The 57,671-nt window shown below is 35.7% G+C and carries 57 protein-coding genes and 1 pseudogene (1 of these 58 running past the window's edge); 29 read left to right on the forward strand and 29 right to left on the reverse strand.

The window, feature by feature from the left end; translation table 11 throughout:
- From EGI22_RS20085 to EGI22_RS20105, 5 genes are all read right to left on the reverse strand, one after another.
- The coding region (locus tag EGI22_RS20085; RefSeq protein ID WP_255070241.1) for an IS110 family transposase at positions 1-288 on the reverse strand (288 nt) is incomplete at its 3' end.
- Between the two features lie 417 nt (positions 289-705).
- Positions 706-1,143: a hypothetical protein gene (locus EGI22_RS20090; RefSeq protein ID WP_255070242.1), complete on the reverse strand. Its 438-nt coding sequence runs from the start codon at positions 1,141-1,143 to the stop codon at positions 706-708.
- A gap of 3 nt (positions 1,144-1,146) precedes the next feature.
- A complete protein-coding gene (locus EGI22_RS20095; RefSeq protein WP_255070243.1) occupies positions 1,147-1,398 on the reverse strand; it encodes a hypothetical protein in 252 nt (83 codons plus the stop codon).
- A 116-nt stretch (positions 1,399-1,514) separates the two neighbouring features.
- Positions 1,515-1,808, reverse strand: coding sequence for a hypothetical protein (locus tag EGI22_RS20100; RefSeq protein ID WP_255070244.1), 294 nt, complete (start codon positions 1,806-1,808; stop codon positions 1,515-1,517).
- A gap of 422 nt (positions 1,809-2,230) precedes the next feature.
- The gene (locus EGI22_RS20105) at positions 2,231-4,009 is read right to left on the reverse strand and encodes a tyrosine-type recombinase/integrase (RefSeq protein WP_255070245.1); all 1,779 of its coding nucleotides are present in this window, start codon (positions 4,007-4,009) and stop codon (positions 2,231-2,233) included.
- Between the two features lie 186 nt (positions 4,010-4,195).
- Here EGI22_RS20105 and EGI22_RS20110 point away from each other — a divergent pair, with 186 nt between their 5' ends.
- A complete protein-coding gene (locus tag EGI22_RS20110; protein ID WP_255070246.1) occupies positions 4,196-4,561 on the forward strand; it encodes a hypothetical protein in 366 nt (121 codons plus the stop codon).
- 6 nt (positions 4,562-4,567) lie between these two features.
- Here the strand turns inward: EGI22_RS20110 and EGI22_RS20115 are convergent, their stop codons facing one another.
- The 4 genes from EGI22_RS20115 to EGI22_RS20130 form a co-directional block, all read right to left on the reverse strand.
- Complete coding sequence (locus tag EGI22_RS20115) at positions 4,568-4,909, reverse strand: single-stranded DNA-binding protein (protein WP_255070247.1); 342 nt, start codon at positions 4,907-4,909, stop codon at positions 4,568-4,570.
- Between the two features lie 242 nt (positions 4,910-5,151).
- Entirely contained in the window at positions 5,152-6,120 is a 969-nt protein-coding gene (locus tag EGI22_RS20120; protein ID WP_255070248.1) for a nitronate monooxygenase family protein, read from the reverse strand.
- A gap of 819 nt (positions 6,121-6,939) precedes the next feature.
- The gene (locus tag EGI22_RS20125; protein WP_255070249.1) at positions 6,940-7,797 is read right to left on the reverse strand and encodes an acyl-CoA thioesterase II; all 858 of its coding nucleotides are present in this window, start codon (positions 7,795-7,797) and stop codon (positions 6,940-6,942) included.
- Between the two features lie 334 nt (positions 7,798-8,131).
- On the reverse strand, positions 8,132-9,370 hold the full coding sequence (locus EGI22_RS20130) for a DUF481 domain-containing protein (RefSeq protein WP_255070250.1): 1,239 nt from the start codon (positions 9,368-9,370) through the stop codon (positions 8,132-8,134).
- A 310-nt stretch (positions 9,371-9,680) separates the two neighbouring features.
- Between EGI22_RS20130 and EGI22_RS20135 the strand changes: the two genes are divergently transcribed.
- Positions 9,681-10,127 carry a hypothetical protein gene (locus tag EGI22_RS20135; protein ID WP_255070251.1) on the forward strand — a complete coding sequence of 149 codons (447 nt, stop codon included), beginning with the start codon at positions 9,681-9,683 and terminating at the stop codon, positions 10,125-10,127.
- 62 nt (positions 10,128-10,189) lie between these two features.
- On the opposite strand, the gene EGI22_RS20140 is transcribed toward EGI22_RS20135, so the two are convergent.
- From EGI22_RS20140 to EGI22_RS20170, 7 genes are all read right to left on the reverse strand, one after another.
- Positions 10,190-11,029, reverse strand: coding sequence for a hypothetical protein (locus EGI22_RS20140; protein WP_255070252.1), 840 nt, complete (start codon positions 11,027-11,029; stop codon positions 10,190-10,192).
- 16 nt (positions 11,030-11,045) lie between these two features.
- Positions 11,046-12,221, reverse strand: coding sequence for a hypothetical protein (locus EGI22_RS20145; RefSeq protein WP_255070253.1), 1,176 nt, complete (start codon positions 12,219-12,221; stop codon positions 11,046-11,048).
- A 120-nt stretch (positions 12,222-12,341) separates the two neighbouring features.
- Positions 12,342-12,782: a Spy/CpxP family protein refolding chaperone gene (locus EGI22_RS20150; RefSeq protein ID WP_255070254.1), complete on the reverse strand. Its 441-nt coding sequence runs from the start codon at positions 12,780-12,782 to the stop codon at positions 12,342-12,344.
- A gap of 1 nt (position 12,783) precedes the next feature.
- Positions 12,784-13,590: a hypothetical protein gene (locus EGI22_RS20155; protein ID WP_255070255.1), complete on the reverse strand. Its 807-nt coding sequence runs from the start codon at positions 13,588-13,590 to the stop codon at positions 12,784-12,786.
- A gap of 45 nt (positions 13,591-13,635) precedes the next feature.
- The gene (locus tag EGI22_RS20160; protein WP_255070298.1) at positions 13,636-14,181 is read right to left on the reverse strand and encodes an RNA polymerase sigma factor; all 546 of its coding nucleotides are present in this window, start codon (positions 14,179-14,181) and stop codon (positions 13,636-13,638) included.
- Positions 14,182-14,239: 58 nt separating this feature from the next.
- Complete coding sequence (locus EGI22_RS20165; protein WP_255070256.1) at positions 14,240-15,193, reverse strand: transketolase family protein; 954 nt, start codon at positions 15,191-15,193, stop codon at positions 14,240-14,242.
- Between the two features lie 63 nt (positions 15,194-15,256).
- Positions 15,257-16,123 carry a transketolase gene (locus EGI22_RS20170; RefSeq protein WP_255070257.1) on the reverse strand — a complete coding sequence of 289 codons (867 nt, stop codon included), beginning with the start codon at positions 16,121-16,123 and terminating at the stop codon, positions 15,257-15,259.
- Positions 16,124-16,746: 623 nt separating this feature from the next.
- On the opposite strand from EGI22_RS20170, the gene EGI22_RS20175 reads away from it, so the two are divergent.
- Together EGI22_RS20175 and EGI22_RS20180 are read left to right on the forward strand one after the other, a co-directional pair.
- Positions 16,747-17,166, forward strand: a complete 420-nt coding sequence (locus EGI22_RS20175; RefSeq protein WP_255070258.1) for a hypothetical protein — start codon at positions 16,747-16,749, stop codon at positions 17,164-17,166.
- A gap of 221 nt (positions 17,167-17,387) precedes the next feature.
- On the forward strand, positions 17,388-17,954 hold the full coding sequence (locus tag EGI22_RS20180; RefSeq protein ID WP_255070259.1) for a methyltransferase domain-containing protein: 567 nt from the start codon (positions 17,388-17,390) through the stop codon (positions 17,952-17,954).
- A 410-nt stretch (positions 17,955-18,364) separates the two neighbouring features.
- On the opposite strand, the gene EGI22_RS20185 is transcribed toward EGI22_RS20180, so the two are convergent.
- From EGI22_RS20185 to EGI22_RS20215, 7 genes are all read right to left on the reverse strand, one after another.
- Complete coding sequence (locus tag EGI22_RS20185) at positions 18,365-19,450, reverse strand: AraC family transcriptional regulator (protein WP_255070260.1); 1,086 nt, start codon at positions 19,448-19,450, stop codon at positions 18,365-18,367.
- A 41-nt stretch (positions 19,451-19,491) separates the two neighbouring features.
- Positions 19,492-20,148 (reverse strand): DUF2807 domain-containing protein, encoded by a 657-nt coding sequence (locus EGI22_RS20190; RefSeq protein WP_255070261.1) that lies wholly within the window; start codon positions 20,146-20,148, stop codon positions 19,492-19,494.
- A gap of 211 nt (positions 20,149-20,359) precedes the next feature.
- Positions 20,360-21,235, reverse strand: a complete 876-nt coding sequence (locus EGI22_RS20195) for a hypothetical protein (RefSeq protein ID WP_255070262.1) — start codon at positions 21,233-21,235, stop codon at positions 20,360-20,362.
- A 389-nt stretch (positions 21,236-21,624) separates the two neighbouring features.
- Positions 21,625-22,266, reverse strand: a complete 642-nt coding sequence (locus tag EGI22_RS20200; protein ID WP_255070263.1) for a pseudouridine synthase — start codon at positions 22,264-22,266, stop codon at positions 21,625-21,627.
- Between the two features lie 103 nt (positions 22,267-22,369).
- The gene (gene bcp / locus EGI22_RS20205) at positions 22,370-22,816 is read right to left on the reverse strand and encodes a thioredoxin-dependent thiol peroxidase (protein WP_255070264.1); all 447 of its coding nucleotides are present in this window, start codon (positions 22,814-22,816) and stop codon (positions 22,370-22,372) included.
- Entirely contained in the window at positions 22,813-24,594 is a 1,782-nt protein-coding gene (locus tag EGI22_RS20210; RefSeq protein ID WP_255070265.1) for a M23 family metallopeptidase, read from the reverse strand. Before EGI22_RS20210 ends, bcp begins: the two co-directional genes overlap by 4 nt.
- Positions 24,595-24,681: 87 nt before the next feature.
- On the reverse strand, positions 24,682-25,290 hold the full coding sequence (locus tag EGI22_RS20215) for a fumarylacetoacetate hydrolase family protein (RefSeq protein ID WP_255070266.1): 609 nt from the start codon (positions 25,288-25,290) through the stop codon (positions 24,682-24,684).
- A 102-nt stretch (positions 25,291-25,392) separates the two neighbouring features.
- Here EGI22_RS20215 and EGI22_RS20220 point away from each other — a divergent pair, with 102 nt between their 5' ends.
- The 5 genes from EGI22_RS20220 (at position 25,393) to EGI22_RS20240 (ending at position 28,679) form a co-directional block, all read left to right on the forward strand.
- Positions 25,393-26,226, forward strand: a complete 834-nt coding sequence (locus EGI22_RS20220) for a M48 family metallopeptidase (protein WP_255070267.1) — start codon at positions 25,393-25,395, stop codon at positions 26,224-26,226.
- 127 nt (positions 26,227-26,353) lie between these two features.
- A complete protein-coding gene (locus EGI22_RS20225) occupies positions 26,354-26,941 on the forward strand; it encodes a hypothetical protein (RefSeq protein ID WP_255070268.1) in 588 nt (195 codons plus the stop codon).
- A 54-nt stretch (positions 26,942-26,995) separates the two neighbouring features.
- Complete coding sequence (locus tag EGI22_RS20230; RefSeq protein WP_255070269.1) at positions 26,996-27,670, forward strand: hypothetical protein; 675 nt, start codon at positions 26,996-26,998, stop codon at positions 27,668-27,670.
- Entirely contained in the window at positions 27,670-28,416 is a 747-nt protein-coding gene (locus tag EGI22_RS20235) for a hypothetical protein (RefSeq protein WP_255070270.1), read from the forward strand. Before EGI22_RS20230 ends, EGI22_RS20235 begins: the two co-directional genes overlap by 1 nt.
- Positions 28,413-28,679: a hypothetical protein gene (locus EGI22_RS20240; RefSeq protein WP_255070271.1), complete on the forward strand. Its 267-nt coding sequence runs from the start codon at positions 28,413-28,415 to the stop codon at positions 28,677-28,679. The genes EGI22_RS20235 and EGI22_RS20240 overlap by 4 nt, the downstream gene beginning before the upstream one ends.
- A gap of 337 nt (positions 28,680-29,016) precedes the next feature.
- Here the strand turns inward: EGI22_RS20240 and dnaJ are convergent, their stop codons facing one another.
- Both dnaJ and EGI22_RS20250 read right to left on the reverse strand, forming a co-directional pair.
- Positions 29,017-30,174 (reverse strand): molecular chaperone DnaJ, encoded by a 1,158-nt coding sequence (gene dnaJ, locus EGI22_RS20245; protein WP_255070272.1) that lies wholly within the window; start codon positions 30,172-30,174, stop codon positions 29,017-29,019.
- A gap of 193 nt (positions 30,175-30,367) precedes the next feature.
- Positions 30,368-30,916: a nucleotide exchange factor GrpE gene (locus tag EGI22_RS20250; RefSeq protein ID WP_255070273.1), complete on the reverse strand. Its 549-nt coding sequence runs from the start codon at positions 30,914-30,916 to the stop codon at positions 30,368-30,370.
- Positions 30,917-31,012: 96 nt separating this feature from the next.
- Here EGI22_RS20250 and EGI22_RS20255 point away from each other — a divergent pair, with 96 nt between their 5' ends.
- Positions 31,013-34,690: a 7TM diverse intracellular signaling domain-containing protein gene (locus EGI22_RS20255; RefSeq protein WP_255070274.1), complete on the forward strand. Its 3,678-nt coding sequence runs from the start codon at positions 31,013-31,015 to the stop codon at positions 34,688-34,690.
- A gap of 72 nt (positions 34,691-34,762) precedes the next feature.
- Entirely contained in the window at positions 34,763-35,395 is a 633-nt protein-coding gene (locus tag EGI22_RS20260; RefSeq protein WP_255070275.1) for a response regulator transcription factor, read from the forward strand.
- Here EGI22_RS20260 and EGI22_RS20265 read toward each other — a convergent pair whose 3' ends face one another.
- On the reverse strand, positions 35,396-35,731 hold the full coding sequence (locus EGI22_RS20265) for a hypothetical protein (RefSeq protein ID WP_255070276.1): 336 nt from the start codon (positions 35,729-35,731) through the stop codon (positions 35,396-35,398).
- Entirely contained in the window at positions 35,728-36,336 is a 609-nt protein-coding gene (locus EGI22_RS20270; protein WP_255070277.1) for a SatD family protein, read from the reverse strand. The genes EGI22_RS20265 and EGI22_RS20270 overlap by 4 nt, the downstream gene beginning before the upstream one ends.
- A gap of 210 nt (positions 36,337-36,546) precedes the next feature.
- Between EGI22_RS20270 and EGI22_RS20275 the strand changes: the two genes are divergently transcribed.
- The 6 genes from EGI22_RS20275 (at position 36,547) to EGI22_RS20300 (ending at position 40,072) form a co-directional block, all read left to right on the forward strand.
- On the forward strand, positions 36,547-37,200 hold the full coding sequence (locus EGI22_RS20275) for a pseudouridine synthase (RefSeq protein ID WP_255070278.1): 654 nt from the start codon (positions 36,547-36,549) through the stop codon (positions 37,198-37,200).
- Between the two features lie 68 nt (positions 37,201-37,268).
- The gene (locus EGI22_RS20280) at positions 37,269-37,676 is read left to right on the forward strand and encodes a DUF6855 family protein (RefSeq protein WP_255070279.1); all 408 of its coding nucleotides are present in this window, start codon (positions 37,269-37,271) and stop codon (positions 37,674-37,676) included.
- A gap of 5 nt (positions 37,677-37,681) precedes the next feature.
- Complete coding sequence (locus EGI22_RS20285) at positions 37,682-38,272, forward strand: Crp/Fnr family transcriptional regulator (RefSeq protein ID WP_255070280.1); 591 nt, start codon at positions 37,682-37,684, stop codon at positions 38,270-38,272.
- Positions 38,273-38,344: 72 nt separating this feature from the next.
- On the forward strand, positions 38,345-38,773 hold the full coding sequence (locus EGI22_RS20290) for a DUF2141 domain-containing protein (RefSeq protein WP_255070281.1): 429 nt from the start codon (positions 38,345-38,347) through the stop codon (positions 38,771-38,773).
- A gap of 1 nt (position 38,774) precedes the next feature.
- On the forward strand, positions 38,775-39,200 hold the full coding sequence (locus EGI22_RS20295) for an ABA4-like family protein (protein ID WP_255070282.1): 426 nt from the start codon (positions 38,775-38,777) through the stop codon (positions 39,198-39,200).
- Between the two features lie 86 nt (positions 39,201-39,286).
- Positions 39,287-40,072 carry a hypothetical protein gene (locus EGI22_RS20300; RefSeq protein ID WP_255070283.1) on the forward strand — a complete coding sequence of 262 codons (786 nt, stop codon included), beginning with the start codon at positions 39,287-39,289 and terminating at the stop codon, positions 40,070-40,072.
- 76 nt (positions 40,073-40,148) lie between these two features.
- On the opposite strand, the gene EGI22_RS20305 is transcribed toward EGI22_RS20300, so the two are convergent.
- Entirely contained in the window at positions 40,149-40,565 is a 417-nt protein-coding gene (locus EGI22_RS20305) for an SRPBCC family protein (RefSeq protein WP_255070284.1), read from the reverse strand.
- Positions 40,566-40,683: 118 nt separating this feature from the next.
- Here EGI22_RS20305 and EGI22_RS20310 point away from each other — a divergent pair, with 118 nt between their 5' ends.
- The 8 genes from EGI22_RS20310 to EGI22_RS20345 all read left to right on the forward strand — a co-directional run bounded on the left by EGI22_RS20310 (position 40,684) and on the right by EGI22_RS20345 (position 48,141).
- Positions 40,684-41,655, forward strand: coding sequence for a GlxA family transcriptional regulator (locus tag EGI22_RS20310; RefSeq protein ID WP_255070285.1), 972 nt, complete (start codon positions 40,684-40,686; stop codon positions 41,653-41,655).
- 127 nt (positions 41,656-41,782) lie between these two features.
- A complete protein-coding gene (locus EGI22_RS20315; protein ID WP_255070286.1) occupies positions 41,783-43,264 on the forward strand; it encodes a hypothetical protein in 1,482 nt (493 codons plus the stop codon).
- Positions 43,265-43,271: 7 nt separating this feature from the next.
- Positions 43,272-43,634 (forward strand): LytTR family DNA-binding domain-containing protein, encoded by a 363-nt coding sequence (locus tag EGI22_RS20320; protein ID WP_255070287.1) that lies wholly within the window; start codon positions 43,272-43,274, stop codon positions 43,632-43,634.
- Positions 43,635-43,636: 2 nt separating this feature from the next.
- The gene (locus tag EGI22_RS20325; RefSeq protein ID WP_255070288.1) at positions 43,637-44,209 is read left to right on the forward strand and encodes a hypothetical protein; all 573 of its coding nucleotides are present in this window, start codon (positions 43,637-43,639) and stop codon (positions 44,207-44,209) included.
- A complete protein-coding gene (locus tag EGI22_RS20330; RefSeq protein WP_255070289.1) occupies positions 44,206-44,727 on the forward strand; it encodes a type VI secretion system tube protein Hcp in 522 nt (173 codons plus the stop codon). The genes EGI22_RS20325 and EGI22_RS20330 overlap by 4 nt, the downstream gene beginning before the upstream one ends.
- A 4-nt stretch (positions 44,728-44,731) precedes the next feature.
- Positions 44,732-45,454 carry a hypothetical protein gene (locus tag EGI22_RS20335; protein ID WP_255070290.1) on the forward strand — a complete coding sequence of 241 codons (723 nt, stop codon included), beginning with the start codon at positions 44,732-44,734 and terminating at the stop codon, positions 45,452-45,454.
- A 60-nt stretch (positions 45,455-45,514) separates the two neighbouring features.
- A complete protein-coding gene (locus EGI22_RS20340; RefSeq protein WP_255070291.1) occupies positions 45,515-46,078 on the forward strand; it encodes a hypothetical protein in 564 nt (187 codons plus the stop codon).
- A 320-nt stretch (positions 46,079-46,398) separates the two neighbouring features.
- Complete coding sequence (locus EGI22_RS20345; RefSeq protein WP_255070292.1) at positions 46,399-48,141, forward strand: SprB repeat-containing protein; 1,743 nt, start codon at positions 46,399-46,401, stop codon at positions 48,139-48,141.
- 241 nt (positions 48,142-48,382) lie between these two features.
- Here EGI22_RS20345 and EGI22_RS20350 read toward each other — a convergent pair whose 3' ends face one another.
- Positions 48,383-49,072 (reverse strand): helix-turn-helix transcriptional regulator, encoded by a 690-nt coding sequence (locus EGI22_RS20350; RefSeq protein WP_255070293.1) that lies wholly within the window; start codon positions 49,070-49,072, stop codon positions 48,383-48,385.
- A 61-nt stretch (positions 49,073-49,133) separates the two neighbouring features.
- Between EGI22_RS20350 and EGI22_RS20355 the strand changes: the two genes are divergently transcribed.
- The 4 genes and pseudogenes from EGI22_RS20355 to EGI22_RS20370 all read left to right on the forward strand — a co-directional run.
- Entirely contained in the window at positions 49,134-49,529 is a 396-nt protein-coding gene (locus EGI22_RS20355) for an amino acid-binding ACT domain-containing protein (protein ID WP_255070294.1), read from the forward strand.
- A 19-nt stretch (positions 49,530-49,548) separates the two neighbouring features.
- Positions 49,549-50,022, forward strand: a complete 474-nt coding sequence (locus EGI22_RS20360) for an OsmC family protein (protein ID WP_255070295.1) — start codon at positions 49,549-49,551, stop codon at positions 50,020-50,022.
- A gap of 926 nt (positions 50,023-50,948) precedes the next feature.
- Positions 50,949-57,593, forward strand: a complete 6,645-nt coding sequence (locus EGI22_RS20365) for a 3-coathanger stack domain-containing protein (protein ID WP_255070296.1) — start codon at positions 50,949-50,951, stop codon at positions 57,591-57,593.
- Positions 57,594-57,619: 26 nt separating this feature from the next.
- Positions 57,620-57,671, forward strand: a pseudogene (locus EGI22_RS20370) (hypothetical protein) (its annotated part continues 1,874 nt past the right edge of the window); the annotation flags it as partial.

Raw genomic sequence — 57,671 nt, forward strand, 5'->3', positions numbered from 1 at the left:
GTTTTTGGTAAACTTGCCATTACACAAGATCACTTGAAAACCACGACTAATCAGAACGGCATAAAGTGCTTGCCAATAAGTACCTGTACTTTCCATAGCTACAGTGGTTACTTTGTTTTCTTCAAGCCAATCCGCGATAGCATGAAGGTCTTCATTAAAAACACCAAATTCTTTGATGTCTTTTTCTTTTTGACCTACTGAGACCCAATGAGAACGGCTACCTATGTCAATTCCACCAGCATGCGGATTGACAATTTCCATGGATAATGATTCATTTTTCTGATCCATAAAATTTGAGTTTAAATTTAAAAAATACTCAAAGGGAGTGCTCTTTTGGAATAATAAATATTCTGAACGGGGTTTCGTATTCTGATAGTAATCGGAACAGAACCGCCACTTAAGTTATGACACACACTCCAACCAGGATGACGCTCGTGCTATTACGCAACAGTTTTAAAATCGGCCTTGCAATGAGTTTTCAAATTTAAGGGATTGTTTCATAAGTGCTTCCACGTTAGCATACTAAGTTAATGGGCGAGGCTTATATGCTGGATGACCGCTAACGTGCCAATGTTTAAGCAGGATAGGAAATAGTATTCCTGCTGTTCAAATTAATTACTAATGTTAAATTTATATTCAAATGTTCAATATATTCCGTTTGCCTATCTTGCTTAAACATAATGTTAGCAGATGGGTTTCTTTTCTCTACGTGTTGATAGTCAGTATTCCAACTTTGAATATAATAAGTGACAGTCCAAGAAGTATCATTGCACCAGATGCTTTTATACATCGTTTTTTATGCTTTAGAGAATCTTTTTGGTATGCTTCTATGTCATCAGGGCTATCTAAACAAACTTGTTGTCTGTCGAACGGCATAAGTCCAATAAATGAAAATATAAGCCCTAATAAAAAGCTCAGAAGAATTAAAAATTTCCACCTATCATCACCTTTGAGAATATTGTCAAAAATTAAGCTTACGCTTAGAAGTGCAATACAAATTGTGATTTGTTGCTTCAAAAGCTCGGAAGCTAAATTAAATTGGTTTTTAACTAATTCTGGACCCCAGTTTAAAAAGAAAATATCTCTCTGGGTTGCAGGTCTTACTTTTAATTTTGGAATTAACTCTTCATTTGTATCTGACATAGTTCAAAAGGATAAAATGTTTATTGCTCCACAATGTTTGCAAGTGTCTCTATATTCTAATGGTTTTCTTGATTTTCCTGAAAAGAAGTCTGAGCCTAATAGGTTTGAACTATTTATCAAACCTCCTAAGTCTCTGAATTCTCCTGACATTATTCCAGTTGACCCGAATCCATCTTTTAATTTATTGAAAATATCACCTGTCACTTCAATGCTATTTTCTTTGCCACATTTTGAGCAATCATACGATTGTTTCATTAAATTTGTATGTTATGTTTTGAATTATGATACAAATACCTACCAGTCGCCAAACTTGGGTAGGTATTTTTTTTGTAAATATAAGTTATTTACCTATAGAGTTTTAAATACCAACTTCAATTTTCAATTTCAATTATTTCAAATCTTAAAAAGTCAAATGCATGAACTGAAATATGTTCGGTTTTTGAGTAATCTTTTTCAATGGCAGCTTCAATGTTATCAAACTTTATTGCCATTAAAATATTGTAATTCACTGGTGCGTTTCCTGGTCGCATTGACATTTTTCCACCACTTACAAAATAAATATCTTTCTCTTCTGAATCTTTATAAACCCCCTTAATAAAGTCCCCTCTCTCATGGAAGTCGTTAAAGTCAGTAATATTTTCGTAAATTTTAATCGTTTTAATCATGATTTATTCAATTAAGTTAGAAGAAAGTTCGAATGAAAATTTTGAACACTTTTTAAAAGCAAAAGTTTGTACAAAAAAAGAAGCTCTCCTGTCCACATTTTCAAAACAAAGTGGCAAAAGTGTCGAGGAGTTGTCAGTTGCTTGGGATAATCCATTACAAATTAAATTTATTCACGGAGAGGATATTTTCGAGGTTCTCAATTCTTAACCTGTCTGCTAACGAGTCGGTTTACGCTACTGGTTTTTTGAGTAGCGTAAATATCGCAATTGGTTTTATATTGATTATTTTATCTAAATTATTGATAAATAAGTATTTGTGTTTTGTATTGTGTAGCGTTAATATTTTCATGTGAGTTTTAGAGTATCGTAAACTGATTTTTTTGTTAGCAAATATATTCTTTGAATTCCTAATTTCCAATTATTCATTTGATATTTAATTTGTCCAATGGACTTACAATTTTGTCAAAGCCCTTGGTTGTTACATGTGTATAGATTTCAGTTGTTTTTGAGCTGCTATGACCTAGCAATTCTTGTATGTATCTTAAGTCTGTCCCATTTTCCAACAGATGAGTAGCGAAGCTATGTCTCAAAGTATGTACAGTGGCTCTTTTGTCTGTTTTTGAGGCGTTTTTTGCTTTGTGAAACACCTGCTGAATACTCTTATCTGCGTATTGGCCTCCAGTTTGTCCTTCAAAAAGCCATATTTTAGGTTTATAACTAATATAGTATTCCTTCAGTTTAGCTAAGGTTTTTGTTGAAAGTAGGGTATATCTATCTTTTTTTCCTTTTCCCTGTTCTATTCTTATTTGCATACGTTTAGAGTCTATGTCTGAAATCCGCAGGTTTGTTGCCTCGTTTATCCTCAAGCCTGCCGAATATATGGTCATTATAATCGCCTTGTGTTTAAGGTTTGTAATGGTATTGATCAAAGCTTCCACTTGCTCCTCGCTTAATACTAGAGGCAATATTTTTTCTGTTCTGGGTCTATCTATATGGTAAAAAGTCCTTTTACCTCCCAATACTTTTTCATAATAAAATTTAATGGCGTTTATGGCTTGGTTTTGTACTGAAATAGAAATTTTTCTTTCATTTACCAGATATCTCAAGAACTTTATAATTTGTTCTTCTTTTAAAGTTTCGAGTACCTCGTCAGGGTAGTAGTTTAAAAACTCTTCAAAGCACTGTTTATAAGTCTTTAAGGTGCTGTCTGCATATCTTAACTCTTTTAGTTTCTCTAGGTATTCATCTGGGCATGTTTTTGTTTTAGGAATTATGCTTTTTACGGGCTTGTGCGTATCTGTTTGCTCTTGTATGAATTTAAAGGTCTGATTTTCAGATATTGCGATATTTTGTAAGTCTTGGATGTATTTTTCGTTGTAAGGGAAACTCCAGGTTTTAGTGCTTTTATCGTATTTCAAAAATGGAAACTGTTTGAGTTTTCTAATCAAATCCTTGTTATAGTCTATGGACACTAGCAGTCTATTGTTAGCATTTCTTATGACCAATATTTCGTTTTTTATTCGCGTATATTCGTTTTTGTTAATAGCAATAGTCTCCGTTACAATTTCCTTTTGTTCCACGAGCCTTTCGCCGAAATATCTTTTCAAATTGTTTAAATTTTCTCCAAAATTAGGCACCAACCAGCAGAATTTTGCCTTATCCCATCTGCTGTAGGTAATGTTTCTAATAAATTGGATATCGGTTTCATTTTTACTTAGAAAAATATATATATGTCGATTGGTGCTGGTTATTTTTACTGGGTTTGAGATTTTGGTGGTTTGTAAACTACCTTGATGATCCTCTAGTTGGTTTTGGATTTGCCCTAAATTAGGTTCAATATATTTATTGTCGGAATCTTTCTGCGATGAATTTGTATTTTCTTTAATACTAATTGTCTCATTTTCAGGTTTTGTGGTGGACTTGGCATTTGCTATTATATTGGTTGGTTCGGGCGTATTTAAAATAACACCAGGCTTTTCCGTTTTTTGTATTTCATATTTACCGTTAAACATCCTCCCCAATTCTTCAAAAGTTCCCTTTGAGTTGATTACACTCCATAGTTTTTCATTTGGATGATAGTAGGCCGAACTTAATCGTTTAAAAAACTCCCTCTCTTCTTTCATTTGGTATGGGATAAATACCTTTATTCTGGCACTTTGGAGAGCCGGTTCAAATAAAATAATATTGGTATAGGGAGACATTTAGTATTTCTTTTTTATGCAAAAGAAAACCAGAATTATATTAAATTCAAGACAAAATGCCAAAACATCCGCCAACAAACGTTTTTTAACCGTTACCAAACGGCTATTGTTATTTTAGATGTAATTATCTAGTTTTGTAGAAGTTATGAATTTGTTCTTTTTGATTTTCTTGAAAAATAATAAAATATGGTAAAAAAATGCAAAATATGTAAAACGCCATTGCTTGGTAGAACTGATAAAATGTTTTGTAGCCAAAAATGCAAAAATTATTACCATGTACATCTGAGAGCGGTTACTGCCAAAGAGGCCTTTCCGATCGATAGGCACTTGCATAGAAACCGCTCAATATTATTAGAGATAATGGGTAAAAACGAAGTCCAGAAAAAAGTGCCTCGAATGGTTTTGGAAGAGAAAAAATTTAAGTTCAAGTATATAACTCACTACCATATAAACTCTAAAGGCAAAACAATGCATTATGTCTATGATTTTGCTTGGATGGATTTCTCTGACGATGAAGTTTTGATTGTTAGAAACAAGAAGTCTTTAAATTGAACAGTTTTAAGTACTTTCCTTTTTATCTAACATTATCACATTATCGCCTATTACTTCTGTTACAAATCTCTTTTCCTTGTTTTTGTCTTCGTAGCTTCTTGTCCTCAGTTTACCTTCAATACATACCATGCTGCCTTTTTTTAGGTATTTTTCAGCCATTTCAGCAAGGCCACGCCAAAGCACCACGTTGTGCCATTCGGTGTGTGTATGGGTTTGGCCTTTTTCGTCTTTGTAGCCTTCGGTGGTGGCCAAAGTAAGTTTTACCACAGCAATGTCACCTTCCAGTTTACGTAGCTCTGGGTCTTTCCCAAGGTTTCCGATAAGTGTCACTTTATTTAATCCTTTCATATTGCTTATTTTTTTACAGCTTCGCCCTCTCAATCACAAAATGGTTTTGGATCTAGCTGTATATTTTGGATAATAAAAATAAAAGAAAGCATTCGATTATGGAATTGTTTTAAAGATTTTATTGAAAATTCGCTTTGAATAATAAGTTTTTGAAAATTAACGATTTACAAAACATTGTAATCAAAAAAAAGCCACCTGACTTTATTAAATCTGATGGCTTCTTTCTGCGAAAATTAAACCAATTAGGCGTATTCTTCCAAAAGTGCTGTTTGCTTGTTTATGGCGGCTTTGAATTCGGCTTTCATTTCATTTACCAATTCTGCTACAGGCATTACATCGTGAATCGTAGCAACGCCTTGGCCAGCCGACCAGAGGGTTTTCCAGGCTTTGGTTTCGGCTTTTTCGGCATCTAGTTCTTTGCCAAAATCTATCTTGGCTTTCATATCCCACATTTCTTTGGTAATGCTGTTGTTTTCGAGGCTTTTTTGCATAAAATTGGCACTTACGCCTGATATTGCTGCGGTGTACACAATGTCGCTCGCACCGCTTTCTATGATCATCTCTTTGTACTCATCCGCTGCATTGGCTTCGGTAGTATTGATAAATCGGGTACCCATATAGGCCAAGTCAGCACCCAAAGCCATAGCGGAGGCCACATCCTGACCAGTACTTAGGCAACCCGAAAGCAAAATGGTCTTTTTGTAAAAACTACGGATTTCGGTTACGAATGGAATTGGATTGAGTGTACCTGCATGTCCACCAGCACCTGCAGCTACCAATATAAGGCCATCTACACCTGCCTCGTCGGCTTTTTCGGCATGGCGTTTTTTTATGACATCATGAAAAACCAATCCACCATACGAATGCACCGCGTCTACCACCTGACTTACTGCTCCTAATGATGTGATTATCAAGGGAATTTGATGTTTTACGACAATCTGCATATCGGCCATCACCCGAGGATTAGAATGATGCACAATGATGTTTACGCCAAAAGGGGCTGGTTTTTTGCCCGTTTCTTTCTCAAATTTTTCGAGCTCGGTTTTTATTTCTACAACCCACTCCTCAAAACCCTCCGTGGTGCGTTGGTTAAGTGCCGGGAAAGTACCCACAATGCCGTTCTTACAGCATTCTATTACGAGCTTTGGTGTGGATATTAAAAACATTGGTGCTACTACTACAGGCAGCGAAAGATTCTTAAAAGGGTTCATGTTTTGTTGACTTGTTTATTAGTGTACTTGTTATTAGTTTATTAGTGTACTTGTTATTGGTTTATTAGTTTATTTGTTACTGGTTTATTGGTGTACTTGTTATTGGTTTATTAGTGTATTGTTTACTATTGTTTTGGTTTTTTGTTATTGGTTTACTTGAAAATGGTCTTTAGATACCTATCTGGAGGTTATTGGTTTATGGTTTTATCTAAGTGCCATTTTAAAACACCAAGCTTTGGTTTACTATTCGAATGAATGAATAGTTTGATTTGGTCTTTCAAATATAGGTAAATTTAACAATCTTTTGAAAAACTGAAAACTTAGACCATGTTTTATTGAATTTAAAATTTTTATTGGGCCAATTTTAACAAAGTGAATCTTATAAATTATAGAAAAGAAAAAACACAATCGCTTGAGTAATAAATCATTTTTTTAAAACTTCTAATAGCTATCAGCACTCCCAATAATTCATATCACAAAACTCAAAAATAAGTTTAAATACAAGTTCAAATATAAGTTCAAATACAAGTTCAAGTTCAAAAACAAGTTCAAAAACAAATTCAAGTTCAAAAATAAGACTCAAGTTAAAAAACAAGTTCAAATACAAAAACAAGTTCATCTTCAAAAACAAGACTCAAGTTCAAATACAAAACTTAAATACAAAACTCAAAACCTAAATACAAACAAAACTCAAAACTCACAAACAAAACTCAAAACTCACAAACAAAACTAATAGCTATTATACTAATAACTAATCTACTAATAACTATTATACTAATAACTATTATACCAACAACTAATCTACTAATAACTAATCAACTACCCCTTCGGTCTCATCAATCCTTCTTGCACCACAGAAGCCACCAAAATGCCGTCTTTGGTGAATATATTACCACGGGTAAATCCACGGGCATTGCTGGCACTTGGGCTATCCATAGCATATAGTAGCCAGTCGTCTATTTTAAAATCTCTATGAAACCACATGCCGTGGTCAAGACTCGCCATGAAGAGGTCTTTGTTGGGAAGAGGGCCTTTGGTATGCGGCAAGGTGGCTGTAGTGAGCAAATTATAGTCTGAAACGTACGTCATTAACCTTTGGTGAACGTTGAGGTCGGCTACCAGTTTTTCGTTGGCTTTAAACCAAAAATTTCTGAAAGGAAGCTTAGTTTTGAAATCCAAAAGACTAACCTGCTCAACCATTCTGAATTCAAAGGGCCTTTCGTTTATAACCTGAAATATATGATCGGGTACGAACAGTTTGAATTTTTTAACAGTATCCAAGTCAGAAGGGAGATTTTCGGGGCCATCAACTTTAGGCATATCTATCTGATGATCAAATCCTTTCTGGATTTTTTGGAACGAAATAGACATGAAAAATATAGCGATGCCATTTTGTTTGGCCACTACTCTTCTTGTACTAAAACTTCCGCCGTCTCTTATTTTTTCAACTTCAAACACTATGGGTATGGCTATGTCGCCAGCTAATAGGAAATAGGCATGCATAGAATGTGCAAATCGCTCTGGGTCAACAGTTTGTTGGGCGGCACTGAGAGCTTGGGCCAATACTTGTCCGCCAAAAACGCGTTTCCAGGGAGCTTGGTAGTTTTGTCCTAAAAAAATCGAATCGCTTAACTTTTCAAGTCTTAATAGATTGACCAATTCATGGATATTGTTCATTATATTTTCTCGTTTGTTGAATACAATTTTAGACCAAAATACTGGAAAATGCTAAGGAATGAGATGAAAATTATGGAATAGCTGATTTGGGATTTATGATTTTGGATTTACGATTTGGGATTTACGATTTTAGATTTTTGATTTACGATTCAATCGATTTCCGATTTATTTGATTTACGATTTTAGATTTAGATTTTTGAACTTGATTCTTGAAATTAAATTTGATTCTTGAAAATAAATTTGATTTTGGTTTTGAATTTGATTTTGAACTTGAATTTGAACTTGAATTTGAACTTGAACTTGAACTTGAACTTGATTTAAACAAATCACAAAATTAATTCACGCCTGAAAATCTCGGATTAACTATACTATTGTTTATTGAACCGAAAGTGTAGTTCAAACCAAATGAAGTTAAGTAAGAGAATGTGGTAGCCAATTGCCTTCCACCTAATAGTACATTAGCGGCATCTCCGCTGCTTTTGGGTAGTGATATTTGGTTGTTTATCTGGGAGCCGTTTCCGTAAAAACGCAAAGATAAGCCTTGGGCCACTCTCAGTGATAGGTCAATTTCTAAACTCAATCGATACCTTTCAAGGTTGTTAAGATATTGGTATCCAGATAGTTCGGCTGAGAAATTTCCCCAGTTTTGGGTAAAACCCAAAATGCCGGTTATTTGTTGGTAGGGAAGGGTTTCTTCTACTTTGTCAAAAACAGTCAGCTCTATATAATCAAAGTCTCTGATACCAGCTTGGTATATCCAGCGAAGTTGTTTTCTGTTAAATTCTTGAACCGGGAATACTGAATATTCTAATGCTGGAGCAATACTTTTCGAGAACTTGATATTTTGGTAAACAGAATGATACCCTTTCACAAATCCGCCTAGTGACCAATGATTGTTAAAAGCCGCCACAAAAAGGCTGTTGAAGCCATAGTCGTTGACTTTGACAGTATTTGTTACTGAGTCCACCACCACACTATTGGTGCGGTTGTTATAATAGGAATAGAAGCTGAATTTAGATTTGTGGGTGGTTCTACCACCACGTATATTGCCATCAAAAGAAACATTTGACCTGTTACTTTCGCCTGAAAATCGTCCGTTTCCACCAACTCCAAATATCCAGCTGTTCCATTTATCTTTCTTAAGCTCTGTTTTTTTCTGTTCGGTTTTATTAAAAGTTACTTTCACCAAATCTGCCGATTCTATGCTTTTCAAATAGCCCAAAAGACCTAAACTTACAGCATTTAAAACTTTTTTTCGTCTTATATCCTCCGTTGCATCGGCTCTGGTAGAAAACCTTGTGGTGTCCAATTGTGTTCTGAAGCTATTTTGGCCTTCAAAATATATTGTATAGTTTGCTCCGCCTGATGCATTGCCATTGTCGGTAATTAGGACCAACACGTCTGCAGTGGCTTGGTCTCTTACAAAATTAAACATGGGTAGTTCGGCCTTCAAATAATCTGTATAGCACCTAGCGTTTTGACAGTTTAAGTAAACATTGAGGTCATTTACTTGACTAAAAGCAAAAGTAGAGCATAATATAAAAATTAAAGAATTGAAGCTTTTAATGAACATGTTTTTTTATGAAGTTTTTTATTTTTTACAAAAATAGGCCAAAAATAATGAAATCTAATCTGTGGGTTTTTCAAAAGAAAAGCTCTCAGAAAATCCGAGAGCTTTAATCTAACCCCTAAAATAAACCACTATAATATTCAAGAATAAGAAATTCTTTGAACTTAGTAGGATAACGCTCTAATGATTCTTTTTGTTGCCATTTAATTGTAAAATTTCATTAACAATCATTAACAATAGCCAATACTAAACCTTTGAGGTGGTTTTAGCTCTAATAGGCAAAGATTTAAACAGCAATTAAAATTATAAGATCATGAAAAAGACAGCAGCATTTATCGGCATTTTGAGTTTGGTTACAATGGGAACATTTGCTCAATACAATGGAGGAAATCACCGAAATAATGGTCCATCTAATGATAGATACGCCCATAGTAAATTCGACAAAAAGGGGGGATTTGACGACAACTGGGGGTATGATCGAAATTATAATCGCGTGAATGACCCAAAAGCTATGGCTATTAATTCTTATCAAAGACAAGCAAAGATGCGAATCAATGAAGGAATACGAAGAGGAAGAATCACAAGACTAGAGGCCAATAGATTGATGCGTTTTTATGATAATATAGAAAGAAAAGAGAATCGATTTATGAGAAATGGTCGTATATCAAGAGCGGAGGCGAGAGAGTTAGACCGCGATTTGGATCAATTAAATAGAATGATAACCAAGGAGACAAGAGATTTAGAGAGAAGAAGATTTTAGTGGAGTAATAGTTTTTTAGAATAAAATGGGCGGCTTGTTTTAGCCGACCCATTTTTTTTTACTTATTTGAAATTATCCAAAGCCTTTTTGGCATCCTCCAACACGGCTGAAGTGGCTTTTAACCTATTTTTGGCATCAAAAAGATTGTCTTTTAAGGCATCAAATTCTTTTTCTTTTTTACTGAGTTTTGTTTCGGCTTTTTCTTTTTCTTTCTGGATTTTAGCAATTTCCTTTTCTTTTTTAGTAGAAGCTTTTACTAGTTCCTCTTTCGCTTTTTCTTCTTCAGCTTGCGGATCAGAATATAACTCATTTACAATCTCCTCTTTTTCAGATAAAGCTTTCGTAAGTTTTTCTGGCGAAGCATCTAGCTTTTTGCCGAGTTTTTCTTGCTCTTTCAGATTGGTTTCTAAAGCCTTTTCGGTTTTAGAAAGGTATTTGTTAGCTTCAGCTAAATTATCTTGAGCAAGTTTTATATTCTCCTTTAAAAGCTCCTCTTCAAGGTTTCGTAGGGTATATTTTTGAAAATTTTCTACAAAAGCTATTGCTTCTCTGTCTTTCATTTCGAAACTCGAAAGAGCTTTTTCGTTTTTATCCAAAAAGAAAAACACTACTTTCTCCATTTTTTTGGTGCTTTCCCTTACGATGTCAATATATGCCAATTCATCCGCAATATTTTGGCCTTTCAGTTTTTCAAGTCGTTTCAAGTATTTTTCGGGAGAAGACACTTTTCCAAATCCATCCAAATAATCTTCAAGGTCTTTGTTTAGGTCTTTTTCGTCTTGATTAGAAATAATATAGAATGAAGACTTTGCTGTGCCACTGTGCAGGTTGTTGCCTCTATAAACCTGAGCAGATGCATTAATAAATGAGAAAGCGATCAAAAAGTAAGCTAGAATTTTCATTGTTTTAAAGTATTTATCATTGAATTTTATTGCATATTAACACCAATTTTTTCTTTTTTAGATTTTCTGTAAAAAAAACATATTTATCTCCTCCATCTTTCCAGCCTAGCTCTTTTTTGATTTGGTCTGGTGTCTTCGGGAAATTCCTAACCGCAACGTTTGCTTTTTTTATAGTTTTTAACTCTTTTTTGTCATAATTTCTTTGTTCCTCTATTTCGAAAATCCTTCCAGGAAAATCTCCTTTAATCTCACCAGAAGTATATAAATGACTGCTAGGCGAAAGTTTTTCTAAACCAAAAATATTTCCAACAGACTTAAATCCTCCAGCTTTCATAATAGCGGCATTGGCTTCGAAAAGGTATTTTTTTGGCTCTGAAAATTGGCTCATTGTGGCTTTTTCATCAGAAAATCTAAATTGGAATTCTTTTCCGTTTCCACCAAGGTTCACACAAGAAATAACAGGGTCTGCATTTTCTGTTTTTTTCAAAATAAAAACCAATTCCTTTACCTCGTTTTTTTCGGCAAGTATTATGACTTCATCCACCAACTTAAGTAACGACAAACTCTCTTTAATGTCTAGCATTGGAGAGTATTTTATCATAAATGTTTCGGTGTTTTCTAATATTAAGTCTTTGATATCTAAAATATTAGGCGAGCAATCTTGGATGCTTACCATTTTTCTGTTGGCATGGTCTCTTCGGGCTGGATCTGCATAGATAAAGTCCAGTTTTTCCTCAAAAGATAACGATTCCGCATTAGAATTTGTTAAAGAAATGTTTTTTGAACCTAATTTTTCGAAGTTATTTTTTACGATTTCACTTAGCTCTAGGTTGATTTCATTGTGGGTGAATTTCTCAAAGTTTTTTGCAAAAAAATAGGCGTCAACACCCAAACCTCCCGTTAAATCCATTCCGTTTTTGCCTGATACTTTTTGGCTTTTGTAAGTGGCGGTTGCCTCTGATGAAGATTGCTCCAAAGATATTTTTGGTGGAGCCAATAAGCCTTCGATATTCGCCCAAGAGGGTATTTTCTTTGCTATTGTTTCATTGAAAATACTCTGATTTACTACTAATTTCAATGTTTCAGCGTCAAGTTTCAGCGGATTTTTTAATACAAAATCATTCGGATTTATTTTTCCTAAATCTTTGGCGATAGCTGCAGCTTTGATAAGGTTTCCTAGTTTTTCGTTCAAAAGATCTTTTTTTTACAAATTAAAATGAAGCTAATCGATTTTTAGTGATTTTTATAAAAAATGAAAGGCCATAACACAAAAAAGCATCCCGAAAGATGCTTTTCTAAATATTTTATGTTCTTAGTTTCTTCCTTGACGCTCTTTCAGTTTATCTAAAAGCATCTGATTAAATTTCCTTTCGGTGGCTAAAAGACTTGAATATTGCTGAGGAGAAATAACTTTCATAAAACTATCTCTGTATTTTTTAGTAATATCCAACTCTGATTGTTGAAGATCTAAGATTTTATCTTGGTTTTTTAAAGCCTCTGCATTGGACTGGTTTTCGCCGTTATTTCTGCTCAATCTTCTGATTTGTTGGTGCACATCGTTTTTTTCGTCAGAATATGCATTATAAATTGGCCAGAACTTCTCTGCTTGACTTTCTGTTAATTTCAATTCGTTGGTAATCATACCAATCTTCATCGCTTTTATTTTTTCCCCTCCGGGTGCCTGTCCACCAGGTCTTTGGCCAAATGCGAAAGTACTAATAATCAGGAAAATAAAGGTTAATATATTTTTCATTTTAAATATTATTTTCTTTAATAAATTGTTCTAGTTCTTGGTCGCTTACTTCCAGATTTACCGGTACAGTGATGGTTTCGTCAACTACTGTTTCCAACTGTGTGTCTGTGAGCGGTTGGTCTGCAAGGTAGGCTATCATTTCTTCATTGCTGATGTCGGCAAACGCATCTTTTGGTTGCGATTGTCTGTAAAACAAAACCGAAATCGCACTGATTAATAAAATAGCTGCAGCATTTCTGAAATACTTGAATCCGCCTTTCTGAACAGTAAAGTTGCTCTTTTTCTGTTCTACGGTTTTGCTCAATATATCGTTTTCAAGGCTGTCAAAATAGCCTTCTGGCGTTTCAAGTTTATCAGCACCTTTAAGAATCTCAATATTTTTCTTGGCTAATATTTGCTCTTCCAAATTTTCAAAATACCCTTCAGGCGTAGATAAATTGCCTTTGGATTTGAAAATATCTATTTTCGCTTTGCCCAATATCTCTGATTCTAAATTTTCAAAATACCCTTCAGGCGTTGCTATATTTCCTTTTGTTTTGAAAATATCTATTTTGGCTTTGCCTAAAATCTCAGCTTCAAGATTTTCGAAATAACCTTTTTCTACACTTGGCGAACCTGCTTTTTTCAGGCTTTCTATTTTGATTTGTGAAAGAATATTTGATTCTAAATCTTCGAAGTATTCAGCTGAAACTTCCTGATTTTTAAGTTCTTGGATGTGAACTTGAGCCATCACATTCTCTTCCAATTCCTCGAAGTAGCCTTCGGGAACTTTGTACGGATGATGTATTTTGTTTATCTCAATATTCATAATCTTTTTAATCTTGTCTCTTTGACATTTATTCCTGCAAAAGGTTTAGTTCTTTGTCAGAAATTCTTCTATTTTTTTTACGGCAAAGTGATAGGTAGCTTTTAATCCACCGACCGAAGTCTCCGTAATTTCGGCGATTTCTTCGTATTTTAATTCTTCAAAATACTTTAGATTAAACACAACTCTTTGTTTGTCAGTGAGTAGGAGCAGAGCCTTTTGCAATTTCATCTCTATCTCTTCACCTCCCATGTAGGTGTCGCTTTTTGATGATTCTAGCGTGGCTACAAGCATTTCGTTGTCGTCAATGGATATGCCTCTGTCTTTTTTCTTTTTTTGCAGGAATGTCAGGGCTTCGTTTGTAGCGATTCTGTACAACCATGTGTAAAGTTTAGAGTCACCTCTAAATTTATCTAGGTTTCTCCAGATTTTTATGAAAGCCTCCTGCGTCACGTCGTCGGCATCGTCATGGTCTATGACAATTTTCCGTACATGGTAATAAATCTTTTCTTTATAGGCCTTCAAAATACCTCTAAAGGCTTTTTCATGCTCAGCAGGATCTGCTAGTAGGGCAATAATTTCTTCGTCTTTCATATTAAAAAAAAGTCTTGGAGCTACGGTTAGACTCTCCAAGACTCAAAAGGTTTAATTATTATTTTCTAGCAATAACTTTCTTAACGGCTGCTATGATGTTTTTAGAATCCAAACCATATTTCACCATCAATTGCTCCGGTGTACCCGACTCACCAAATGAATCTTTCACGGCAATGTACTCTTGTGGAGCCAAAAACTCCTGAGCCAAGGTTTGAGCCACGGCATCTCCAAGGCCACCATTGGCTTGGTGTTCTTCACAAGTTACTACACATTTTGTCTTCTTTACAGATTTCAAAATCGCCGCAGTATCCAAAGGTTTAATAGTATGAATATTGATGATTTCAGCATCAATTCCTTCTTCAGCCAATGCCTCACCTGCTTTGATGGCTTCCCATACCAAGTGGCCTGTTGCTATGATAGTTACGTCTTTTCCTTCGTTTACCATCCAAGCTTTTCCTATCTCAAATTTCTGATCTGCAGGTGTAAACACAGGCACAACTGGACGACCAAAACGTAAATAAACGGGACCTTCAAAATCCGCAACAGCCTTGGTAGCAGCCTTGGTTTGGTTGTAGTCACAAGGGTTTATAACGGTCATATTCGGCATGGCACGCATCATGGCCAAGTCTTCCAATATTTGGTGTGTAGCACCGTCTTCGCCAAGGGTAAGTCCAGCATGCGAAACGGCAACCTTTACGTTTTTGTCTGAATAAGCGATAGACTGACGGATTTGGTCATACACTCTACCCGAACCGAAGTTGGCAAAAGTAGTAGCATAAGGAATTTTACCGCCGATAGTCAATCCAGCCGCTATACCCATCATGTTAGCTTCAGCAATACCCGTTTGTATAAAACGCTCTGGGTGGTTTTTGATAAAAGGGGCGATTTTAAGTGAGCCCACCAAGTCAGCACAAAGTGCCACTACATTGGGATGACTTTCTCCAAGCTCAGTCATGGCATCTCCAAAACCCGAGCGTGTATCTTTTGATTCTGTATATGTATATTTTTTCATTGTATTCGTTTTTGACCTTTAGCGATTTTCACTTCGCTTTGAGGTAAAGGTTTGAATGATAGATTAATAATCAGCTAAAGTTGAAGGTAACTGTGCCAAAGCAGCTGCCAATTGCTCGTCGTTAGGAGCTATGCCATGCCATTTGTGGCTACCCATCATAAAGTCTACGCCAGCACCCATTTCGGAATGCAATAGGATCATGATTGGTTGACCTTTGCCTGTAAGTCTTTTTGCTTTTCTAAGACCTGCTACACAAGCTTCTATATCGTTGCCTTCTTTGATATCTATTACATTCCATCCAAATGCCTTGTATTTAACTTTTAGGTCGCGGTTTGACATAACTTGTTCGGTAGAGCCGTCAATTTGTTGTCCGTTTAGGTCAATTATACCTACCAAGTTGTCAACTTTATGGTGAGGTGCAAACTGTGCCGCCTCCCAAATTTGTCCTTCTTGCTGCTCGCCGTCGCCCATCAAAACGTACACTAGGTTTTTGTCGCCGTTTAGTTTTTTAGCCATTGCAGCACCTATGGCTACTGACATACCTTGTCCCAATGAACCTGAGGCGATTCTGATGCCAGGAAGACCTTCGTGTGTAGTTGGGTGCCCTTGAAGCCTTGAGTTTAATTTTCTAAAAGTGCTCAATTCTTCGATTCCAAAATAGCCTTTTCTTGCCAAAACCGAATAAAACAAAGGAGAAGTGTGTCCGTTGGAAAGGAAAAACAAATCTTCGTCGATTCCGTCCATTTTAAATGAAATATAGCCGCCTTTTCCTTTGCGGTTATTGATTTTCATCTGTTGGAAATAAAGTGCTACAACGATATCCGTGCAGCCTAATGAACCACCTGGGTGGCCGGACTTGCTGCCATGTACCATGCGTACGATATCACGTCTTACTTGGGTGGCAATGTCCTTGATTTCTTTGGTTTGCATTTAAGAAAAAGAATTTTGTTAATAATCGATGCAAATTTATTAAAATATTACTTCTAAGCCTATTATTGTTTTAAGATTGAGCAATATTTTTAAGATAGGCCAAAACAAATTGAGGAATTCTGGAGTTTTACCAAATTTGTTTAAAGAATGCAAGTGGATAGTTTGCCTGAAAAATGTTTCCAATGAAAAAAGAAAGAATACTTTGAAATTTTTCATAGCTCAAAAAATATATATATCTTGTCTTCAATATTAATTCATAAGCTTTCTGCATTTATTCTATTTCGTAAATAAATGACAACAAATGGCTATTGGATTGAAAATAAGTTAAATATAAAAGAAACAAAAAAATATATCCGCAACTCTTTTTTCGAGTAGCGGATAGCGAGATGTTGGGCGTCATTTAAGAAAACCCCTCCACAACAAAAGAGTAATACTTAGAACTCAGAATAAAAGTGAAAAATTGAGTTGTTTGAGAATAATGATAAAAAATTTCAAATATTAAATTTTTTTAGTTAAACGTAAAAATATAAAGGAAAAATCAAGAATATTAAACCACTTGACTTAACGAATCACAATTAGTAAATTCTTTACAACTGCATATAATTCAAACATTTATAAAAAATATGACAAATTTAGACACCATTTTAGAGCGAATAGATTTAGAAATTGAGAATTCCATTATTAAGTTTATTGAAGAAAACGGGAATCCAAAAACTATAGGAATTTATTGTTGCCCTTGGGCAGGTTGGTTAACAACTAACTTCAACTTGACAATAGATGAGCAAAATTGTCCAGATTTTGAATTTGTAGAATTTGATTTTATTGAACTTCCTGAATTAGAAGAAGAATATCAAAACGACAAGGTAGAGTTCAAAATTGGCGACAATATTATAACCTTAGACATAGAAGAACAGGGCGACGAAGCTATAAATGAGCTAATGTTTAATTCCTTAAAATCCATAGCAATTAAGTTAAAAGAAAATAAAAATATCGAAGTTGTTTTACAAATGTTAGACAGTCAGTATACAGAAAAGATAAAATAAACGAACGCCCAACAATGTATTGCCAATATGGTGGCAGACGGAAGAAATTGAGCTTTTTGTTCGCTATAGGGCGGAGGTTCCGGCTGACGGAAACCGACTGAGCATTTGCAACAGTCCTCAGCATTTTGTACTTTTATCGGGCTTATGTTACGGGCTGACGAGTTCCAAATCCCACCACATCGGCAATATTTTTACGTTATGCCTAATGCTAAAAAACGACAATGACTGTAACCTATGACAAATATTATCAGACAGAAAACTTATTCGGAGAACCATATCCCGAATTGATAGAGTTTTTTACGAAATATCCTAAGAAAGGAAAATTACTTGACTTAGGTTGCGGACAAGGAAGAGATGCAATTGCATTAGCTCGACTTGGTTATTCCGTGACAGGAATTGACAACTCAAAAATTGGTATAGACCAAATGAATCAAATTGGAAAAGTAGAAAACTTAGATTTGGTTGGACAAGTTGATGACATTTATGCTTTTGATAGATTTAGCGAATTCGACATTATTCTTTTGGACAGTATGTTTCATTTCGCCCAGAAAGACAAAGAAACAGAAATTGGACTGATTAAGAGAATCATTTCAGATTTAAAAAATGGAAGTTTAATGGTTGTTTGTATTCAGGATATGGGTAAAAAAGTTCAGATTCTCAACAAGGCAATTGACTTTGAAAAAAAAGAAAAAAGACTAGCTGATATAGGCTTTACGTACACATTTGAAGATAGTGAAAGCGGACACAAATCTGAAACAAATTATAGAATGATAATAATAGAAAAATGAAAGCACTAAGGCATAACATGATATTGCCAAAAGCGGGGCTGAACGGCTTCGATTGGACATTTGTACAAGGTTCAACAGCAGTAATACTATTGAACTTTTGTGCTAAAAATCCCCGCTTTCGGCAATACCCGAACCGTTCAACCCCAAAAAAAGAAGTTTGAAATTTTAAAATCGAAATTTTAGGTTTTGCGATGTTTTATTTGAGGATAAATACAAAAAGAACATTGGTGTCTTTGAATTGTTTTGACTCAATGATATTATTTTTAGGCAAAGAAAAATTTATTGATAGATGATGGTTTTTTTTAATGCAAAAGTTTGAAAACCAGATAAATATGTAGATTTTTTTTAGAAAAAAGCTAAACAAAAGATAAATACCAAAATATTGCATAAAATCTAATAAAAACCCAGCCTCAACTCACCCCAAATTTTTTCAAAGCACGATTGAAGGTGGCTTTTGAGTTAAAGCCGCAGTCTAGAGCGACGGCTAGTTTGGTGTAGTTTTTGTATTCGGGGTTTTTAATCTGAACCTCAAATTCTTTGATACGGTATTCGTTTACAAAGTCATTGAAGTTTTTGCTGTAGGTCTTATTGATAGCTGCTGAGAGTATCGTTGAGTTGGTTTTTAGCCTTTTTGCCAGTTGAGACAAGCTTAGCTCAGGTTCTAAAAATATTTTTTCTTGACTAAATATTCTCTCAATTTTTTTAATAAGTTCGCTGTAATTTGCAATATTGGCATCGTGAATTTCCTCAGTTTTATAGGGAATATTTTCGATACTAAAATTGAGCTTTTGTGGCTGAACTTGAGCGAAACCATTTATTCCCACGTAAGCAATTATGCCTACCGTGAACAAATGCCACCACCAGTCTTTTTCGTACGGCATGTCTATTATGTAGTCTGCCATACTCCAGCAATATTTGATGATTTCACCGGCTATAATAAGATAAATAAAATTTCTGAGCCATTTTAAGTTGATGGTTTCGGTTTCCGAAAACTTGGTTTCTGTCCAAACGCGATAGGCTTTGTATATCTTTATGGATTGATAGAAATAGTATATATAACTAGCTGTAATACATAAAACTATAAACCAATCTATCCAAAAAGCAAATTCGCTTTTTTGCCAACTATTTACCTTTTCGCTGCCTTGAATAAATATTAACAAATTGAATATGAAATATATAAAATACGGTACCAAATGCAGAAGGTCTTTTGGTTTGAGTATATAATCTCTATTTACTTGTGTTTTAAGATAAAAGTATATTGCAGGACCTAAAAGCAAATTAAATTGGCGAGGAAAGCCATTTAGCTCTTCCCAAAGAAAATTTATCCCAGAAAATCCAAAAGTATAATCTTGGATTTCCATTGCTAATAAAAACATAACCCAAGCTAAGAATTTATCTGATAATCTCTCCTGCTGCCAGCCTCTAAAACCAAAGAGTACCACAAATAGTAAAGCCAGAAAATATCCAAAATGTAGGGGCGTAGTATATATTGACATTTTTGAAATTTAAAGATTAACGCTTTTAAAAACCTATTTGTTTATATTTTCCTAACGTTTCCATTTCCTATTATTCCAGATAATGGTTCTATTTTACCATTCCCCGCTTGCATAACGCTACCATTACCCGAACCATGAGCAGTAAGCGATATTTGAGAGCTAACTGTCACATTTCCATTTCCATAGCTTTTGACTTTGGCTGTTTTACTAGGAACCTTTTGGGCATTAACATTTCCATTGCCGTTTTTACTTATTAGAAGTTCGTCCACTTGGCCTTCAAGGTTTACGTTTCCATTACCGTTGTTTTCGAACATAAATAATCGACCCTGAATGCCACTTACGCTAACATTGGTATTGCCACGATGTTTTATCTCAGAGGCATAAGGCATACTGACATGGATTTTTATGTGTGTGTCTTCCAAATATAATGTGCCGTTATTATTGCCTTGCAATTTTATAGTTAATGAGCCATCTTGGTCATTTTTTATTACTCGCAGCCGCGGTTCTAAATTTTCATCTATCGAAACTTTTATCGCGTACGATTTTCCTATTTCTATTTCAATTTGACCATCAAAGTCTTCGATTCTTAATCTTTCAAAGTTCTTGTAATCGAATTCTCGGGTAAGAATTTTTCCTTTTCCATATAATTGAGCAAATGAGAAATAAGGGAATAAAAGTAAAACCAAGAGCTTTTTCATATTTGTATTTTTTTTTAAACCACACCGTTGCGATTTTGATAAGACAAATTTGATTTTAAAAATAATAGTATTCGTTTCAGATTATAAATTGAGACGTCTCATTTGATGTTTTGAAACTGAATTTTTATGAAATTAAGGCTCTTAGGAAAATAATGAAATTGTAAGGTGTTGATATTTAGTGTGTTGTAATGGGAGTGGCTAAAATAGATAACTACTTTTTGACATTATACGCCATATTCCACAATCCATTCGGTTTTAGATAGATTTCGTTTTTTTGAAAATCAAAAATGATGTTGAATCGTTTTAAAAGGTCATTGCCAAATACTTTCATCGGAATTTCTGAAGACCTGGCAGCAAAACTAACTGGAACATTTTTTAAGGTTTTCTTTCCTATTTTGATTTTTGGAAGCAGTTTGGTTTCGATCTTAAAAACATTGTTAAAAGAATCTCGCAATTCAGAAGTGCTGATGGTTTTTAAGTTTGCCATTTTATATTTTTCGGCAATTTTGGGATCTAATAAAATCGCTCCTCCGTAGCCAGAATGAAACATAAAATGGTCATTGTATATTTCTTTGCCTATCATTAAAGTTCCTTCTATAAACATACTTCCTCTCGAAAAACTCATTTTCATCTTCTGGTAACCTTTGGTTTTTTGAGGTAAGTTTTCCGAAATTATCAACAGTTTTTGGTCATAATCTATAGATACAATTTTGTTTTCAAACATATCATACCCAAACTTGCCATCTGTACCGGGGCCAGAATTGTCATCTATAAATATATCCAGATTTTCCCATTTTTGTCTTCCTATATAAAGTGAGTTGTTTTTGCTGAATTCTGTTTCTGCATTTCCACCCCAAGTTTTTATTTCTATGCCTTCTTTATCACGAAGTGGGATTTTAGTTTCTGCACTACTTTTTATGACGTTAAGGCCAGTATTGGAAGTATGAAACATTAAACTTATGGTATCAGAATTGTTTATTCGGGCATTTATACAAATATTGCTTTGTTTGTTTAAAGTGAAAGAAATGGTGTCTGCCTGTGCTACAGCAACCTGAAATGGGATTAAGAACAATAAATATTTAAGCATAAATTTGGGGGGATTAAAGTAATATCAATAATTCTAAATTACATACATTATGTGCCTTGCCAGGCGGGCATTCTTTTTTTTTGAAAAAAAAGAATCAAAAAAAACACTTTTTTTGCAATGATCCTCTGAAAAATTTCGCTAACAACGTCTTTGTTTATAAATACTCCTGAGGAAGCGAAATTTTACAACGGACTGCAAAAAAAATATAAGGACCAATTAGTATTTATTTAGAAGTCAATAAAATATTGATATTTAGCACTTTGAAATTCAAATAATTTTTTAAGTTATTAATTTTTAGTATTTTAATTTAGTCCGAAATTTTAGTAATTTATTAGATTACCATAATTGATTGAAAATAAATATTTTCACAATAAAGTTTTTTTTTCAAATCAAAGTAAATGATTTTTTTGTATTTGGGAGGAATAATTTTCAATTTTCAATTTCTCAAAAAAATCTTGTTCTGTATATTCTCTCACTTCTCCCACCGGTAAATCACCCAGTTCTAGGTCTTCTATCGAAGTTCTGATTAAGCGTTTGCATTTGTTGTTTACTGCAATTATCATTTTCCTTATCTGATGATATTTTCCTTCTGTGAGTGTCATTTTGAGCCATTTGTGTGGGTGTCGAGGATGAAGCGTATTGACAATATTGTATATTTCGTCCGGTTTTTCTATCAATTCTACCTCGCATGGGCTGGTAATCCACCAAGAATTTCCTCTTAACAATATATTTACACCTGTTCGTAAACTTTCAATGTTTTCAGTTGTCAGACAAGCGTCTACCTGAATGATATAGGTCCTTCTGTGTGGGACTTTACTTTGAAATAAGAGCTTGGTGACTTTTTTGTTTGTAGTCAATATTAATAAACCTTCAGAAAGGTTGTCGAGTCTACCGATGGCATGCGTACCTTCTGGAAAATCAAAATTGATTTTGCCCAACATATTCCCAATATCATGACCCACAAACTGCGAGACCATGTTATAAGGTTTGTTTACAATAAAATACCTGTTAGGAGCTTCCGTTTCTTGCAATTTTGAGGATTGGTTTTTGCAAAATTACATTATTCTGAATTAACTATTGGTTTATTCGAATCAGGATTGGCATTTTACCATAATCATTAAAAAAAAGCAATTCTTAAGCAATCTGCTCTGAATGTCTTTTTGACTCAACTTTCTCTATTATGTCAGAAATATTTCCGTTTTCGTCGATGATGAAAGTTGTTCTTGCTGTTCCCATGTATTTTTTGCCATACATCATTTTTTCAACCCAAACACCGTAATCATTTACCATTTTTTGAGATGAATCATCCAAAAGGTCGAATGGAAGTTCGAATTTAGTTTTAAATTTTAGATGGGATTTGGCATTGTCAATACTTACACCTAAAACGGTATATCCTTTTGCCATCAATGATTGGTAGTTGTCGCGAAGGTTACACGCTTGCGTGGTACAAGTAGGGGTATTGTCTTTTGGGTAGAAATATAAAACTACTTTTTTTTCTGCAAAATCACTCAATTTTACGGTTTCTCCGTTTTGGTTTATTGTTTCAAAATTTGGGGCTTTTTGTCCTATTTCTAGTATCATTTTTCTGTTATTTCTGTTTCGAAAGTTTGTATATTGTTACAATTGTCAGTTACTTTTAAAACTACATTTCCAAGAAAAGGTTTCGTCTGGTCTAATTTTTCTGACCAAATCATCCCATTTTTATATTCAAAATTCATCAATACCCACTCGTCATTCACAAAACATTCTATGGTTTTTATTCCTGATAAACCATCCGAAATCCTGAATTTTAAACTTTCTTGCGTAAGACCTTTTGGGGCTATAGCAGGTGGGTCAAAATCATATAAAGTTTGTATAGTACCAAACTCTCTGGTCTGAAATTTCAAAATGTTATTGGTCCATTCGCCACCCAAATACTTCATTTTGGAGCCTTTTAGATAGGCTTTGTATTTTTCAGGATTGGCAGGAATATTTGTTTTTTTCCATTCTATATCAATATAGCCTTTAAGCGGAATAATATCTTCATGAAAGTATATCTCAGATTCATTGCTTGTAATATTCACAAATTCGTCATGGTACAAATTCTCTCTGAAATTAAACTTAAGGTTTTGTTTTTCTATTCTGGGGTTTTCCTTGCTTAAATACGTATTTACAGGCATGGAGGCAATGATTCCATTAACCTGAATTGCGTCAGGTAGACCATTTTTGAGGTCCAAGATTTTTATTTTTGTTCTTTCAAATGCCTCATCAAAAGGTATTTGTGTTTGCGTATAGTTTTTAAGAATACTCAATCCGGAATATTCATTTGCAAAATCCTCAACTTCAATTTTTAAGAAATTGTCAATAATTTCCGTTTTTATTTTAGAGCTTGGAATTGAAGTATTAATAGCCTCTTTTTCTTTCAAAATCTCAAACTCAGCAAAGATGGTATTGGCAAACGCATCGCTTACTCTAAGTTCGACGATATTGCTTTCGTTCTCAATTTCAAACTTTCCATTGGTAGTATTGGTGGAATATAAATCTAGCCCATTTCCTTCCTCTACATAACATTTATGTATTTTTTGGCCAGAAGTGGTCAATTTTTCATAGTTCACATGGACATTCATGTCAAGTTTATTGTCAAACGGCATTTTGTCCAGTCGGAAATTGTACACGGGTTTATGGTTTACCACCAAATTTATTTGACTTACGCCTTGTCTGAAAGGACTATTTGAGGCCTTGTCATAAGCCAATACTTCCAATCCAAGCGTGCCTTTTGCAGTTATTTTCTGAGCGATTCTATATAAACCGTCTTTTCCTCTGACTACAGGGAAATTAAAAATTCCAAATTTTCCATTTATTCGAGCATCAGAAGACATGGTTTTTAAGGAAATAAACTGTATAATCGGCGGTGCGGTGTCCTTTAAATCAGAAAATCCGAATTGAGAAGGATCAAGAATTTCTTCTTGGGCGTTTCTAATTTCAAAATGTAAATGCGGTCCGCCCGAACCACCTGTATTTCCCGACAATGCCACTATTTCTCCTTTTCTAACAGGAAACTGATTGGGCTCAAGTTCAAAATCAATCTCCCATGTTTTTTGAGCATATTGTTGACGCACCAAATACTTTTGAAGTGTGTCGTTGAAAACCTTCAAATGAGCATAAACCGTAGTGTAGCCATTAGGATGCGTAATATAAAGGGCATTCCCATAGCCTCCATTTTGGATTTTAATTCTAGAAACATAGCCTGCTGCGGCTGCATGTACGTTTTTGCCTTCAACGCCGCCCGTTCGGATATCAAGACCAGCATGGAAATGGTTGGTTCGGATATCTCCAAAGCAACCTGACAGTGAAGTGCGTTGGCCTGGCTGTATAGGCATTAAAAAGTAACCTTTCGGAAACTTTGACTGAGAAAAAGATGAAAAATTTATTAAAAAAAGGAAAACACAAACACTTAAAAATCTCATTTATTTTATTTCAAAATCCAACATCACTTTATCTTCTATTTTTCCTACCAATCTATCGCCGATTTTAACTGCCGAAACACCGGCCGGCGTTCCTGTAAATATCAAATCTCCGGTTTTTAAAGTAAAATATTGGGAAATGAAACTTATCAAATAATCAAACGTATAAAGCATCATGCTGGTATTACCAGTTTGTTTTCTTTCGCCATTTATGTCAAGTGAAAAATTAAGATTATTCATTTCAATTCCTTCTTTCGAAATAAACTCGGAAATAGGAGCGGAGTCATTGAATCCTTTCGCAAGGTCCCATGGCAAACCTTTGGCTTTGAGTTTTGACTGGATATCACGAGCCGTAAAATCTATTCCTAGGCCAATCTCATCATAATATTTATGAGCAAATTTCTCTTCAATATTTTTTCCAATTTTCGAAATTTTCAATACAATTTCCACCTCATGGTGAATGTCTTGTGAGAAAGCTGGATAATAAAAAGGCTCATTGTTTTTTAAAATGGCCGTTTCAGGTTTCGAAAAAATTACTGGCTGATCTGGTTTCTCATTGTTCAGTTCGGCTATGTGCTCCACATAATTGCGTCCTACTGCTAATATTTTCATATAATTAGAATTACTTTTTCACAAAAATAAGTCTAAGCTATTAAATCTATCAATTAATTTAGCGTTATTATACTTTAATTTATAAAATTATACATTCAGAAAATGAACAAAACACTTAAACTTGTGATAACTGTGCTTGTGATGGGCACTTTCTTTTGGGCTTGCCAACGTGTGCCTTTGACAGGCAGAAAGCAATTTGTTGGCTTAGTTTCTGGGGACCAGATGATGACATTAAGTTTTCAGCAGTACAAAGGTTTTTTGGATACAGTAAAGCAAGTACCAGCTGGCAAAGCGGATGCTCAACAGGTGTCTAGAGTTGGAGAGAGAATCAAAAAAGCAGCTGAAGATTATTTAATTCAGCAAAATATGGGTTCGGCATTGGACGGATATCAGTGGGAGTTTCGTACAGTGGAGTCTAAAGAGTTGAACGCTTGGTGTATGCCTGGAGGCAAAGTGTGTTTTTATACAGGTATATTGCCAATATGTAAAGGAGATGCAGGAATAGCGGTAGTAATGGGGCACGAAGTGGCTCATGCAATAGCTGAGCACGGCCGTGAGCGTATGAGCAGGGCAATGATGGCTCAAGGCTTAACACAAGTGGGTGCTGTAGCGGCTGGAGTTGCCACAGGCGACCAAAGAGTAATGGAAGCTGCAGGCCAAGTGTTGGGGATAGGTACTCAACTCGGAGGTGTTTTACCAAACAGTAGAAAACAAGAATCAGAAGCAGACAAAATCGGCTTGATTTTTATGGCTATGGCGGGTTATGACCCACATGAAGCCGTTGCTTTTTGGCAAAGAATGGAAGAGGCAGGTAAAAATTCTCAAAAACCACCGAAATTATTGTCTACGCACCCTGCTGATGCTTCTCGTATAGCTGATTTACAAGCCAATATGGACAAGGCGATGAAATATTACTATGCTTATGGCAACAAATAATTAGATTAGAATTTCTAATTTTAATAAAGAAAATCCTTCCTGACGAAAATTCAGGGAGGATTTTTTATACCAAGCCACATTTTTGGAACGTTTATTGAATTAATGTTGAAAACAAAAACACGCCTTAATGCATAAAATACTATTGCTTTCGGTTTTTGTAGGACTGTTGAGTTCTTGTCAAAAATTTGAAAGCTTCCAAGAAAACGACCCTTCCTATGCCAACGAAGGGTATTTTATTAAGACTTCACTAAAAAAAACGGATTTGGGTTTGCTCAAACTTGAGAATCCCCGTGTTTTGGAAAATCCTTCAGATATGTTTGTAGATGGTAAATACTTGTACATCGCCGAGTATGCAAAAGGTATCCAAATTTATAGCGATCCAGAATCGGCCAATCCCCAGGCTTTGTATTTTATTTCAATTCCTGCCATTAGAAAATTTACAGTTAAAGACGGCCACATTATCTGTGACAATGGCAACGATTTGATAGCTTTTAGAATTTCGGGTTTTGATAAGTTAGAGCTGTATCCTGGGAAAGAGGATTCTGTTTTGGCTGTTTCAAGCAATTTCGGCTTAATTAACCGTAAAGCAGATTTGTTCTCATTTCCCAATTATCCGATTGAGCGAAATGTGTATTTTGAGTGTCCCGATTCGGTAGATTTTGTGGTGGAATGGGAAAAGAAAGTGATTGATAAAAAGTTAAATTGTTACAGATAAGCTATGCGTTGGATATATTTAATATTGATTTTTGCGTTTTTTTCCTGTTCAAAAATGGAAGAAATAGGCTCTTTACGAATTTTGGGAAGCAATACTGAAGTAAACTTTTTCAATGAAACCACCGACCAACAAAATGTATTTTTGAAAAAGAATGAATTGTATTTTCTTAATTCAAATTTTGTATCTAACCTGAATCTAACCAAATACTCGGCTGATTCCGTAGAAATAGAAAGCATTGCGGGTAACTCGGATACTTTGTTGTTGATGACTAAAACGGGTTTGCAAATTTATTTTCCTCAAATAAAAAAAACTAACCAGCTGAAAAACTACAATTTCAGCATCTGTGATAAAATGGCAATTTTGGATAGTTTTGTGGTTGTTTCAAATGGTAATACTAATTGCCAACCAAATATAGTCTCCAAGGTATTTTTGTTTAAAATAAATGCAGCTACAGAGCTTCTTTATTTAAATGATTTTCAATCAGACCCAATAATTGACACAAAGGTTTTAAATAGAAAAATAGTAATGCTCTCAAGCTCGGGAAGTTTAGGAGTTTATGAAATAAAAAATGGAGAAGAATTGGTAAGGCGATCAGAAAAGACAATCGAAAAAGCAGAGTTTTTTAGAGTATTTCCAAATTCAAATAAAATTTTGGTAAAATCGCCTTCAGGCATAAGCCAATTCAAAGTTTTGCCTGATTTTTCATTGGAAAAAATAAATGAAATTTAATGAGAAAGTTTTATAAAATATTGTTTTTTGTCGGCATAGTAAGCTTTTCTCATGCTCAGATGGCAGCTGTGGAGGCTACTGAGCCAATTGCATCTCGTGATCCTGTTAAGTTTACTCATATTCCGTTTTTGTTGCTGAGATTTAATCCAACTGCTTTGTTTGGGTATAACAATACCTTACAGTATGGGGCTGAACTAGCACCTCCTTTCGGCAAATTCAGTTTTAGTTTTGATTATGGAAAAGGAAAGGGGTCCGGAAATTTCAATAAATATGTAAAGAAAAACCAAGCAGAAAATTTGAATAAAGAGTTTAGAGGCGAGATAAAAATGTATTTCTCTGATTGGTTTCCGTTTTATGCCTTAGATAAAAAACCTTTTGGTAGGTATTATTCTATCGAATATGTTCAAGGTCAATATGATAGAACGGTTGATATGGCAACTGGTGTTGGTGGAACAACTTTACCCTCATTCGCAAAATTTGAAAATGTGGCATATACCGAAAAAACTCAGGCTGTTCATCTTAAATTTGGAAAGCATATTCATTTGCACAAGCATTTGTTTTTGGATGCTTACGCTGGTTTGGGAATGGGAAAATATACGAGTATTGACGCCGCCGCAAGCACGGACGACTTGGAAAACGTGCCTTTGCATTTTGGTTTTTTGAGCAATAAAAGTCTTAGACAACCTGGGACCAAAGGCTTATATTTTAGTAAAACGGCAGGGATTAGAATAGCGATACCATTATGAAAAAGTTAATATTATTGATATTTGTTGTAGTTTCTATGGGTTCTTGCTGGGCTCCCAGATGCCCAATGCAAACTTGCCACGTAAGAATGGAACATCAACATGGGGACCTGGTAACAGGAGTGTTCGCTGGTAGATATCTATATCCGCCAAGAGTTCATTTTCTTTGGGACAAAAACAAAGGACAAAAAGTGCCAGATGCTGTCTTGGCTCCAAAAGGTGGTAATAGAAAAGCTAGGAAGAAGTTTCCATGGGAGAAGTGGTAAGTTGGTAAGTTAGTAAGTTTGAAAGTTAGTAAGTTGGAAAGTTAGAATTTGGTAATTTGGTAAGTTGGAAAGTTTGAAAGTTGGAAAGTTTGAAAGTTTGAAAGTTTGAAAGGTGGTAAGTTTGAAAGGTGGAAAGTTAGTATTTGGAAAGAGGAAGTAGATTGGTACTTGAAAAGTTTATTTTAGAAATGAAAATAGATTTTCGATTGATTAATAAAAGACTTTAAATATTGCATAATAACGATTGTTTTTAATTTCTTGCAAAATAAAAAAAACTCTGATTTAGTAGCTAAAATTGCTCAAAATCAGAGTTTTGTATTTGGATTCTATAGTTTGCTTATTTGAAGAAATCCTTCATTTTATCGAATATGCTTTTGTTGTCAGAGCCTACCTTCGGCATAAAGTTTGGCGAGTCTCTTAGCTTTTCTAAGATTGCTTTTTCGTCTGAACTCACACTTTTTGGTGTGTAAATATTCACATAAATTAACTGGTCACCTGTTCCGTAGCCATTGATATCCTTAAATCCTTTGCCTTTTAATCTTAACACTTCTCCAGCCTGAGTGCCAGGTTTAATATGTATTTTTACTTTTCCGCTCACTACCGGAATCTCCACTTCTTTACCTAAAACCGCATCTACAAAGTTTAGAGGAAGGTCAAAGATGATATTGTTTCCGTCGCGTTTCAATTGTGGATGCTCTTCTTCCTCTATCTGAATCAAAAGATCTCCAGCTATTCCACCTCTTGCAGGTACGTTTCCTTTGCCTGACATCGACAATTGCATACCTTCGGCAACTCCTGCAGGTATTTTTATTGAAATCATGTCTTCCTCCAGTACTCTACCTTCGCCAAAACACGACTCACAACGGTCTAATACCACTTTGCCTTCACCATTACATACGTGGCAAGTATTGGTAGTGACCATCTGACCCAACATGGTCTGCTGTACACGTCTTATTTGTCCAGAACCTTGGCAAGTTCCACATGTTTGAAGCGATGTGCCATGTTTTGAACCATTTCCAGTACAAACTTTACATGCAACATAGCGTTTTACTTTTATTTTCTTTTCTACACCATTGGCTATTTCTTCTACATTCAGCTTCAATTTTATTCTTAAATCAGAGCCTTTTCTGACAGCTTTACGACCACCGCCGCTTCGACCACCGCCGCCAAAGAAACTGCCAAATGGGCTTCCATCGCCAAAAATATCGCCAAACTGAGAGAAGATGTCTTCCATGTTTACGCCTCCTTGGCCGCCAAAACCGCTGGCACCACCAACGCCTTCATGTCCGAACCTGTCATATCTTGCCTTTTTGTCAGGGTCTGACAAAACGCCATAAGCCTCAGCTATTTCTTTAAACTTTTCTTCCGCCTCTTTGTCGCCAGGGTTTTTATCTGGATGGTACTTTATGGCTAATTTTCTGTACGCCTTCTTTAGTTCATCTGTGGTTACACTCTTTGCAACTCCCAACAACTCATAATAATCCTTTTTTGCCATATTTCTTTAGCTTGTAGCCAAACATTTCCGATGGCTATCGGTATATTTTGCTATATTTATTTATAATTCGCTTTTATTAAGGAATTTTGTTTTAAAGAAAATTTGAACTGGTTAAGTTGAAAATTATGTAAATTTTCGATTAACCTAATTGATCAAATAACCAATTTTTCAATTTCCCAAAAAACACAATTAATCAACTACCTACTACCACTTTAGCGTATCTAATTACTTTATCGTTAAGGTAATAGCCTTTTTCAACTTCGTCAACTACCTTTCCTTTCTTTTCTTCTCCAGCAGCAAATTGCGTTATACATTCGTGCAATTCCACATCGAAAACTTGGTCTTTTGAATCCATAGCTTTAAGGCCTTTGCTAGTCAAAGTCTTTTGAAATTTGTTGAATATCAAGTCAATACCCTCTTTAATTGCTTTTACGTCATCAGAGGTTTCCATTGATTTTTGAGCTCTTTCAAAATCGTCCAATACAGGGATTAGTTCTTTCATTAAGCCTTCAGTGGCATTCATGATTGTGTCGATTTTTTCTTTCGCTGTACGTCTTCTATAATTTTCAAACTCTGAGTAAAGTCTGATATATTTATCTTTCGCTTCAGCAACTTCAGCTTCTAACTTATGAGTTTCACCTATTATTTCCTCAAAAACCTCTGATTCGTTCACAGGAGACTCATTTTCGTTTGATTGGTCTGTTGTTTTCAATTCTTCTTCTTCTTGATTATCCTTTTTCATACTAAAACGTTAAAATTTCTTAGATTTGTCATCAATAATTAAACCATTCGCTAGTTTTCTGCCAAAGTGGCAGAGCTATTGTTTGAAAATCAATACATGAAGACACTAAAAATATTTCTAATATTATGTATTTCAATGTCGAGTTTTAGCCAAAAACTAAAATACAGGATTGAGCATATTGGTGCAGAAAATGGTCTTTCCCAGGGATCTGTATATTCTATGTATAAAGATTTGGAAGGTAATATGTGGTTTGGAACAATGGATGGGCTGAATTTTTGGGATGGACAAAAAATGAAAGTCTATTATCCTTCAAAAAATAATAAATTCACTATTGACGGCATAGAAATAAAAAAGATAATTGGATATCAGGAGAATATTATTTTGATAGGAACTGAAAACTGTTTGAATGTTTTTGATAGAAACACCGAAAAGTTTAAGAAGATTTATTTTAGAAACAAAGAAGGGATTGTTGAAAAAAATGAGGTTTTCCCTCTAAGTGTTTTGGGAGAAGAACTGACACTTTGGGTTAGCAAAGTTGGCCTCTTGACCTATAATTTTATAACCAAAAAACAAAAAATACTAGTTTCGGAAGAAAAATATACCACCGATTATTTTAGCAATGTAAATACTACTCAAAATGATCAAGGTAAAAACGTATGGATTCATGCCGAAGATGGTTTGCTAAGATATAACCTTGAATCAGAGAAAATAAGTTATTTTTTTTCAAAAAATAAGCAAAATCTTGTAGGAAAGCCCGAAGAAATAGTAAAGATTCATATTAAAAACAATTTCGTTTGGATTGGCACTTTTGATGGGGTAATTAGATTGGATACCAAAAATTTTGCCATAAAAAGATGGAATAAATTTAAAGAAAATAAAGAAATAGGTCACATTTTCGATATTTCATCAGATAGGAAAGGTAATATTTGGCTTGGGACTGAGAAAAATGGACTATTGTTTTTTGATGTACAGAATGAAACATTTGAACAAATTTCAGCTAAAAGTAATTTCTCGAATTTTAAGCTTCACAATGACGAAGTTAGTTTTGTATTTGTAGATAATGATGGAATTGTTTGGGCCAACACCGACCCATATGGTATTGATAAAATCCAAATCCTTCCTGGAAATTTCGGAACTTATAGGTTGAATTTAGAAGGCAAATTGCCAGAAAGTATGCAGAATTTTTCAATTAGAACTATTCTGCAAGATGGCGACGCTTTATGGCTAGGAACACAGCAGTCGGGTATTTGGAAAGTTAATGCCTCTGATTTAAGTATCGTTAAAGGTTTCTATAATTTGAATACGAAAATTTTGCCTTCTAATACGATAAGATATACACATAAAGATAAAAATGGGACTATTTGGGTAGGAACTTCGGAGGGTTTGGCTTATCTCGAAAATGGGCGATTTAAAGAAGTTTTAGGGAAAAAAAGTAAAATGTCCTTGAATTTTATACGAGTTATTGAGGAGTATGGAAATAATCTTTGGGTAGGTACAGAATCAGGGATTTTTAAAGTTAATAAAAAGAGTCATTTGCAAGAATTGAGCTCAGTTTTTCAAGAAAAAAGGGTTTCTATGATAAGGTTTTTGTCAAATAAGAGACTTTTAATAGGTGTATATAATGATGGATTATATGAGCTAAATACACAAGATGATTTTAAAACCTATAGCACAAAGAAAATCTTCGATTCTTGTATACCAATTGTGATGAAAACCATAGGTAACTTCGCTTGGATTGGTACATCTAAAGGTTTGGTGAGGTTAGATATAGAAAAAGGGAGTCTTAAATGGTACAAAAGAGAGGAAGGACTACCGAGTGAGTTTATATATGCAATAGAAGTCGATGAGAAAAATAAATTGTGGTTAAGCACGAATAAAGGAATTGTTAAATTTGATCCTGAAGCGGCTGTTTTTCACACTTTTAATATGAACGACGGTTTGCAAGGGTTTGAGTTTAATGGTTATAGTTCTTATAGGGATTCTTTGTCGGGAGTGATGTATTTTGGAGGCATTAGTGGAATGAATTATTTTAAACCAAATGAAATAAATCTACCTTCTAAGATTGAAAATAATATTTTAAAAAATAGCCTAAAAAGTCTTGAACCTACAGATTATCAGGTGTTTTTAGATAAAAAACTAGCATTTACAAGGCCGGAAATTAAAAAAAGTGAATTTTCAAACTCATTCCATCGTTTAAACGGTCCATTGCCCAATTTTCTTTATACTGATGCAAACGGCTGGGTTAAATTTGATTTAAGTAATGAGTCTAACCAAAAGTGGTATTTAGAAGTAGAAAATACACGCTTGAGTGAGGTAGAGATTTGGATTTTTGAAAAAAGTAAAGAAATTTATTATGCTAAGACGGGTGATAACTTGCCCTTTGAGAAATATCTCCTAAAAGACCCCAATCCGACATTCGAATTAAACCTTATTGAAAATCAGCAGTATGAAATCTATCTCAAAGCCAATACAAGTCGGGACTTGAAACTCCCGATTAAGATATGGAATGAATCTGCCATAAGTGAGCATCAGAGCAATAGGAAGTTTGTTTGGGGTATTTTTATTGGATTTATCATTTTGATTTCTTTCTATAACCTATTTCTATGGATTACCATCAAAGACCAAACATATCTGTATTACATGATTTATATTTTGTCTTTCGGATTATTTCAGTTTTCTATTTATGGTTTTGCCTTCCAATATTTTTGGTCTAACCATCCATTTAACCAGTATGCTTTTTTAATGTTTTTGTATTTATCGTATATATTTATAACGCTATTTACTGAGAAATTTCTTGATTTAGACCAAAAACTGAGAAATTGGAAAGCGATGAAAATTTTAATTTTAATTAGCTCAATAGGTTTGTTAATAATAACACCTTTTTGGCACCCTAATCAGATTAATTATTTTGCTATTGCCCTTAGTTTGATGTTTAGTTTTCTTTATTATTTGATATGTTATGTCTACATAAAAGCTCGCAATCCGCTAATATTTTACTATGCATTGGCTATCTTTTTTTTAACGTCAGCTTCCACCATACTAGCTTTGCAAAACTTGGGAATCATCAGTTCTTTAAATCAGGAATATGTATTAATGACCGGCTCGATGATAGAAATCGTATTGTTTTCCTTAGCACTTGGCTATAAGTTCAGACAAAACCTCCTTGAAAAGGAGCGACAACAATTACTACGAAACCAGATTTCGGGCGATCTTCATGATGATTTAGCGGCGTCTTTGAGTAGTCTCACCATGTATGCTGAACTTAGCAAAAGAAGGGTAAAGGAAGACATCGAACTCACGGATAGACTGCAGACAATCGCCGAAAAATCAAGAGGAATATTGGCTAAAGTGAGAAATGCAGTATATGAATTAAACCCCTCCAATGACCAAGAAGATGGTTGGCTAGAGCGAATTATAGATTTCGGGAGAGAAATATTCGAAAGTAAAAATATTGATTTCAAGGCGGATATAAATGAAAATTTCGATTCCATAAGTCTAAATCCTGCAAGTAGAAGAGAGCTAATGTATCTTTTCAAAGAAGCGATGAATAATTCGGCCAAATATTCTAATGCTGATTCGGTATTGTTTTCAGCTATTAAGAAAAACGGACATCGGTTTATGTCACTGAAAGACAATGGCTTGGGTTTTGAAAGCTCTCTCGTTAAAAAGGGAAATGGCTTAGATAATATGAGAAAAAGAGCAGAGAAGTTAGGAGCTGGTTTAGAAATAATTTCATCACCAGATAGCGGCACCGAAATAAAAATAAGATTGTAACCTACTATAATTAATAGGTTTAGAATCGTTGATGTTTTTAGATATTTGTGGATAGTTAGACGAATAAATTTAATGATAAGAGTAAGTTTATATGAGGATGTGTGCGACATTCGGGAGCTTTTGGAAGAAACGATTTCCACTGCATCTGATATGGTATTGATTGGTTCTCATGAGAAAGCGGTTGATATTTTGGAAAATACGCGGAAAGAAAAACCCGATGTGATTTTGCTCGATATTCAGATGCCTGGCATAAGTGGCATAGAAGCAGCCTTGTTGGTAAAAGAAAAATATCCGTACATTCAGATTTGTATGCAGACAGTTTTTGAGGATAATGAGAAAATTTTTGCGGCGATTTGTGCTGGTGCAAGTGGCTATATCCTGAAAGCTTCCCCTCCCGAAAAATATGTGGACGCCATTATTGATACTTATCAGGGCGGCTCGGCTATGAGTCCGAGTATAGCCAGAAAAGTGTTGAGTATGTTCCAGAATCAAAATGCTAGAGTCAAAGAATTTGTAGAACTTACCGCATCTGAGAAAAAAGTGCTCGATCTGTTGGTTAAAGGTTTGAGCTATAAGTTAATAGCTTCGGAATTAAATATTAGTTTTCCAACAGTCAATTTTCACCTAAAAAATATTTATAAAAAACTCCATGTAAACTCTGCGAATGAGGCTATTAGGATGGCTATGCAGAATAAATTGGTGTGATTATCTAGGAAAAAAATACTTCAAAAGTTCCACATAAGCTATTGCGGCAATTACAGACACGAAATTGCCAAACAGATAAAAATCATTGAATTTGTTTTGGTCAGACTCCGCCTTTTCGGTATGTTTGAGCCGTGTGGCCAGTTTTACGGCACTGAAAAATGTTAAAGCATGCGGATAGCCAAAATATAAAGAAATCACTAAGAAAAGTCTTTCGAAAAGCCCTTTTACGATGGAAATGAAGTCGAGCCCAAGTTTTTTGTAGAAGATTTGCGAAATGGCAGAAAATGCAAATGCCAGTACAATTTCAGAAATCAAAAGTATAACAAATGCAATCATTTAGATAAATAAGATATGAGGTTTTTTATGGCAAAATAAGAAGAAATGTTTAGACTTTTTTCTTTTTTCCAGATTTGTGAACGTGTTATGCCTGTTTTTGTGGCAATGATCTTATAGTCTTGGTATTGAATAAACTGTGAAACCAGTTTTTTGTCTGCTTCAGAAGTCCATCTATTTTGTAAGTTTTGCAGTATTTCAAAGGCGTCGTTTAATGCTTTGCTTTTATCTTCTTTTTCAGCTGCTATCTCAAACCTTTGCTCTTTCTTTTTTAAGTTTTCAAGCATTTTTCTTGCGTGGCTTAAGCCATCTCCAAGCATTCCGTAGGCTATTTCGGAATTTATTGGAGTGTCTATTTTGCCAAAATTTATTATATATCTTAGGCTAAAATTTGCATTTTCTTTCATTAGGAGCTCCTCTAGGGTTATTATGATTTCTGTGCTTATTTTCAGGCTTTTAGCTATGCCTTGAAACTCATCACCAAGGGTAATTGTAAGCGGGGAAATGAGTTTTTTTTTGAATTTTTCATTTATGTAAGCTACATTTTTTTTGAAATCTTCTTGAAGGGTAAGTCCTTGATAATCACTACTATTTATTATGTCTGCCATGATTATCCATTGAAAATTTTTATTTTTTACTGACATTTCTTCTATTTTTTATTTCAAAAATATTGAAATTATTTGGTTTATTTCAATAAAAGTGAAATTTTTTAGTTTATTTCATTAAAAGTGAAATAAAAATTATGTCTTTTGTTAATAAAAAATGAATATATTTGAGAAAAAAAGAATTTGAGTTTTCGGAATAAGCTGCAGTATTTTTTGGTTAAAAAGCTTGAGATTTCTAATAGAGATGCTCAAAAACTATTAATTGAACGGAAAATCTATCTGAATGGCGAACCTACATCGGCTAATTTAGAGATAAAAGCCGAAGACGAAATATTATATAATGGTAATGTTTTGCAAGCTGCAAAAATCTTTAAATACATAGCTTTTTACAAACCAAGAGGCATAGAAACTACTCTCAACCAAAACATTGGCGAAAATTTAGCCAATATATTACCGTTTCAAGATGTCTTCCCAGTTGGCAGGCTGGACAAAGCTTCTGAAGGGCTTTTGTTGTTGACAGACGACGGAAGACTGTATGACAAAGTTTTAAGAAACGAACATAAAACTGAAAAAGAATATCAGGTACAATTAGACAAACCGATAGATGAGGAGTTTCTCAAAAATATGGCAAATGGAGTGAAAATAATGGGAAAGACTACATTGTCGTGTAGGTTGAAAAAGATTGATAATCAAATGTTTAGTATAGTTTTGGTGCAGGGGCTCAATCGGCAAATCAGACGAATGTGCTATAAGTTAGGCTATGAAGTACTTTATTTGAAAAGAAACAGGATTGGGAATTTAGAGTTAGGAGAATTAAAGCCTGGTGAATGGCGGCATATAGATATTAAAACGGTTTTTAAAAAATAATTATTTTGTTATATATTATCTGAAGGAAAAATATTTAATTTGTTGAAAATCAATCTGATATTACAATTATGAAAAACAAAATTGGTACAAAAGATAATCCAATGGTGCTAAAAACACCACCATTAACTTCAGAATATACAATGCATGTAGACGAAAAAGATGGGAAAGAGATTTTGGTGTGTACAGTTGGGAAAACGGTATTGCATTATAATATAAATATTATCAACGATTTACACGTTATGTTAAAAAAACATGGCGATTGGATGGAGCTGGCAAGTGCGGACGAACAAAAGCCGGCAAAAGAAGGTACAGTGGAGGCATGGGGAAGAGCTGAAAACAATCCTGTAGGAGGATGGTATGGCTTAAAAAAAGGCTTTAGAGGAAGAGTAGGGATGTATATTCCACCGTTGATGGAGGCATTGGGACTGGCAGAAGTAAGCCATAATCCCAAAGGGAATCAAATGAAAGCGATTTAATAGCTATGCAAAAAGCTATTGAAGTATTTCGGCAGCATTATGTCCAGGTTTGCCCTGAAATTACAAACGAGGAATTGGATTTTGTGTCTGAAAATCTGACCATTAGTGAGTTTAAAGCAAAAGATTATTATTTAAAAAACGGAGACGTACAGTATTCCTTGGGTTTTTTGGTAGAAGGTTTAATGAAATCTTTTTATATTGATCAGGCTGGCAACGAAATAACGGTATGGTTTACCAAAGAAAACGAATATGCCACAGATTATCCAGCTTTTATTCGTCAAATACCAGCAAAATACCATGTGCAGTGCCTAGAGCCTTGTTTAGTGGTGAATTTGCCTTATGAAGACGTACAGACAGGATATGCCAAATACAAAACCATTGAGAGGTACGGAAGGCTGGTGACAGAGGAGGTATTGATACAGCAACAATCGAGATTGGAAAGTTTTTTGTTTCAAAATGCGGAACAACGCTATTTGGATTTTATACAAACTAATCCTACTTTGTTTAACCGTGTTTCTCTTACAGACTTGTCCTCCTATTTGGGAATTGAACGACAGTCACTGAGCAGAATTAGAAAATCTATTTCTCAAAAATAATTTTGTCACATTTGTGACATGTAAATAAACTGAACACTGTTCATCTTTGTGAACAATTTTAAATTTTTAAAAATGAAAGTATTAAATATTGTAAGTTTTTTGATGATTTCTTTTTTTTGTTATGGGCAAACTAAACCTGAATTTAATCTTAAGATTCAAAATATAAAAAATACCAATGGCACACTCAGGATTGCTTTTTTCAAGAAAGGCTCTGACTTTCCGCATCACAGCGGAATATCATTTGCGAAAGAAGTGAAAATAAGTAAAGCAGGAGAGGTGGAAACAAAATTTAGCGATGTGCCCCATGGAGAATATGCAGTCGCAATTTTTCATGATGAAAATGGCAATAAGAAATTAGATAAGAATATTGTAGGCATACCAACAGAGCCTTATGGTTTCACAAGAAATTTTAAACCGAAATTTTCAGCACCGGTTTTTACGGATTGCAATATCGTATTCAATCAAACAAGTAACTCGTTTATTATTAAATTATTAGACTAATATGGATGCTTCAGCGATTTTTTCTTTTGGAAACACATTTGTGCTTTTAGGTTGGATACTTTTAATATTTTTACCTAACTGGAAGTACACCCAAACGGCTATTTTGAGTGGAATGATTGTGCTTTTTGCCATTCTTTATAGCTATTTGATTTTGAGAGATATTGGAGATTTTAAGGCGGATAGTTTTAGTACTTTAGCCAACGTAAAAGCACTTTTTCAAAACGACAATGCGGTGGCTGCTGGTTGGCTACATTACTTGGCTTTTGATTTGTTTGTAGGAGCTTACATAGTCAGAAAAAGCAAATCTCTCGGAATTTCAAGGTGGTTATTTTCCATTGCTTTGCCTTTTACCTTTATGTTTGGTCCTATGGGTTATTTGATATTTTTTATCATTAAAAGCATTAAGTCCAAGTCCTTGGCATCATAAATTTAAGTTTTATTTTTTATATAAATATATCCAATTCAAACGCAATTGGTAGGGTATTATATTGAACAATTTAAAAGGAAAATACTATGAATTTTATTAAAGAAATAAACAGAAGAAATGCCCCAATGGCATATGTTGGTACTTTTTTTTTGGTTTTGTCCATAATGTTGGGAGTATATGCTACTGTAAATACTCAAGAGATATTGGGAATAAACGCAATGATAAAACCCTTGAAATTTGCTTTAAGCCTTTGGATTTTGGCTTGGACTATGGCCTATTTGCTTTATTATGTAAATGACCAGAAGAAAGTTGAGAAATACTCAGTTTTGGCCATCATAACCATGGTTTATGAACAAGCTGTGATCACAATTCAAGCATTTAGGGGTAAACTTTCCCATTTTAACCAAACCGAAATTGTCGGCGGAATTTTATATGCTTTGATGGGAATAATGATTGTTTGGCTGACCACAGCTACTTTGATTCTAACCATTAGATTTATAAGGCAAAAAACTTACGCTATTTCAAGCTCGTTTGCATTTTCCATTAAAATAGGCTTGATAATGTTTGTAGCTTTTAGCTTTTTTGGAGGTTATATGAGTGCTATTAATTCACATAATGTGGGCGGAGAAATAGGAGGGAAGGGTTTGAGTTTGCTAAATTGGAGTACCGTTTTCGGTGATTTACGAGTTGCACACTTTTTTGGAATTCACTCTTTACAAATCATTCCTTTTTTAGGTTATTTTATTTCCAAAAATTATGGTGAAGACGCAAAAGCCAAGAGATTGATTTGGTTTTCATCACTTATCTATTTAGCGTTTGTATGTTTTACGATGTTTCAAGCATTGGCGGCAATGCCTTTTTTGAAAATTTAAAAACCTAAGATTAAGGCTTAGGTTTTTAGAAAAACTTTCAAGAAGATTATAGTATTATTTATCAAACTTGGAAAGCTTATAAGCTTTCTACATGTTTTTTGAAATTGTCCATAATTGCCTGCCAACCACCTCTTTGCAGTTCTACTGGGTTTTCTGTTTCAGCATCGAAGGTTTCTGTTACCAATGTGCCATTTTCTTTTGCGTCAAAAACTATCTCAACTTTTCGGCCATCTTCCAGTCCGTACACGATTCTTGAATTTAAATCAACTACTTCATATATTCCCTCAAAATCAAATCCAAAACTTCCATCTTTGGCTTCCATTCTGCTGTTAAATTTACCACCTACTTGGAGGTCAACAGTAGAAAATGTTGTATGCCAATCATCAGAGGCGGCATTCCATTGAACAATATGCTCCGGGGCATTAAAATATTTCCAAGTATTTTCAAGAGAGTCATTTACCAGTGTAGAGACTGTGATTTTTGTACTTTCCATTGATTTCTAGATTTGATTTTTTAATTATTCTACAAATGTAGGTGGAAAAATAAAATTTCAAATAGTGTATAAAAGACATTTGAGAGGTGATATGCGACATTTTGAATATATTTGTAAAATGAAATCAATTAGCATATTAGTACCCGAAAGTTGCGTGCTGCAAGCCATTGCCGATCCGCAATATTGTTTTAGTGCCGTAAATCAATTTATGCAAATGTCGGGAAAAGACCCCCTTTTCGATGTGAAATTGGTAGGAAAAAGCCCAGAAGTGAAACTTTCAGGTGGAAGTTACTCCGTTCATGCTGATTTTTTATTAGATGATGTGGTCCAAACCGACTTGGTGATAATACCAGCATTGTTCGGAAATATGCAATCTGCCGTAGAATTAAATCGAGAATTGATTCCCTGGATAATCAAACAGCATAAACAAGGAGCTGAAATTGCCTCACTTTGTGTGGGTGCCTTTTTATTGGCTGATACTGGTCTGTTAGATGGTAAAAAATGTTCAACTCATTGGGGATTTATACAAGAGTTCAGGCAAATGTACCCAGAGGTAGAAGTTCAAGATGGCAGCATAGTGACCGAAGAAAATGGAATTTACTCTAGTGGAGGGGCAACTTCCTACTGGAATCTATTGCTGCATTTGGTAGAAAAATATGTAGATCGTGAAACCGCAATTTTGACCTCAAAATATTTTGCAATAGATATAGACAGAAGCAACCAATCGGCTTTTGCATTGTTTAATGGCCAAAAAGACCATAAAGATGAGGCAATAATTAAGGCTCAAAGATTTATAGAACAAAATATTGAAGACAAATTGTCTATCGATTTTTTGGCAGATTATGTGGCGATAGGAAGGCGAAGTTTTGAACGAAGATTTAAAACTGCCACCAATAATTCTGTTTTAGAATATATTCAAAGGGTAAAAATAGAATCTGCCAAAAGAAGCTTTGAAAATAGTTTGAAAAATATAAATGAAGTAATGTTAGATGTGGGTTATTCAGACACCAAAGCCTTCCGAACAACCTTCAAAAAAATAACGGGCTTAACACCTTTAGAATATAGGAATAAGTATAGAAAGATGGCGTAGGATTTGTTAATAAGTTTACTATGAATGTTTTGGGAGTGATTTTTTTCATTCTTATTTAACAATCCTACTAACATTAGTAGTACCGTCAAATAATATTCGAAACTAGCTTTGATGAAAAATTAAAGCTATGAAGAAACTATATATAATTCTTCTTTCAATTATAACCACTTCAGGTTTTGCACAGTTCGGCTTTATGAGTCCTGACTCATTGGTAAGCACAGCACCTAAACTCAGGTTTTCAAATATAAATGAAGGAGTGGGTAAAATTCTCACTTCCGATGCTTTTGGTAATGCAACTTGGCAAAATTTGCCAACCTCAGGCTTGTGGCAACAAACTGGTAACTACATAAGCAATACCAATTCCGGTGGATTCTGGTCTCCATATGCCAATGCCCTACCAGTAAATGCTGACAACACAAGCTATCCTCCACAATCTCCTTCAAGTGGAAATGGCACTCGCATGGCCTGGATTCCAGGCAGAAGTGCATTTCAAGGTGGTACATTTAATTTACCTGATGGTTCCGTAAGGTTTATCTCAGATAATATAGGACTTTTTAGTTTTTGTTATGGTTTGAATTCGGAAAGTAGGTCAAGAGGTGGAGTAGCAATTGGTGAAGAAGTAATAGCTGACGGAACTAGTAATACCATAGCTTTTGGAGAAAATGTGCAGGTGCTTGGTCAAAGAAACATAGGTTTTGGTTTTGGAAATCAAATTCAAGATGGTAGCAGCAATACGATTGCCATGGGAGAAGGCATAAGAAATACTGGAGGCGAATATGTGAATTCTATGGGTTGGGGATTGCTTGGTTCAGGATATGGAACTTCAATTTTCGGAACTTTCAACTCCACACCAACGGGTTCTTTAAACTCGTGGGTATCTACTGATCCTCTTTTCACAATAGGAAATGGTCAATCAAATTCATTAAGGTCAAATGCTTTATTGATTCAAAAAAACGGGGTTGTTAATATTGGTATTAGTCCATTGGTTTCGCTTGTTTACAGACTTCGTGTAGGGGGAGGAATTTATTCCAGCAGTGCCATACAAGGCAATCAACTTCGTGCGACTAATTTAGCAGGAGTTGGTGAAAGGGATGTTTGTACTGATGCAAGTGGAAATTTAATTGAATGTAGCTCAAATATCCCAATTTCAACGCAGTATTACAATATATCTGCGATGGGTTTTCAGCCTGTAATACCAGATGCTAGTTCTCAATTTTGGTTTAGAAGAGACCTCCAGAATGGACTTGTTTATTTTGATAGTCAATTAAAACAAGTTGATGCTTATGCTTACGCACCTATAGAATTGCCTGATGGAGCATTGGTTAATGAATGGACTTTTAATTATAAACAAACGGGAGCTTTGAATACCATGTTTATTGAGTTTGTTAAAGTTGGGAAAACAAATGCGGGTCCTTCTACGATTTTGTCAGAAATTTCGAGTACTTCAGGAGTAGGTATTTTAGAAATTACAAAAAACTTGGATAAAGGGGATGAATTAATAGAAAATGCAAAATATTACTATTATGTAAGATACAAAAAAGCCCCATCAGCTTTATGGCAGGGAGATTCTATGGCAGTTAGGGGTGTGATTTTTAAATACCAAAAATAGATATACCATGAAAGCACAAAGGAAGAAAATTACAGAAAACAATGGTTTGCTCAGATCTCCATATTTGGCAATTCATGTTGGTAGCCGCACCTATTTACAAGCTGCAGAAATAGTAATGATTTCTGCTGATATCAGCTACTCGTATATTCATCTCAATGATGGAAAAAAGATAATAGTAAGTACAAATATTCAAAAACTACAAGAGCGGCTTTTGGGTGTAAAAAATATAGTAAGGGTTCACCGCTCATTTATGATAAATGTGAACTACCTCAAAACTTATGATGAGAAGAAAGCGGCCCTCCGCTTTAACCTGAGTTGTCCGATTTCTAGAAGGAAAAAAAATGATTTAAAAATTGCATTAAATTATTGAATATGAATAAAATAGTTGCTTTTTTATTGGTAAGTATATCTTCTTTTGCCCAAAACCAAGCCATTTGGATTGATATCCCTAAGACAGACGGGGAATACATTGTTAATCCAAATAGATTGACGGGTACGAAGGGTCCTAAAGCCAAGTGTACAGCCATAATCGATTTTGAGTTTCAGATGGCAAAAACGGTCTATGCTACACCAACTCTAAATATCAAAAACGAATTTAAACCCAATGGTTTTCAGACGCTTAGGGTCGACCTGCCTCTCGACAAATCTTTTACCGAGCTGCATGAGCGGATATTTGAGGGTCGTGTATTGCCCAGTTTAGATATTTTTTCAGATCGGTTTTCTAACGGTAATGTGCAGTCAGAAACCCAACATATCAAACTCATCAATGTAAGTCTCCTTGAAATCAGTTTATTCACTGATATTCCCGTAAGGCAAAGTGTGCTTTTGAAATATGATAAAATCGTCATTAGCTCGACAAAACTCAACCAAAATGGTGGAATCTTGAAAGTAGAACAGACCTGCCTAGACCTGAAAACTGGAAACCCCTGTATAGATAAAATATGAAAACTAAAATTCTATTAATCAGCATCATGTGTGTGTTAGGGCAACAGCTCCTTGCACAAAAAATATATGTCAAATTCAAAAAACCAGAGATATTTAGCGACAAAACCAGCCCAGTTTTTTTGGCCAATTATTTTGACATTCGGGATTTCCATTATTCCATTCATAGCGATAATGGCAAGGTTGCTTCAGGACTTTTGAGTTTTACTATAGATGAATCTATCGTCTCGCCACAATTGTGGAAAAACCTCTTTCAGCCTGAAACAGTCATGGATTTGGAATTGGTTTTTACTAAAACTGCCGGGCTCAATGAGCTGACTTATCTAACGATTCGCTGCGATAAGTCTTACATTAATGCCATTAGCACTACCATCCAGAAAAACGAAGTCACTGAGCTACGCTTGCAGCTTTGGGTAAATGAGTACAGCATTCAATACAAGGAGATGGGAGATTCCGGCAACTTCCTTGGCAATTACAGTACAGGTTGGAGTTATCTAAAAAATATCCCTAAAGTCTTTTAAACGCATGAAAAACTACCTATTCATTCTTTGTTTTATTACGGTAAAATTTAATTATGCTCAGCATGTAGAGATTTCTGAGAAACAAATTAGCTCTCCAAAAATAGGAATTGGAACAGAGGCTCCTATTCGTAATCTTCATTTGGTTGGCAGTGCCATTATGGTGCAGGAGCAGCCACTCGAAAATATTGTCATTGGCACAGTAGATTCCGTTGATGCCAAATTTGCGGTTTTTAGCAAAAACTTTGGAAACGGAGTCATCATAGATGCTCCTTCTACACCAGGTGGATATGGCTTATTGGTAAAAGGGTCTGCACATATAGCTGGCAATCTCTCTAAAGCAGGCGGGACATTCAAAATTGACCATCCGCAAGATCCATTGAACAAAACCCTTTCGCACGCTTTTGTGGAGAGCCCCCAAATGCTAAATATCTACAGTGGAAATTGCATAACAGACACAAATGCGGAAGCAATAGTTAAGCTTCCCGATTACTTTGAGGCTCTCAATCAAGACTTTAGATATCAGCTGACAGTAATTGGTTCTTTTACTCAAGCCATAGTTTGGAAGAAAGTAGAAAATAATGCCTTCACCATTAAAACAGAACAACCACAAACCGAGGTTTCGTGGCAGATTACTGGCATCAGAAAAGACCGCTGGGCATTGGAAAATCCTATTGTAGTAGAACAAATCAAGTCTAATTCTGAAAAAGGAAAATGGATAAATCCTTGAAAGAAAAGGCGTTACCGAAAAGCCTTTAAGAGAGTAGGAACAAATGAAAACTATAAAATTATGGCAATTGATTTTAAAAAAGTAGGTGACAAAATGAGCACCTCTGGCGAAAAACAAAAGAAAACAGGCGAAAAGCTCATAGCTTATTCTGAAGATTTTAAAGCCTTTGGGCAAATTTTTGAAAATGACGGAAAGCTCGACAATGCTCTAGAATCTACGGAAACCGCTGTGAAAGTAATTCGAAATTTACTAGCTCCTCCTGTAAATATCTTAAAAGCAATTGGAAATGGATTTAACGCCATTGTAGTACCTGACCTAGACGTGTTTACACGGAGGATAGATATACCAGTAGTGGGTAGGATTACCATCGTAACAGGCGTAAATGTAGGAACCCAGAGGCCCTTTAGGGCTATTGGCAATAGTTTTAATGATTTGGCAGATGATATAAATGATATAAGAACTACACTTGGCGACATAGCTAAAGCTTGTAACGATAGCCAAGCAGAATTTGGCAAAATTCAGGTAAAAATAAACGAAGGTTCAAGCGAAATTATGCAGGCAGGTGTGTCATTGGTAGAAACGGGGGCTTTGCTTTCTGAGATTGGACTTTTGCTAAAAGCTTAAGGAAAACAGTTTCATCTGTTCTTTAGTTTTTTCAAAAATTCGTAAACGCTAAGATGTAGGTCTTACTATTTATTATTAAACTTTATCGAAAGTCAAAAAATAGGATATTAGGGAAATTTCGATTTATTGTCTTCCTATTAAATGGTAATTGATGAGGTTTTCCTTGCTAAATTCAAATATTGGGCATTCAAAGTGGAGATTAGTATTTAACAAAAATGAATTTGTAAGTCGTTTAAGTGTTTAATATTTATACAGTTACGCCAATGTGTGATAATATTATTGGGTGACAAAAGTTTAAAATTTAAAAGTAATAATTGTAAATGATGATAAAGCTAATTTTGGTTCTATTGTTACCTGTTTTTGGCTTTGGTCAAAAAGATAGTTCTACTTTTCAAGTTACGTCATTAACATTAGGCTTTGGTTCGCAAACCAATATCAGCTGTTTTGGGGGCAAAGATGGAGCTGCCTCCGTTTTGCCAGCTAGTGGAGGTGTAGCCCCATATACCTATAATTGGACACCTGGTACTCCCATTGGAGATGGTACAGTTTCTGTAACGGGTTTGACATCAGGTACTTGGACTTGTACTGCCAAAGATTTTTTGGGTAATACAGTTCAACGTTTTTTTCAAATTACACAACCAACTTCTTTATTAGGTTCGGTTATTTCTATAACAAACGCGAGCAACCCAAGTGCGACTGATGGTGCCGCCACAATTGAAGGTGTAGGAGGTACCCCACCGTATATTTATAACTGGTCACCCGGCAACCCTACAGGAGATGGAACTGCTACCATTACCGACCTAAGCCCTGGGATATATACCTGTACTATAAAAGATGCCAAAAGTTGTACAAGTACCCTTGCCGTAACTGTCGGTTCCCAACTTTCGGTTACTGCATTATCCCAAACAAATGTGACTTGTTTTGGTGGAAGCAATGGGGCTGCCGCCGTCAATGAGCCCACAGGAGGTACTCCTCCATATACATATAACTGGACGCCGGGCAATCCTGTAGGAGACGGTACAAAAAGTGTAACTAACCTAACAGCAGGTACTTGGACTTGTAACGTTAGCGACGCACTTGGTGCATTAACTTCGTTAAATTTTATAATTACTAAGCCTCCATCTATAGTAATGACCGCTAATCAACAGACCAACGTTTCATTTTCGGGAGCATCTGACGGTGCAGCTATTGCCAATCCGGCCTCTGGTGGTACTCCTCCTTATAGCTACAATTGGACACCCGGAAACCCCATTGGGGATGGGACATTATCCGTTACAGGATTAACTGCCGGTACCTGGACCTGTAACGCCTTCGATTCAAACGGATGCACAAGTTCGGTTGCCTTTCAGATAGTAGTAAAGCTCAAAATTGCACCTTCACCTAAAACCGATGTCTCTTGCTTTGGAGGGTCGGACGGTACAGCCACTGTAGCTTTAGAAGGAGGTAAAGCCCCATTTTCCTTCAATTGGACCCCTGGAAATCCCACAGGAGATGGAACTTCTTCGATTTCAGGTCTTAATGCAAATACCTATACTTGTACCGTTACAGATGCCCAAGGTACAGTAGTTTCTACGGATTTTGTTATACAACAACCAAACGAATTAACCATCAATGATGCTGAGTTTAGCAATGTGTCATGTCCCAACGGGCAAACCGGGATAGCTAGCATTCTATCTTTGGGCGGAGGCACGCCAATCTATATATACAATTGGACGCCAGGAAATCCAATAGGTGATGGTACGCCTTTTGTAACAGATTTAACTTCAGGTACTTGGAGTTGTACAGTTACGGATTCAAAAGGTTGTGTAGTTCAAAAATCCTTTGTCATTGGGACAGATTTTCAAAACGTCGACATAATATTAAAGAGTCCAATTGATGACCTAAATGCAAATACGCTAACTAAAAAGACCATGGGGGAGATCTATGCAAATATTCAGGCTAGTAATATGTCTGTATTAAATTTGACATCTGATAAATCCATTCTTTTAGATGCCAAAAAAGGGGTTTTTGAAATAGAAAACGGGAGTATATTTGAGGCAAAAATAGAAGGTTGCAAGAATTGAATGCAAATGTTTTTATAATTCGATTTCTAATTTAAACAAGAGGTAATTTCTATTTGGATATGGAGCCGGAAGAAACAATAACTCTTAGCCAATAAATTTCTATTTGAAAGGTAATTTGCCATCTGGCCAGAGCCATTCACAAATAAAAAGACAATAAAAGACGAAAGTTTTGTAAAGCTATTAAGTTGGTATTTTACACCTCTTTTGTAAAGTTAGTTTTTTTACAGACAGCCATTGGTGGTTATTGTAGAGCGACACCCAATAATTCATAAAGTTCTTGACGACCTTTTGAGGTTGCAACTAACTCTCTCGAAAATTCAACTTTTTTAAACCACTTTCTTTCAAGCATTTTGTTTAAAAATTCAGCACCAAGTTGACCAGCTAAGTGCGGACGACGTTCAGACCAATCAAGACATTGACGAGTTAAAGGGCGACGATTATTATTAAAGCCTTCTTTGGATATATTAAAAACCTGAAACCATTCCCAACCTTTTTCAGAAACTAAGTAGACATTTTTTGACTTTATTAAATAACCTTTTCTTTCTAATGTTTCAGCAATTTCAACACCAATAAAACCTGCTAAATGGTCGTAACAAGTTCTACAATATTTTAAACCATTAAGTTGAGGTTGCTTTTTTATACTTTTAGTGGAGCTATTGTTTGCAAGATTTGCTAACCCTTCAACAGCATAAGCAACCTCGGAATTTGAAAGCGAGTAATACCTATGTCGTCCCTGAATTTCAACTTTTACTATTTCAGCTTCAAGCAACTTTGACAAATGATTACTTGCTGAAGTGGGCGAAGTATCTGCAACGATGGACAACTCACTTGCAGTATATGCTCTACCGTCAAGCAAATTCCAAAGCATTCTTGCTCGTGTAGGTTCGCACATTAAAGCGGAAATTGAAACAAATTTATCTTCTACATTCATAGTTCACTATTAAATGAAATGTAAATGTAATGATTGCATTTAATTTGCAAAAAATAAAAAAATGCAAGACATAGAAATTTTATTAGAAAACAAGCCAGGTGCGTTGGCTTTAATGGGTGAAACTTTAGGCAAAAATAAAATTAGCCTTGAAGGTGGCGGTGTATTTCAAAATGGGGAAATGTCAATTGCTCATTTCTTAGTGGAAGAAGCGGAAAGAGCCAAAGAAGAGTTAGCGAAAGTTCAAATTAAAGTCGTGAAAATAAACAATGTGATTATTCAAAAACTGCGTCAAGATGTTGCAGGACAGTTAGGTATGTTTTGCAGACGAATGGCCGAAGCTAATGTAAATATTTTAGTACAATACAGCGACCATTCTAATCAATTAATTGTAGTAGTGGACGACTATGAAAAAGGTAAAAAAGTATCGGAAGAATGGATTAAAGAATGGTGGAGTTAAATAATTAAAAAATAACTTTATGAACGGACAACATAATTACAGCCTGACAGTAAAGTGGACTGGCAACACAGGAACAGGGACTTCAAATTATGCAGGATTTGAAAGAAGTCATTCTATTTTTGTTGCAAATAAAACTGAAATTTTGGGTTCTTCTGACCCTGCATTTCGAGGTGACAAAACGAAACATAATCCAGAAGACCTGTTGTTATCATCTATTTCATCTTGTCATATGCTGTGGTATCTGCATTTATGTACAGTGGAAGGCATTATTGCTACAGATTATATTGATAATGCAACAGGAATAATGCTTGAAACTGCAAACGGAGGTGGAAAATTTACAGAAGTAACTTTAAACCCAATAGTTATCATAACAGATATTTCAATGACATTAAAAGCGAATGAACTTCATAAGAAAGCAAATGAGTTATGCTTTGTTGCGAACTCATTAAATTTTCCTGTTTATCATAAGCCGACTTGTATAACTACAAGCTGACCGAGAAGAACAAAGAATATTTAGAATGTAGAAGAAAGTCGGAATACCGCATTACCCTGACCGTAAACAAAGTCTGGGTGGTTCGATATCTTGGCTTTTTGCTACTTTGTTCCAACCACAAACTGCAGAATGGCACACAGATGTCACAGATGCCTATCGGCAACGCTGATTTTCGCTGATTTTTCAATCTTGCTTAATAAAAATCCGTGCTAATCTGTTTCATCCGTGTCATCTGTGTTCTAAACACGAATCACACAATGGCACGCTGATGACGCAGATGCTTATCGGCAACGCTGATTTATGATGATTTTTAATAAACAATCCGTGTCCAATCGGTATAATCCGTGTTCCAACCACAAACCGCAGAATGGCACGCTGATGTCACAGATGCCTATCGGCAACGCTGATTTTCGCTGATTTTTCAATTTTGCTTAATAAAAATCCGTGCTAATCTGTTTCCTCCGTATCATCCTTGTTCCAATCAAGCACCGCAAAATGGCACACAGATGACACAGATACCTATCGGCAACGCTGATTTTTGCTGATTTTTCAATCTGAACTAATAAAAATCTATATAAATCCGCATTGCATAGCATCCGTTTTATCGGCGTGCTATTATCATCAGATTGAAGTTTTTTTTGATGGTAAGCCACTCGGATTCGTTTTTATTCGAACGGTGCGACTATTCGCAAAAATAAAGGCAGATGCCTAGTCCCTAGGAGGCAAGCCGACTCAAAGTAAATAGGGGCTCATTTTCACCCAAAACAAAAAATAGCTTGAATAGCCATTCAAGGCCGATTTTTATCTAAAGTAAATTTTTGTTAGACGCCATTATCTTAATTTTAAAATTTAACGCTTTTTACTACTAACATTAGTAGTACCCTTGAATTCAGGCATTAAGTAGTTTTGAACAAATATTATTTGCTATGAGAAAACTATTATTATTGCTACTTTTTGTTATTTCTTGTATAAAAATTTATGCTCAGGCACCTGCAAATGATAACTGCTCAGGTGCCATAGAGCTCACTGTAAATGCCAATAACCTTTGTGGAACTAGCACTGAAGGAACTACAATAGGTGCTTCCCAAAGTCAGGCTGGTTGTAATTTCAGTGTGGCTGACGACGATGTTTGGTATAAATTTACAGCAACAGCCACCACTCATAAAATTTCTGCCACTGCCATAACCATGAGTGACCCTGTTTTTGAGGTTTTCTCAGGAAGTTGTGGCTCTTTAGTTTCTTTGGTCTGCGTAAACGACCTTGGGTTTCCTTACAATCATACCGAAAAAACGATTTTAACTGGACTCACGATTGGTGAGGTTTATTTCATCAGGGTTTATGCTGCTGGCTCAGCGGCTTTTACCAAAGGTACTTTTTCTGTTTGTGTTGGCGTGCCAGTACCACCCGCAAACGACAATTGTGTTTCGGCCATAGCTCTTGCTATAAATGAAAATCAGACCTGTACTTTTACGACAAATGGAAACAGTGAAGACGCCACAGAAAGTCTTACGGGATGTTATTCAGGAAGTAATGCCGATGACGACGTTTGGTTTTCGTTTACAGCTACTCAAACTGCTCATTTTATTAAATTGAGCAATGGGACAATAATATCACCCATTTTGGAGATTTTCAAAGGCTCATGTGGTTCGCTTGTAAGTATCTTCTGCGACATTCAATATAACAACAATGTTGGTTTTACTATTGGGGAATTGGTGCCAGGAAACACGTATTTTATAAGAGTTTACTCCTATTATAGTCCCGCTCATGCTGGTAGTTTTAGTTTATGTATCAATGAGCCAACGGGCATGCCGGTCAATGATGCATGCTCAGGAGCTTTAACTTTGACCGCCAACACGGCCTCGTGTGCAGCACTCACTTCAGCAGATTTAGAAAATGCCACGGGAGGCTATGACGCCACCTGTGTGGGTGATAAAATAAAAGACGATGTATGGTTTAAGTTTACTGCAACCGACACGAAAATGATTTTGAAAATGCTTAATCATAACATTTCCTCCCCTCAAATGGAGTTGTTTTCTGGCACCTGCGGAACGCTCAGCCAAGTACTTTGTGCCGATTATGGATTTATGGCAGCCAGTAATTTGACCATTGGCCAAGAATACTATTTACGAGTTTGGAGCCGATATGGTGTCTCAGCAGGAAATGGAGGTTTTGATTTGTGTCTCTCAACCACAGCTCTCAATGATGACATTTCTGAAGCAATCACTTTACAAGCTAATAATGATTACACCTGCACATTGAACAATACGGGCGATAACCTGTTTGCTGTTAGCAATTTACCCATTTCAAATTCCTATGGATATTGTGCTCCGCTTATCAATGGAGCTTGGTATAAGTTCTCTGCCTTGAATGACAGTCTGGAGATTTCTCTGACGCCACAAAGCAATTCGGGCCCTACTATGGAGGTGTTTCACATGGTTTCTGGCAATCCAGTTTTTTTGAATTTTTCAGACCAAAAAGTAATTCTCACCGATGCCGTACTTGGAGATGAATATTATATTTTGGTTTACAATTGCACCACTTATCCTTTGAGCAGAGGCACTTATGATATTTGCATCAAAAATATACCACCACCACCAGCTAATGACAATTGTGCAACGGCTATTGCTCTTACTGTCAACAATGATTTGACCTGTGGAATTTCTACTGAAGGAACTACTCAAAATGCCCTTGGCGATCCTTACGGATGTAGTGGAAGTCCCGACGACGACGTTTGGTATAGTTTTGTAGCCACGGCTACCGAGCATCAAATCACTGTAACTCCCGGCACAATGGACGACCCAGCTTTTGTCGTTTATGATGGAAGTTGTGGTGTTTTAAATGAACTCCTTTGCGAAAATAACAGCTGTTGTGGGAACCCAGAAGTTAATAAAGTAACTGGCCTTACCATTGGCGATACATATTATGTTCAAGTTTATTCTTCAAGTTTATACTCCGACCAAGGCACTTTCAGCATTTGTGTCAATTTGCCTATACCCATACCTACAAATGCCGAATGCACTAATGCGGAAGTAATCACTGTAGGCAGCAGCTGTGTGCCTACTTCTGGCACAAACATAGGCGTGGAAAACAGCACGTACGACAACTGTGATTTTAACAAATATATGGTTTGGTACGAGTTTACGGCTACTACTTCGAGCCAATTGATACATATCACTAAAGGAAGTATAGTTAATTTTAGATTAGATGTTTTTGAAAATAATTGCAATAGTTTGAGCCGTGTGAGCAATTGCGATTTTAGTGAATACAATGCTGACCACGATTTTGTGGTTTCTGGCTTTACCGTAAATAACACTTACCTGATAGCTGTCAGCACTACTAACCAAAGTGATGCAGGTACTTTTGATATTTGCCTTAGTGAGATTCAAACACCCGCTAACGATGAATGCTCAGGAGCGATAGTACTTACTGTAAATGCAAGCAGTAGCCCAACGGTTCGTACAGAAGGCACTACACAATTTGCTACAGAATCACAAGCAGCTTGCAGTGGAAATGCGAAAGACGATGTTTGGTTTAGTTTTACGGCTACTCAGGCTTCGCACCGCTTATTTTTCAAAACGATTAATTTCAGTGGGAGTCCTGTTCTTGAAGTTTTTAGTGGTACTTGTGGAAGTTTGGTGAGTCAGCAATGTATCACGCCTGCTTCTTACAATTCCAACAATTCATTTACGCTATTGACGGGTTTAAACCCAAGTCAAACCTACTTTGTAAGAGTGCATAACAGTATTGGTGTCAGCTACGGAGGTACATTTTCTATAGGCATTGCCTCTTTGGTAGCTCCTGCCAACGACGAATGTATAGGAGCCATAAATATCCAAACGGCAACTGATTTTAGTCAAAATGTGTCAGGAAATACGCTGGATGCCACACTTTCTCAAGCTTCATGCACCTCAGGGCCTTATGCCGATGATGATGTTTGGTATAAATTTACTGCGACTCAAACAGTGCATAAGATCAAAGTACAGGGCATGAGCAACAATTCTGGTAGAATAGAGGTTTATAGCGGCTCTTGCGGTGCTTTGACTTTATTAGATTGTGGGAATCCAAGTATCAGTGGTGATACTATTTTAAAAGAGCAAATTGGCCTTCAAGTTAACAGTACTTATTTTTTCAGAATTTACACGAGCACTTTTAGTCCATCCTTTACCACTTTTAAAGTCGCCGTGACCAATCCTTATATTTCACCTTATGACGAATGCCAAGGTGCTTTGTCGGTATCGGTGTCAAATGACGAAACTTGCACACCCACGGCATTCAGCTTTGAGGGTGCCTATACATCTTCCTTACCGCTCAATTGCGGGGCAGCAGTATCTCAAAATGATATTTTTCTAAAGTTTACGGCCAGCTCCACACAGCATCAAATAAAAATAAGTCCAGCTTCTTATGTTTCTGGTCAATTATACGCAGGAACTTGCGGAAGTCAAACCTTAATGGCCTGCAATGCTTTCGGATATGACAGTTTGTTGAACATCGGTGGTTTGAGTCTTGGCCAAGAGTATACCCTCAGGCTTTTACAAAACTACAACTCTACTCCGCCTTTGCAAATATGCATCAGCAGGCCAAATTATGCTGCTAATGATGAAATAACTGGTGCAGAAAACATTCCTATTTCAGGAAATCAGTTGAGCTGCGAAATGTACAGTGATAACTTGGATTCCAGTTCACAGTCAATCTTTTCAATTTGTAATGTTCCACCAAACAATGGCGACGGTGTTACTTTTGATAAATGGTATAAATTTACGGCAACAGCTTCAAGTCACCGATTATTTTTCTTAAACAATGGGGCTCAAATACCCAGTTATGAGGTTTTTTCTGGTTCTCCGACATCACTCAATTATATCTCCTGCAGTAGCAATGTAAGTTCTTCTAAGTCAGAAATACTGGAAAATCTTACACCTGGACAAACCTATTTTATAAGAGTTTATTGCAACTTCTCAAAGAACGCCGACTTTCAAATTTGTATCTCGAATGTCACAGTTCCTGCAAATGACCTTTGCGAAAATGCTCAAGTTTTAACTGTTTATCAAACCTGGCTTACTTCTAATTATACCAGTGGAAGTACTGTAGGTGCTACGAGAACTATAGAATCTAACTCTTGTGGAGCAGCCAATGCCTACGATGTTTGGTACAAGTTTACCGCTACCCAAACCAGTCATTTTATCGGTTTTAGAGACGGTAGTTTGGGGCAAACAACTGCAGGTCTTACGGTTGCTGTTTACGCTGGTGCATGTAATGCCCGAACAAACGTCATTTGCAAAACAGCCAATTTTAGCAATCAAAACGATGAAAAATTACAAGTAAACGGTCTGACAATAGGTCAAGAATATTTTATAAAAGTCTACTCGTCGACAGCCACTACCAGCACACAAGGCAATTTCTCTATTCAGGTTTTAGATTTGACTGTGCCCTCAAACGACGACTGTGCCACGCCGAAACCTCTTAGCGTTCAGTCAGGGCTTGATAATTTCACTTACACCACAGATGTAAATTTACTCGCTACCACTTCCAGCCAAACCATCAATTGCAGCGTTGGCGGTACGGCCGATGACGACCTCTGGTATAGTTTTACACCGAATAGTAGCAATGTAAGACTTTTGCTCAATTCCGATTTCAAAAACCTGGCCTATGTGATTTACTCAGGCTCTTGCTCTACGCTTAGCCCAATTATTTGTGGCAGCACGGGGACCACAGCATTTACTTTGAATCAGATTATTGACAATTTAGTGCCCTCCACTGAGTATAAAATCCGTTTGTATAGCTTTTCAAGTACTCAAAGAGGCCGTGTTTTTATAGCTTTGACCTCTGATGTACTGGCACCAGTCAATGATTCTTGCCAAAATGCCATAGACCTTGTGCCTTCTATTGACAATTTGCCCAATTTTACTTCTGGTACCACCCTCAATGCCCGAAGTACCAATACACAATGCTTCGCTGGTGAAGAAGTTTGGTACAAATTCACAGCCACCGCCGCTGAGCACCGAATTGTATACGATGGGTATTTGAAAGACCCTGCCATTACAGGTTTTTCTGGAACTTGTGGTAATCTCAGCATACTGCCCAATGCATGTTTTGGTGGCGTGCATAGCATCGCATTTAATAATACTGGACTGACCATTGGGCAAACTTATTATTTCAAAGTTGCCTCACAAACCAAAGCTTATGCTACCCAGGGCAATTTCAAAATAGCAGTAACTAACTCTTTAATACCCGCGAATGATAACTGTGTAGATGCACTTAGCCTTAGCAATATACCCACTTATTATACTACTCAAAAAGCTACAAATGAATTTTCACTAAGTACAGTTTGTGGTAATTTTGGGAATGACGTATGGTTTAAATTTACCGCTACCAAGGCGAAAATGAGCATCAGCATTGAAAATTTGAATACCGATGCTTTGTTGGGGGTTTATAAAGGTGCATGCCCAAGCCCAACACTCATAAAATGCAGTAGACCGAGCGGCAGTAGCCAGAAAATTAATGTATTAAATCTGGATACTTTGACCGTGGGGGAGGAATACCTTGTTAATATTTCTGCTTTGGTTTCAACAGCAAAAATAGAATTTAGAATCAGTGCTTTTGAGAATCAAGCAATAGAAGAAAATACAGCGGCCGACTTGGCCTGTTTGGGCATCAATATGGTCAGCAATCCCTCTTTTGAAGACCCAGAGATTTGTCCGGGTTCTTTCAGTGGTACGCCATCATCCCCAGGCCAGTGGTTAAATCATAATTTAGGGTGGACCATCCCCAGCATGGGTTCTGCAGATTACCTGAATGCTTGTGCCGCTTACAATGCCTCTATCGAAATACCTCGCAATGCGGCATTTGGCTATCAAACGCCCCGAAATGGAATTGCTTATGCAGGTTTTTTTGTAGGCGGAAGTACCTACCGCGAATATTTACATACTACGCTGACCTCACCCATGGAAATTGGCAAAAAATATGTGCTGAGTATGTATGTAAGTAGGGCTGATTATTATAAAAAAGCGAGCAACAATATTGGTTTTGGTTTAAGTGAAGCGAACATAGTGCAACACAGTTACGATACTTTGGTGGTAGATAAAATACTTTTGCCCACGCAGAACTTAGTCTTACATGAAAAAGACGATTGGGTCAATATCTCTGTCAAGTTCACCGCTGATAAAGCCTATGAGCATTTGTATTTGGGTAATTTTAAAGGCGAATCTTATACCATTACTGAAACGGCGGTCGATATAAGCGGAGCTGCTCCAGGTGGATATTTCGGACTCGCCGAAACACCCAATGCCTATTATTTTGTGGATGATATACTGGTGGCTGAAGTAGCCAATACTTTGGCCTGTGGCACAAGTCCTTGCGACAATGCCCTCACCTTACAAAGCCCTACTGACGATATCAATTCGGCTATTGATACCCAATCGAGCAATCTTGAAATCAAGGCAAATATTATCATTCAGGGCAGTTCAAATGTGTTGTTTACTTCTGGCAAATCGATTCTTATGGATGCCCAAAACGGTGTTTTCGAAGTTAAAAATGGTGCGGTATTTGAGGCGAAGATTGGAGGGTGTGAAAATTGAAAAACAGAAAAAAAATGTATAAGTTAATGATTTTTTTATTGATACACGGCTTAGTGTATTCTCAAAAAGATAGTACTA

Source organism: Lacihabitans sp. LS3-19, assembly GCF_024343575.1.
Taxonomy (GTDB): domain Bacteria; phylum Bacteroidota; class Bacteroidia; order Cytophagales; family Spirosomataceae; genus Leadbetterella.

Coding starts and splice junctions, on each gene's coding strand:
- EGI22_RS20090 (WP_255070242.1), bottom strand. CDS start 1,143: ATGTCAGATACAAATGAAGAGTTAATTCCAAAATTAAAAGTAAGACCT.
- EGI22_RS20095 (WP_255070243.1), bottom strand. CDS start 1,398: ATGAAACAATCGTATGATTGCTCAAAATGTGGCAAAGAAAATAGCATT.
- EGI22_RS20100 (WP_255070244.1), bottom strand. CDS start 1,808: ATGATTAAAACGATTAAAATTTACGAAAATATTACTGACTTTAACGAC.
- EGI22_RS20105 (WP_255070245.1), bottom strand. CDS start 4,009: ATGTCTCCCTATACCAATATTATTTTATTTGAACCGGCTCTCCAAAGT.
- EGI22_RS20110 (WP_255070246.1), top strand. CDS start 4,196: ATGGTAAAAAAATGCAAAATATGTAAAACGCCATTGCTTGGTAGAACT.
- EGI22_RS20115 (WP_255070247.1), bottom strand. CDS start 4,909: ATGAAAGGATTAAATAAAGTGACACTTATCGGAAACCTTGGGAAAGAC.
- EGI22_RS20120 (WP_255070248.1), bottom strand. CDS start 6,120: ATGAACCCTTTTAAGAATCTTTCGCTGCCTGTAGTAGTAGCACCAATG.
- EGI22_RS20125 (WP_255070249.1), bottom strand. CDS start 7,797: ATGAACAATATCCATGAATTGGTCAATCTATTAAGACTTGAAAAGTTA.
- EGI22_RS20130 (WP_255070250.1), bottom strand. CDS start 9,370: ATGTTCATTAAAAGCTTCAATTCTTTAATTTTTATATTATGCTCTACT.
- EGI22_RS20135 (WP_255070251.1), top strand. CDS start 9,681: ATGAAAAAGACAGCAGCATTTATCGGCATTTTGAGTTTGGTTACAATG.
- EGI22_RS20140 (WP_255070252.1), bottom strand. CDS start 11,029: ATGAAAATTCTAGCTTACTTTTTGATCGCTTTCTCATTTATTAATGCA.
- EGI22_RS20150 (WP_255070254.1), bottom strand. CDS start 12,782: ATGAAAAATATATTAACCTTTATTTTCCTGATTATTAGTACTTTCGCA.
- EGI22_RS20155 (WP_255070255.1), bottom strand. CDS start 13,590: ATGAATATTGAGATAAACAAAATACATCATCCGTACAAAGTTCCCGAA.
- EGI22_RS20160 (WP_255070298.1), bottom strand. CDS start 14,181: ATGAAAGACGAAGAAATTATTGCCCTACTAGCAGATCCTGCTGAGCAT.
- EGI22_RS20165 (WP_255070256.1), bottom strand. CDS start 15,193: ATGAAAAAATATACATATACAGAATCAAAAGATACACGCTCGGGTTTT.
- EGI22_RS20170 (WP_255070257.1), bottom strand. CDS start 16,123: ATGCAAACCAAAGAAATCAAGGACATTGCCACCCAAGTAAGACGTGAT.
- EGI22_RS20175 (WP_255070258.1), top strand. CDS start 16,747: ATGACAAATTTAGACACCATTTTAGAGCGAATAGATTTAGAAATTGAG.
- EGI22_RS20180 (WP_255070259.1), top strand. CDS start 17,388: ATGACTGTAACCTATGACAAATATTATCAGACAGAAAACTTATTCGGA.
- EGI22_RS20185 (WP_255070260.1), bottom strand. CDS start 19,450: ATGTCAATATATACTACGCCCCTACATTTTGGATATTTTCTGGCTTTA.
- EGI22_RS20190 (WP_255070261.1), bottom strand. CDS start 20,148: ATGAAAAAGCTCTTGGTTTTACTTTTATTCCCTTATTTCTCATTTGCT.
- EGI22_RS20195 (WP_255070262.1), bottom strand. CDS start 21,235: ATGCTTAAATATTTATTGTTCTTAATCCCATTTCAGGTTGCTGTAGCA.
- bcp (WP_255070264.1), bottom strand. CDS start 22,816: ATGATACTAGAAATAGGACAAAAAGCCCCAAATTTTGAAACAATAAAC.
- EGI22_RS20210 (WP_255070265.1), bottom strand. CDS start 24,594: ATGCCTATACAGCCAGGCCAACGCACTTCACTGTCAGGTTGCTTTGGA.
- EGI22_RS20215 (WP_255070266.1), bottom strand. CDS start 25,290: ATGAAAATATTAGCAGTAGGACGCAATTATGTGGAGCACATAGCCGAA.
- EGI22_RS20220 (WP_255070267.1), top strand. CDS start 25,393: ATGAACAAAACACTTAAACTTGTGATAACTGTGCTTGTGATGGGCACT.
- EGI22_RS20225 (WP_255070268.1), top strand. CDS start 26,354: ATGCATAAAATACTATTGCTTTCGGTTTTTGTAGGACTGTTGAGTTCT.
- EGI22_RS20230 (WP_255070269.1), top strand. CDS start 26,996: ATGGAAGAAATAGGCTCTTTACGAATTTTGGGAAGCAATACTGAAGTA.
- EGI22_RS20235 (WP_255070270.1), top strand. CDS start 27,670: ATGAGAAAGTTTTATAAAATATTGTTTTTTGTCGGCATAGTAAGCTTT.
- EGI22_RS20240 (WP_255070271.1), top strand. CDS start 28,413: ATGAAAAAGTTAATATTATTGATATTTGTTGTAGTTTCTATGGGTTCT.
- dnaJ (WP_255070272.1), bottom strand. CDS start 30,174: ATGGCAAAAAAGGATTATTATGAGTTGTTGGGAGTTGCAAAGAGTGTA.
- EGI22_RS20250 (WP_255070273.1), bottom strand. CDS start 30,916: ATGAAAAAGGATAATCAAGAAGAAGAAGAATTGAAAACAACAGACCAA.
- EGI22_RS20255 (WP_255070274.1), top strand. CDS start 31,013: ATGAAGACACTAAAAATATTTCTAATATTATGTATTTCAATGTCGAGT.
- EGI22_RS20260 (WP_255070275.1), top strand. CDS start 34,763: ATGATAAGAGTAAGTTTATATGAGGATGTGTGCGACATTCGGGAGCTT.
- EGI22_RS20265 (WP_255070276.1), bottom strand. CDS start 35,731: ATGATTGCATTTGTTATACTTTTGATTTCTGAAATTGTACTGGCATTT.
- EGI22_RS20270 (WP_255070277.1), bottom strand. CDS start 36,336: ATGGCAGACATAATAAATAGTAGTGATTATCAAGGACTTACCCTTCAA.
- EGI22_RS20280 (WP_255070279.1), top strand. CDS start 37,269: ATGAAAAACAAAATTGGTACAAAAGATAATCCAATGGTGCTAAAAACA.
- EGI22_RS20285 (WP_255070280.1), top strand. CDS start 37,682: ATGCAAAAAGCTATTGAAGTATTTCGGCAGCATTATGTCCAGGTTTGC.
- EGI22_RS20290 (WP_255070281.1), top strand. CDS start 38,345: ATGAAAGTATTAAATATTGTAAGTTTTTTGATGATTTCTTTTTTTTGT.
- EGI22_RS20295 (WP_255070282.1), top strand. CDS start 38,775: ATGGATGCTTCAGCGATTTTTTCTTTTGGAAACACATTTGTGCTTTTA.
- EGI22_RS20300 (WP_255070283.1), top strand. CDS start 39,287: ATGAATTTTATTAAAGAAATAAACAGAAGAAATGCCCCAATGGCATAT.
- EGI22_RS20305 (WP_255070284.1), bottom strand. CDS start 40,565: ATGGAAAGTACAAAAATCACAGTCTCTACACTGGTAAATGACTCTCTT.
- EGI22_RS20310 (WP_255070285.1), top strand. CDS start 40,684: ATGAAATCAATTAGCATATTAGTACCCGAAAGTTGCGTGCTGCAAGCC.
- EGI22_RS20315 (WP_255070286.1), top strand. CDS start 41,783: ATGAAGAAACTATATATAATTCTTCTTTCAATTATAACCACTTCAGGT.
- EGI22_RS20320 (WP_255070287.1), top strand. CDS start 43,272: ATGAAAGCACAAAGGAAGAAAATTACAGAAAACAATGGTTTGCTCAGA.
- EGI22_RS20325 (WP_255070288.1), top strand. CDS start 43,637: ATGAATAAAATAGTTGCTTTTTTATTGGTAAGTATATCTTCTTTTGCC.
- EGI22_RS20330 (WP_255070289.1), top strand. CDS start 44,206: ATGAAAACTAAAATTCTATTAATCAGCATCATGTGTGTGTTAGGGCAA.
- EGI22_RS20335 (WP_255070290.1), top strand. CDS start 44,732: ATGAAAAACTACCTATTCATTCTTTGTTTTATTACGGTAAAATTTAAT.
- EGI22_RS20340 (WP_255070291.1), top strand. CDS start 45,515: ATGGCAATTGATTTTAAAAAAGTAGGTGACAAAATGAGCACCTCTGGC.
- EGI22_RS20345 (WP_255070292.1), top strand. CDS start 46,399: ATGATGATAAAGCTAATTTTGGTTCTATTGTTACCTGTTTTTGGCTTT.
- EGI22_RS20350 (WP_255070293.1), bottom strand. CDS start 49,072: ATGAATGTAGAAGATAAATTTGTTTCAATTTCCGCTTTAATGTGCGAA.
- EGI22_RS20355 (WP_255070294.1), top strand. CDS start 49,134: ATGCAAGACATAGAAATTTTATTAGAAAACAAGCCAGGTGCGTTGGCT.
- EGI22_RS20360 (WP_255070295.1), top strand. CDS start 49,549: ATGAACGGACAACATAATTACAGCCTGACAGTAAAGTGGACTGGCAAC.
- EGI22_RS20365 (WP_255070296.1), top strand. CDS start 50,949: ATGAGAAAACTATTATTATTGCTACTTTTTGTTATTTCTTGTATAAAA.